The sequence below is a fragment of the Corynebacterium sp. KPL1824 genome (assembly GCF_000478095.1).
Classification (GTDB): Bacteria; Actinomycetota; Actinomycetes; order Mycobacteriales; family Mycobacteriaceae; genus Corynebacterium; species Corynebacterium accolens.
On sequence record NZ_KI515750.1, the window covers coordinates 648,131 to 704,822 of the forward strand.

Here is a 56,692-nt window from a genome sequence, read left to right on the forward strand (position 1 = left end):
CGCTGCATCTCCTGGATTTCGCCCATGCCGTTGCAATTATCGCAGGTGACGGGCTTGGACTTGGAGCTTGAGCCGGTACCGCCGCAGGAATCACACAGCACCGCGGTATCGACGGTGACCTTCTTCTTCAGGCCGGTATAAGCCTCTTCCAGGGTAATCCGGGTGCGCAGGAGGGCATCGTTGCCGGGCTGCACGCGCGACTTAGGCCCGCGGGATCCGCCGCCAGCGCCACCGCCGAAGAACTCGGCGAAGATATCGCCCAAGCCACCGCCTCCGAAGCCGCTAAATCCGCCGGCACCGGCGCCAGCGCCACCGCCGCCTTGCTCCATGGGATCGCCGCCCATATCGACGATCTGGCGCTTTTGCGGATCCAGCAAAACTTCCTGGGCAACCGAGGCCTCGCGAAATTTCTCCGCCGCTGCCTCATCATCCGGGTTCACATCCGGGTGATACTTGCGGGCCAGTTTGCGGTACGCCTTCTTAATTTCCTGGTCCGTTGCGTCCTTATCAACACCGAGGATGCCGTAATAGTCACGAGCCACTGTTAGAGATATTCCTTACTCGATCGTCTTGTTGGTATTACCTTGCAAAAATTTATGTAGCGACCGGCTAGTCTACTCGCACTACTCGCCTGCCAAAATTTCACTTACGTATTGTGCAACAGCAGAGACCTTAGAGATTGTTCCCGAATAGTCCATAAACGTCGGTCCCACGACACCAAGGCCGCCAAGCGTCGCCGCCTGTCCCCCAGTTCCAAAACCATACCCGGCGGCAACGACGGAGGCATCGCGCAGTTGATCCTCTTCGTTTTCGTCCCCAATCACCACGGATACATTGCCCAGGTCCGGCACGCGTGCCAGCAGTTTCAACACGACGACCTGTTCTTCCAAGGCCTCGATAATTTTAGGCAGGCCTTCCGGGAATTCGCGCGCGACGCGGGTGAGGTTAGAGGTGCCCGCCATAATCAGGCGATCAGATGGCTGTTCCACCAAGGTTTCAATGAGCGTGGTCGCCACCTTGAGCACGTGGTGGCGGATATCCAGCGGGGCGTCATCGACGAGGTGGGCGAGCTCCACGGAGGCATCAGTAAGCGTCTTGCCCACCAGTGCATTATTGACGATGTCCCGCAGGCGATACGTCTGGTCCTGGTCAATGACCTCATCCAGTTCCACGTTGCGCTGATCCACGCGGCCATTATCCGTAATCAACACCAGCAGCACCCGCACCGGAGATAGCGTGACGACCTCGCAGTGCTTGACGCGCGAGACCTTCAAATTGGGCAGCTGCACCACGGCCGCCTGCTCAGTGACCTGTGCCAACAGCTGCACGGAGCGGCGCAGGACATCTTCGAGGTCTACCCCGCCTTCCAAGAAGTTCAGCATCGCCTTGCGCTCAGGGGTAGAAAGCGGCTTAACCTCGTGGAGAGAATCAACGAACTGCCGGTAGCCCTGCTGCGTGGGAACGCGCCCGGAACTGGCATGCTGCTGCGAAATCAGCCCCTGCGATTCCAGCACGGCCATGTCATTGCGGATGGTCGCAGAAGAAACGCCCAGCCGGTAGCGCTCTACCAGCGTTTTGGAACCCACGGGTTCCTGGGAGGCAATGTAATCCGCAACGATGGCCCGCAGGACCTCCTTGCGGCGGGCATCAGTTGAGGTGGACACTTCGAGTGCTCCTATTCTCTGCGGGTTAGTTTCCGTCGATGTGCCGGCGTCTCTCTATAAATACAGCGTAAATCCAGTGCCGATCTTAAAAGTCTAACAAGAATAAGCCCGAATAAGGGGTTTTGGTGGTTCAGAGGGGAATATAAGAACTTTCTGACGGCGGCTAGGACTCTTCGGCGATGAGGAGGTCGGAGACGATGCCATCGGCAAGCAAGCGCCCAGGCTTGGTCACTCGCACGCGCTGGCCGGCGCGCTCGAGCAGCCCGCGGTCGATGAAGCCCTCCAGCGCCGGGGCGGCGTGGGAACCGAGCCAGGATTCTGGGATGCCCTCGCGCAGGCGCAGGCCGAGCATCACCTTCTCCATGTGGCGATCGGCACCCGTTAGGGTTTCACTGTCTTTGATGGGCAGCTCGCCGTTTCCTAATGTTTGGATATAGCGGTTGGGGTGCTTGACGTTATAAAAGCGCTCGTCACCTAGGTGGGAGTGCGCACCAGGTCCTGCGCCCCACCAGTTGCCGTCCACCCAGTAGATGCGGTTGTGCTCGCATTCGCCGCCGGGCAGCGACCAATTGGAGACCTCGTACCACTCGAAGCCGGCCTCTTCGAGGGTGGAAGAAATCATTTCATAGCGCCGGGCCAGCACGTCTTCATCGGGGGCGGGCAGCAGTCCTTTATTCACCTTGCGGGCCATACGGGTGCCGTCTTCCACGATGAGTGAGTACGCGCTGACGTGGTCGACGCCGGTTTCGAGCACGCGGTCCAAGGTCTCACGGACGTTATCGTCGGTTTCGGTGGGCGTGCCATAGATCATGTCGAGGTTGACGTGCTGGAAGCCTGCCTCCCGGGCCTCGCGCGCGGCGTCGAAGGCGCGCCCGGGGGTGTGGGCGCGCTCGAGTACCTGGAGCACGCTATGCGAGGCGGACTGCATGCCGAGGCTGATGCGGTTAAAGCCGGCATCGGCAAGCGCGGCAAAGTACTCCGGCGAGGTGGACTCCGGGTTGGACTCGGTGGTGACCTCAGCGTCTGGGCTAAGCCCAAAGGTGGAACGCACCGTATCCAGGATGCGGCTTAAGCCTTGGCCACCCAAGAGCGAGGGCGTGCCGCCGCCGATGAAAACGGTATCCGCGGTGCGCCCCACGCGGCCAGCCGCCATCTCCAGCTCCTTGTCCAAGGCATCAAGGTACGGACCGGTAAGATCCCGCGGGCTGCCCAACTCGCCGGGGGTATAGGTATTGAAATCGCAATAGCCGCAACGGGTGGCGCAAAAGGGAACGTGGATATACAGCCCGAATGGTTCAGTCATGAATCAAACCCTAATAGGAGGGGAACAAAATGGCCGAAATGGGTGTTAAACATGTAGTATATTGCCAACTTCCCGCGTATAGAAAGGTACCTTCAGTGGAGCCTCCCAGTCGATGTCCCCGCCACCTTATAGGCGGTGGGGAGTAAATCATGTTATCGGCTATTGCGATGATCCTGGCAGGCTTTGTCGTCATCGGGCTCATCATCGTCGCGAATGCTTACTTCGTGGCGCAAGAGTTTTCATTCATGTCCGTGGACCGCACCCAATTGCGGTCCATGGCTGCTGAAGGGGATAAATCCGCCCAGCGCGCGCTCGACATCACCAAGCGCACCTCTTTCATGCTCTCCGGTGCGCAGCTCGGCATCACCATTACCGGCCTGCTCATTGGTTATGTGGCAGAGCCCTTGGTGGGTCAGGGCCTGGGCGTGCTGCTCGGCGGCGTGGGCATTCCCACCGGCGTATCCGTGGCTATCGGCACCATCGCGGCGCTTTTCATTTCTACCATCGCCACGATGCTCTTTGCGGAGCTTTTCCCCAAGAACTACACCATCGCCGCGCCCATGAAAACGGCGCTGCGCCTAGCTGCCTCCACCCAGTGGTACCTGCGCATTTTCGGCTGGCTCATCCGCTTTTTCGAATACTCCTCCAATGCGATTTTGAAGCTATTCCGTATCGAGCCGGTAGAAGATGTCGATTCTTCTGCTACTGCCGATGACCTCGAGTCCATCGTCGATTCCTCGCACGAAACCGGCGTTTTGGATGAGGACACGTACATGGTTTTGGACCGTTTGCTTGACTTTCCCGAACACGACGTCGAGCACGCCATGATTCCCCGCTCCCGCGTGGATGTGATCGACCCCAGCACCACCTTGGGTGAGGTCCGCGAATTGATGTCCGAAAACCACACGCGCTACCCCGTCATCGATGACGAGCACAATCCCATCGGCGTGGTCCATCTTTTCGATGTCTTGGGCTCCGATCTTCCTCCCGCCACCAGCGCCACCACCATCATGCGCGAGCCCCTGGTGGTTCCGGAGCTTATGCCGCTTCCCGATGTCGTCGATGAGCTACGCGGCGAGGAACAAAAGCTAGCCTGCGTCATCGACGAGTACGGCGGATTCGTCGGCATCGTCACCATGGAAGACCTGGCCGAGGAGATTCTTGGCGATGTCACCGATGAGCACGATTTCGAGGAAACCGAAGAAATCACCGAGCAGGACGAATCCCACTGGCTGGTCGATGGCGATACGCCGCTGGATGAGATCGAGCGCGCCATTGGCCACGATCTTCCAGAGGGTGATTTTGAAACCATCGCTGGACTACTTATTGCGCACGCCGGCGCCCTGCCAGAGGTAGGTGAGGTCCACACCATCGCCTTGGAGGCAGAGCCGGACGACTGGGTGGATCAGGACGAAGCGCCCACCCGCTCCATTCGCATGCGTGTGGACGACGTGGACCGCCACGTGCCTTCCGCCCTCGCCATCGAGCTCATTGAAGATTACGTTCATGCCAACGACGAAGAGGAGGAGGCATAATGACCGATACCTGGTGGTTCAACCTCATCGTCACGCTGCTTATCGTTGCCGCATCCGGCTTCTTCGTGGTCATCGAGTTTTCCCTCATGGGCTCGCGCCGCAACCGGCTCGAAGAAAACGCCGAGACCTCGCGCACCGCCCGTGCCGGGCTGCGCTCGCTTAATGAGCTGACCATCATGCTGGCGGGCGCGCAATTAGGCATCACCGCCGCCACCTTCGTCCTCGGTGCCGTGACCAAGCCTTGGGTGCATCACCTTTTGATGACCCCGCTGGAGGCCCTTGGCCTGCCGCTGGGCATTGCCGATGTCGCCAGCTTCATCCTCGCCCTATTTATCGTCACCTTCCTGCACCTGGTACTGGGTGAAATGGCGCCCAAATCGTGGGCCATCGCCCACCCAGAATCCGCCCTGCAGGTCATTGCCATTCCCGCCCGCGGGTTCGTGTGGGTTTTCCGCCCACTGCTGAAGTGGATTAACACAATGGCCAATAAATTGGTGGCCATGACGGGCGAGGAACCGGTGGATCGCGCCGGTGCCGCCGGCTACGACGCCGAAACGCTGCGCACCTTGGTCGAGCACTCCCGTGAGACGGGCGCGCTTGACGATAATTCCGCCAATCAGATTTCCGATGTCATCGAGCTGGAGAACTCCACGGTGGGCTCCATGGCGCGCGCCCACGGCTCCGAGGTAGTGCCGCTTCCTTCCGATGCCACGGTGGAACAACTTCAAGAGCTCGTCCTGCGCAAAAACATCATGCGCGTGCTCGTCTTCCCCAAGGATTCCCGCGTCCCCCGCGTGGTGCACGTGCGCGATACCCTCATGGCGGATCCCGATACCCCAGTCCTCGAATTCTCCCGCGCCCCGATTTCCGTCTCTTCTGCCACCACCGTGCAAAAGACGCTGGATCACATGCGCTCCCGCAATGAACAGCTCGTCGTCGTGGGCAAGGCGGATAAGGACAAGGCCGTGTGGATCCTTACCTGGGATGACATCATGGGCCAGCTGTGGCCGCAGATTACCGAGCAGCTGGACAAGGTCACCCCTCCCCCAGCGGTATAACTGTCTCGCCGAACCAACCAACCCCTTGGTTCGGCACCTAGTAGTTTTATAAACAAAATTCAAAAGATAAACAAGCGTACACAAGCGCGGTGTTTACACTAAGGCTATGACCAACCGGAAGAATCCGTTTACCGCCACGCTTGGGGCCACGCCTCCCTACCTGGCTGGCCGTAAAGACTCCATCGAGGAGTTTGCTTATGCTTTGGACGATGGCCCCGGATCCCATGAACGCATTTCCCTCGTCGTGGGTCCGCGCGGTATCGGCAAGACGGTATTGCTCAATGCCTTCAAAAACACCGCGTCAGATCGCGGGTGGCGCATCCTTAATGACACGGCATCTGCCGGTTTTGCGGAACGGCTCCGTGCTGAAATTATTAATACCCTTCACCTCAACTGGACAGCGCTAAAAGGTTTCAACCTGCACCTTTTCCAATTGGACATCGGCATGGAATGGGATCCAAGAACACTATCCGCGGAAACCTACCCCTTAAGAAGGGCCTTGAAAGACCTCCTCCATGCGCAGCGGGAACTAGACCGCATTTCCCACAGCGATCCCACCGGGATGCTCATTACTTTGGATGAAATGCACCACCAGCGCAGCAATGAAGTAATTGATTTTGGCGCTACCATCCAGCACCTCGTGCGAGAAGGGGAAAATATCGCCGTAGCCATGGCGGGGAATCCCTCCTCGATCAAAACACTTTTGGCCAGCCAAGATGGCTCTAACCCTGTCACTTTTCTTCGCCGTGCGAACCGCATTGAATTGGACCGAGTGCCGGATACGGACGTGCGGAAGGCACTCAATGCTCCCGTAGAAGAAACAGAGGTTAATTGGGACTCGGACGCGCTGAATTCTGCCGTAACCGCTTGCCAGGGATACCCCTTTATGATTCAGCTTGTCGGCCTATGGGCTTTCCGCCACCGAACAAACAATACGATTTCGGTGGAAGCTGCGCAGGAAGGCATTTCCAAAGCGCGACGAAAGCTAGGGCAGCTCGTCCATGAGCCCGCCCTAGCGGAGCTTTCCCCCATCGATCGGACATTCCTGCTCCATATGGCTCAAGACAATGGCCCCTCATCCATGAGTGATATCACGGCCCGCCTAGGAAAAAGCTCGCAATATGCATCCAACTACCGGCGCCGCTTGCTTGACTCGGAACTAATCGAAATACCAGCCAGTGGCCAAGTAGACTTTGCCTTGCCCTACCTTCGAGACTACTTGCGCGAGCATGCAGCTAGCTTGGTCATCGATTCGTACTAATCGAGTTCAGTCACGCAACCCATCCTTAGCGCGGGTGTGGATAACTTAAGCTCGTGGCGCCACTGGGGCATCATGATTCACACTTAGTGAAGATTCAACAAGAACTCCACAGTCGGCACGCGTTTCGGTAGCGGGCATCGTGCTCCTCGTATGTGCTCGAAGGCATGAACCAAGCACTAACTAATATTCCGTCCATCCGGAACAACCATCCCACCTTCTGGCACGACCTCAATAACGGCACCTATCTTAAACTCGCACCCCGCATCGCGGTGCACCGTGATCATTACCGCAGCCTACCCCTACCTGCCCAGCTGCGTCTGCGTGCCATTGCCGCCGCCCGCAGTGCTTATACCGCAGTACTCATTTCCAAATCAGCCGCTCGCGTCCATGGGCTATGGGTGCTTGCCTCCACCGAAGAGAAAGTGGAAATGGCCCTTCCTTGCAATTCCTTGCCGCACAAAGACCGCCGCCATCCGGATCGCATTTACCGCAAGGCCACTATTCCCGCCCCAGACACTGTCGACGGTGCCCGGACGGTAAGCAAGGCGCGCGCGGTTATCGATGTCGCTCGCTACCATGGCTTCCGCGACGGCCTTGTCGCCGCCGATTCTGCGCTGCGAGCAGGTATAACAAAAGAGGACATGACACAGGAACACGCCCGCATGGGCCGGGTCCGCAATAGCTCCACCGTGCGCGAGGTTATCCACCACTGCTCGGAGCTATCCCGGTCGCCCTATGAATCCTATGCCCGAGCGCTCCTTATCCAAGCGGAGTTTCCATGGCCGCTGTTCTTTCAAGCACGCTATACCGCCGTTGCCGGAATAGTGGTCGCCTTGTGTATTAATAACACCTACATCATCGAGGTCGACGCCTGTTCCTGCGAACAAAGCTCCCATATCACCGACACAGAGTTCTCCACACCCGCTACCGCCGCCCACCACCTACGGGAAAACCGGTTACGCGCAGCCGGCTATACGGTGCTTCGCTACTGCCCACACCGGCTTGTAGAACACCCCCAGCGCTTTCTCTCTGCGGTCACCTCGGTCATTTCAGCACGGCAAAACTCCCTCCGGTCGCAACGCAATCGCAATAACGCTGCGACTTAATTGGTCTGAAAACCGCGAAAGTCCCGCGCTCTGGTAGAAAACGCGGGAACTTTGCAACGCGCCCTTAAGGTCTAGTAGCGCCGATCCTTGAGGCTACTTGTTCCAAGGAAGACTGTTCTTGGACAGGTAACCATGCTTGTAAAGGTAATCGCCCACAGAAAGCAGGCCCAGTACCGTGCCGCCACCTACCAGAGCAGAGGCCAAGGAAAACCCGTTCGCGGAAGGGGCCTTAGAAGCCTTGTGGGCTTGGCTTTCTTCCTCCTTTCCATCATCTGCGTCTGCGTCGTCAGCGTCAGAATCGTCCTCATCCGCCTCGATGCTGGCCTCGTCATCTTCAGCCTGTGCAGTTGACTCTGCTTCGTCGGTAGCCTCTTGCACATCCTCGTCATCATTCTTCGGCTCGGAGGCCTCGGCGGTCCCCTGGGAAACAGGCTCTTCTTCGGAAAGCTCTTCAGACGTGCTCTCGCTGGTTGATGAGCTAGATTCGCTTTCCTCCTCAGCCGATGCTGCGGCGGTGGCGGTGGATGCAGCAGAAGCTGCGGCGGACTCCGCGTTGTGGTCGCTGGTGGACTGAGCAGAAACTTCCTTACCGTTCAACATATCCGAGCACATTTGACCGGCAGGAGCGTTCACCGCAGCTAGGTCTGAAGCCCGCTCAGAAATGGTACCCAAAGAATCCGCGATGGCTTTTTGTTGTTGCGCACTGAGCTTCAGGTGGTTTGCCGCACCCGCTCCAGGGACCAAGCCCGCAACGGTCACGGCTACGTTGAAGAGCTGAAGAACGGTCTTCGCGCCGCTGCCAAATACCCCATCCGCGAACTTAATGAGGCCAGATACGGTGCGCTTTGCCGCCTCAGGGTCCTTTAGATCGACATCCGCATCGGCGTTGTCAATCCGCCCAATGGCCATGCCTTGTGCGCGAGAGAGATCCCAGGTCACGGTCTTGTTCTGCTCGCCTTTACGCAATAGCTTTTCGATTCCCTCCCAGGTCAAGCCGGAAATCTTCTCCATAAACTCCGCCGGGACAACGTCCCCAACGACGGGAAGAAGCTCCCATACCGTTTCTAGGATCTGCTCGCCGCCATCATAGAAAGACTTGGCCAAGGCAAGCTTGAGGCCGAGCAGGTTTCCTTCCTTGCCAGGAGCATCGGTTACCTCGCAAACAAGCTTGCCCTTCTTTTCGTCCTGGAGCACCTTGATGTTGACGTCCTCATTGGACGCTGCGGACTGCTTGAGCTCAGCGAGGGAGGAAGGCTTGCTGGATTCTTCGTCTTCAGAATCGACCACAGACTCATCGGTTTCTGCTTCGAGCTCGTCCAATGCTTCATCGCCAGCATTACTTTCCTCAAGCAAGTGGCCGTCTTCATCAAACTCAATACCGTTGACGTCAACGGTATTGTCGGTGGTCTTTTCCTCGACGAAGGTGGTGTTATCTTCCGCGGCAAAGGACGACGGAACGGCGGTGACAGTAGAGAACGTGGCGATAGCCACTGCGCTGGCAATCAGGCGGGAAGAACGGCGTGCTCCCATCGGAAATCTCCTTGTGTTGTGCAATATACGAATTTTCATGTCTACTCCGTCGCTGAGAACGGCATCGCCGCCAACAAAGATGTAGACGGCGGAAACATTACACAGTAATGAAAATCTTTTCCAGTTAGTTTTTCAGTTTTCCTCAAGGTGCTAATCATGGTTCTTTATTGGTTTTCCACGCCCACATGGAATAACGGAAAATTAATTAGTCCACCGTTAGCCAAAAACTTTTTCAGGGTTACCTAACGCTCGTCCCTTAAGCACCCCCTAAAAGGAGGTAAAACTACACCGGCCACCGAGAGAGGGAATCTCGGTGGCCGCTAAAATCCCCTTGCTTAAAGCAAGGAAGTCTAAAAATCTATGCGGTTGTGGCCCTGCGGGCTGCCTCACGCTTGGCGCGAACTTTTTCTACGACCGCAGCAATGCGGGCGCGCTCTTCAAGGAACTGCGGCGGGTTATGTCCACGCATTGAGCGCACGTACGCTGGGTGCGTATCGAGCACGGTGTGCTTCCACGCCTGTACGGCAATGAGCGCGGATTCGCCGGTGCATTTGTACAAGTGCGGCAGGGAGACCATGTCGAGGTTGCGGGCGACGGCATCGGTTTGCGCCAGCACGTACTCCACGACCTCGCGCAGGTAATCTGCTACCGCCTGCGTGCGCTGGCGCAGAGCTTCTGCCAATTCATGCACGACGATGGGCTTGGCAATGGGATAACGCTCATCCAACAGGCGCGGGGTCAGCTGCTCCGGCTCCTCCGCATCATTTGCTCCAGAAGGAGCGGCAGAAATGGTTCCCGAACGCACGCCGGATACTAGCGCTTGGCGAAGCCCAATTAGCTCACCCACGCAGCGCCCCGAGTCCACGCGGGCATCGTCGACGATATCGCCGAGTTCTGCCAGGCAATCCATGGACAGTTCCTCATCCCAATCCTCGATTGCTTCGATGAGGTGCTCGAGGTATTCCGCGACTTCGTCGCCGATATTGTAAATCTCCTGGGTGAGCTCGCGGTGACGCAGCTCGGCGGCGATTTTCTGCATAGGCTTCGAGCCACTCCTTCCGCGGTTTTCATTTTCTAACCTCTAGTAGAGGTTGAGGTTTTCGGCGACGACTCATGACTCTATGCCAGATCGTCTACCGCGAGAGTGCGACACTCCGAAGCGTTTCACAGGTTTATGGCAGGTTCGCGCTTGCGCCATTGTGACCTGCAAGAAACTAAACACCCGAGGAATAAAATCCCCGGGTGTACCCGCTTCGCCGTTTTCTAGCGCTTGTAGATGTGCTCGATGGCGCTGGCATAGCGCTGCGCCACCACGTTGCGCTTGACCTTCATCGTTGGCGTGAGCTCATTTTCATCCTCGGTGAGGTCGCTTTCTAGGATGTAGAACTTCTTGATGCCTTCCGCATGGGACACCGTGGAGTTGACCTTGTTGACGGCGTCTTGCACTTCGGCGCGCAGGGTGGCATCGGTAGCGATATCGTCCATGGAGCGGTTTTCTGGGATATTGTGGTCCAGCTTCCACCGCTTGAGGATGTCCGGGTCCAGGGTGATAAGCGCTCCCACGAATGGCTTGCCATCGCCTACGACCATGGCCTGCGAAATCAGCGGGTGGCCGCGCAGGATGTCCTCCATCGGGCCAGGCGAGACATTCTTTCCGCCCGCGGTAACAATCAGGTCCTTCTTGCGGCCGGTGATCGTGAGCTTGCCATCATCGTCGATTTCGCCCAAGTCACCGGTGTTGTACCAGCCGTCTTCAAAGGCTTCCTCCGTGGCCTCGGGGTCATTCCAGTACCCTTCGAAGACCATGCCGCCCTTGATGCAGACTTCGCCGTCATCGTTGATGCGCAGGGTAACCCCGCCGAGAGGCGGGCCGACTGTACCAATGGATTGGTCCACGTAGTCCACGGCAGCTGCCGCGGCGGTCTCGGTCAGGCCGTAGCCTTCATAGATGGGCACGCCGATGCCGCGGAACCAGTGCAACAGATCGTGGCCCATCGCGGAGCCGCCGGTAATGCAGTACCGAACATTGCCGCCCACGCCCTGGCGAATGGTGGAATACACCAGCTTGTCAAAGAGCTTGTGCTTAATTTTCAGCAGGCGGTCTGGGCCGTCCGGCGTATCGAGTGCCTTGGAGTATTCGATGGCGATCTTTTCGGATTGCTCAAAAAGGAAGCTCTTGATGCCAGAATCCGCCGCCTTCGAGGCCGCGGAGTTGCGGACCTTTTCAAATACGCGCGGCACGCCCAAAATGACGTTGGGTCGAGAGCGGGCGAACTCGATGGAGATGGTGGAAAAATCGGACCAGTGGTTCTGCGAGGCACCGCGAAGGGCCACGGCAATCGATACGGCGCGGGAAAAGACGTGGGCCAAGGGCAAAAATGTCAGCGTATGGCTGCCCGGCACGGCGAAGACACCGATAGGGTTGGTGGTCAGCGCCCTAGCTTCCGAGAGCCAGTTCCGGTGCGTCAGGATGCAGCCCTTCGGGCGGCCGGTGGTGCCGGAGGTATAAACCAAGGAGGCCAGGTCATCGGTATTGGTGGCGGCGATGCGGGCAGACACCTCGTCGGTGCCAACGCTGCGGCCTTCGAATTTCAAGGTATCGATGGCGGAGGAATTAATCTCTAATACGCGCCGCAGCTGCGATGGTGAGCCCTTCAAATTCGGTTCCCCATCGTCTTGCAGGACCAAGTTTTCTACTAATTCGGAGTGCTCACGGGTTTCGGTAATCGCCAGCACCGCCCCGGAATCCTCGATAATCCAGCGCACCTGGGAGGCAGACGAGGAAGGATAAACCGGAACCGATGCCGCACCGGCGGCCCAGATGGCATAGTCCAGCAGGGACCATTCGTAACGGGTAGCAGAAATCAGGGCGATGCGATCTCCCTGCTCCACGCCTAGCGCGATTAAGCCTTGGGCTACTTCAAAGACCTCATCGATAAACTCTTTACCGGTGACATTGACCCACTCATAATTAGCTGGGCGGGTAAACATGACGCCGTGCGGGCGCTTCTTCGCGGTATCCATCAGGGCGGTGAGGCAGGTCTCCCCCGGCTCAATGGTAAATTCCGCCGGGGTGTGCACTTGTTGCAGGGTCACGCGATATCCTTTCGCACAGCTAATAATAATCTCTGCCTACTGTACCAACCGGTTGGTGTATCAACGCGTTTTACCCACGATCGAAGCTGTAATTGTTCAGGGTTTATAACACCACAGTGCCCCATTTATTGGAGCAAACCACCAATCCGCACTAGGGCCACAGGCTGCCGATGAGCGCAACGATGAGAACTAGCGCAATCATGGACCACAGCGTGAGCGAGACCCGGGATTTGGGCAGGGCGCGCTTGCGGCGAACGGGCTGAGAGGCGCCGACAACCGGCGGGTTTGCAGCGCGCTCATCCTTTTTGCGCTCTGGATCCCACAGGCCTTCGCGGGGATCGACCGGCTGGATCCTATCCGAGCTGGCGCTGGGCACGTCGCCGCTCGCTGCGTTATCGCCCGCGCCCTCCGAATGTTGTTCAGCCATGGTCTTTTACTGTAGTGCCGCGATTGCGAAACTGGGAAATTAGGACGGCACTGCGGTCCACGGCCCACATCAGGCACCAGGCCAGGCCAATCATGATGGGAACCACGATGATGACCACGATGATCATCTGTACCCACACGGGCGCCTGCACCAGGAACTGCGAAAATGCGCTGCTCACGTCAGTCAACCACTCCATGGGTCCTTATATTACTGCCCCACGGTAATCTGGCAGGTATGTCGAGCGCACAGATACCCGTCACCATTGCCACCCCATCTGGACGCATCACCGGCTTTAGCCGCGATGGCCTCTCCTACTTTCATTCGCTGCGCTTTTGCGAAATCCCTAGCCGCTTTTCCCCGGCGCGGCCGCTGGATGAGCCCCTCGACCAGGATGCGCGCACACCAAAACCGGATGAGGTAGCGCTCAGCATCACTGCCCCGGAAAACGCGGCGGATTGCCCCGTGGTGGTCTATATCCATGGTGGAAGCTTTGAAGGCGGCTCGCATGAGGACGAGCGGGTGCCAGGCACGGTAACGGCCCGCAAGGGCATCATCCAGGTCCAGGTGGGCTACCGCGTGGGCCTGGCCGGGTTCGCCCGCTTTGCCGACGATGAAGCGGACCGCTACCGCGGCATCGATGACTGCGTGCTGGCTTTGGAATGGTTGCAGGACAATATCGAGTCCTTTGGCGGGGATAAAACGAATATCACCCTGGTGGGCCAATCCGCCGGTGCAGCGATAAGCCTGTGGCTTGCCCGGCGCGATCACTACCGCGGCGCTTTCCGGCGCGTCCTCGCCCTATCGCCTGCCTATCCGCGCGATACCTTTGAGCAGCGCGTGGCGGGATTGCACAGGTACCTCTCAGTGCCCATCGAACAAAGCGCTTTGGAATCGCTCTCGCCCGAGGCATTGGAAAAGGGCTATAAAAAGTTCCGCAAGAAGCACCGCTATGACTTGGCCCTCGGCCCGGCGCCGATGCAGGCATCCGAATTGGCGGATATCCCCATCGTGGTGAGCTCCACCCGGGATGAATTTTACGATCTCCCGGCCGGCAAGCGCATCGATAATATGGCCCTGGGCAAGTTCATTTGTAACTACCTGTCCCAGCGCTTCGGCTTCCCGCACGGGCGCTACACGCAATGGCGCCAGCTCGCGCAGTACGTGGACCCGGACCGCCTCATGGGCCGGATGATCGGCGATTCCCTCGTTCGCCGCTGGACGGCGCAGGTGGCCTCTGGCGCACCGGGGCCGACCTGGATGATGGAATTTACGAGGAAGCTTAAGCCGGCGCTGCACTGCGATGAGCTCTACCCGCTCTTCGGTACAGACTGCGAGCTGAACGAGTGGCTCTGCCACTTCGCCACCACAGGCGAGCCGGGTTTCCCCAACTATGGCAGCGACCACCGCGTGCTCGAATTTGATTTGGATACCGGGGATCGGCGCATCGCCTATGCCACCTTGGATTACGTGGCGGCGGCGTTTTATGAGGAGGACTAATTGCTACTGCGCTAAAGACTGAAGCGCCGTGCGCAATTCGGCTTCCGCCAGTTCCTCGCACATCCACGGGCTAAATACCGCTGGCACGGCATCGGCCGCGGCGATAAGTTGGGCGGGATCGACCCATTCCCAGGAGTCGACCTCGTCCGGGTTCGGCTGCCACTGCGCTTGGGAGTCGAGCTCTACGCAGTAGACGGGGCAGATTTCGTTTTCCACCAAGCCGGAAGAATCCACCGCACGGTAGGAAAAGTTCGGCAGCACCACGCGCAAGTTGGATAACGCATCCGCGGGAATGCCTAGCTCGAATTCGGCGCGGCGCATAACGGCATCGGCAGTCGCCTCCCCCGGACCAGGATGCCCGCAGAAGGAATTGGTCCACACGCCGGGCCAGGTTTGCTTGCCCAGCGCCCGGCGGGTGATGAGCACCTTTCCGTGGCAGGTGACCCACGCGGAAAAGGCGAAGTGCAAGGCGGTGTCGGTGGTATGCACCTCGGATTTGAGGGCAGTACCAATGGCCTTTCCATCGGCACCCGCCAGGACTACCCGCTCCGTCATAGGTTCAGATCCCCCACCCAGGTGACGTTTCCAATGTGCAGGCGGGCGTTCCAGAGGTTGCCCGGCGCGACATCGTAGCGGTATTGCAGGTTAACCGAGGCGCCCGCACCCAGCGGGTGATCAAGCCCCGGTGGTTCCACCCCGGGCGCAGAGTTTTGGTCATAAGGCAGGGATTGCACCTTAGACCAGCCCCCATTGCCGTCGGCGCGCTCGAGAACAGGGTCGTCGAAGGCATCAGTGGGCAGGGCCATTTCGTTTTCATTCTTGAGCAAGATGGTCACCACGGACCCGCCGGAATTACTATCCGCATATACTCCTTGCAGCTCCCAGCTAACGCCGAGGCCGGCATCCTTTACCGGGCTGGCCAGGTTGGAAGTAACTTCCTTATCGTCGGTGTCTTCCGCTTGATAAGGCGCTTCTTCCGAGCTGGAGACGGTGATATTGTCCCCCAACCCGGTCTCTTCCGGCTGGAGAATGCTGCATCCGGCCAGGGTCACGGCGAGAAGGCTGACCACGCCTGCGCCTAGAGTGTGAGAAATTTTCACCGTGGATGGATCCTTTGCACGCGAAGATAACTTTATTTCTGCACAGATACCTTAGCCGAAAGCCCGCCCAAGGTATGCATCTGGGCTGCGCGCCGTGGCGTGTGGCATACTTGTCCGTTGCTTCACTCTTCCCTAGCTGCTTTCTTTCGCGTATTTGAATCGAGTATTTTCCTATGTCTTCCCTAGTGCGCATCGTCCGCAGCGCTTCTGCCCTGTGGCCTTTTTATCTCGGCGTCCTGCTTACCGCGACTATCACCGCCCTCGTCTCGCTGGTGGCACCGTTTTTAACGAGGGAGGCCACCGATGTCATCGTTGAGACCGTACAGTCTGGCGGCGATACCACAGGCGCCCTGCGCACAGTGCTGCTTTTAGCCTTAGCCTTGTTTATTGCCGATGCCACGAAGGCCCTGTTCAATAATATCGGCGGCTATATCGGCGATGTCATGGTCTCCCGGCTACGCCAAATTTTATCCAACCGGTACTTTGCCAAGCTCTTGGCGCTGCCGCAGGGCTATTACGATGACCAGATCACCGGCACCATCATTGCCCGGCTCGACCGTTCTATCGCCAATATCACGCAGTTTATTCAGTCCTTTGCCAATAACTTCTTCACGATGATCATCCAGACCATCGCCGTATTGGCCATTACCGCGTGGTTTTATTGGCCGCTGACTATCCTGCTTGCGCTGCTATTCCCCGTGTATATGTGGCTTACCGCCCTGACATCTAAGCGGTGGCAGGAATTCGAGGCTATTAAAAACGAACACATTGACCTCGCCAACGGCCGCTTTGCAGAGGTCATCGGCCAGGTCAAGGTCACCAAATCTTTCGTCAGCGAATCGCGGGAACTCAACCATTTTGCCCAGCACTACGGCGGCGTGGTCGAGACCACTAAGCCACAATCGCGCTGGTGGCACACCATGGATACCTTCCGCGGGTTGGCCATGGCGGTCATCTTTTTGGGCATCTACGCCGTCATCTTCTGGCGCACGCTCGAGGGATATTTTTCCATCGGTGACATGGTGATGCTGCTGCAGATGGTGGCCGGAACCAAGCAGCCGGTATTCATGATGAGTTGGATCGTCGATACCGCCCAGCGCGCCATCGCGGGCTCCCGCGACTATTTCCATGTCATGGAGGAAGAAATCGAGCCCACTGCCCCACGCGAGCTCGTTGCTGCCACCACCGGTTCTGGCACCCCAGAGCTGGATCTCACCCCGATAGCCCCGCTAGAGACCACCCCCGGCGCGCCGGTCTTTGCCTTTAATGACGTGTCGTTTTCCTACGAAGAAGGAAAACCCGTAGTAGAAGACATCTCTTTCACTGCGCATGAGGGCCACAAGGTTGCCCTAGTCGGCGAATCCGGCGGCGGTAAATCTACCTTGGTCAACCTGCTGCTGGGCCTGTATCATCCATCGGATGGCGATCTAGAGGTCTTGGGTCACCGCATCGATGATCTCAGCGCGTCCCGGCTGCGCGCCTCTGTCGGCGTGGTCTTCCAGGAGTCCTACCTCTTTTCGGGCACAATCCGCGACAATATTGCCTATGGCAAGCCCGGGGCCACGGAGGAAGAAATCGTGGATGTGGCCAAGCGCGCCAATGCCCATGACTTCATTGAGGCCTTCCCGGATGGCTATGACACGGTCATCGGCGAGCGCGGGCTCAAGCTTTCCGGCGGGCAGAAGCAGCGCGTGTCCGTCGCGCGCGCCATGCTGAAGGACGCACCCATCTTGGTGCTCGATGAAGCCACCTCCGCGCTGGATACCAAGGCCGAGCGCGCCGTCCAAGCCGGCCTGGACGAGCTGATGAAGGACCGGACCACGCTGATTATCGCGCACCGCCTATCCACCATCGCGGATGTGGATACCATCATCACCCTCGAGGCAGGGCGGATCGATGAAATGGGCTCGCCTGCCGAACTCGCGCAATCCGGCGGCATTTATGCCGAGCTGCTCAAACTCACCCAATCCAGCTCCGCGGCGGACCGCCGCCGGCTGAAAAAGTACGGCTTTGTTACCGGGGCCAATTCCCGCAGCGAGCACGGCGAAGAAAGTGAATAAATCCACTGGGACTGCTGCGCTTAAAGCGTTAAGCTTGTGTGCATGCAGTTTCCTAGCCTAGAAGAGTTGCAAGCCCGCGGAACCCGCAAGTGGACCGTCTTCGATGAAGACGTCCTCCCGCTGTGGATCGCGGAGTCCGATTTCCCCACCGCCCCCGCCGTCAAGAAGGCGCTGCAGGAGATGGTGGATAATGAAACCTTCGGCTATACCCCCTCCCCCAAGGCCTCGGGGCTGCGCGAGGCGGTCGCGGATTTCTATGCGGAGCGCTATGACTGGCGCCCCAACGCCGATCACATCTTCTGGATAGGCGATGTCGTCCGCGGGCTCTTGCTCAGCGTGCAGTACTTTACTCGCGATGATTCCCCCGTCATCGTGCCCGTGCCCTCCTACCCACCGCTGCTGGAACTTCCCCGCACGGCTGGGCGCGAAAAGATCGAAACCAGCCTCGAGCTAGAGGAAATCGAGCAGGCCTTCAAGGACGGTGCCGGTTCTATTCTCTTGGCCAACCCCTATAACCCGCACGGCCACGTCTTGTCGGAGGACTACCTCCGCGGGCTGGTGGAGTTGGCGGAGAAATACGATGCCCGCATCTTGGCCGATGAAATCCATGCCCCGCTGGTCTATGAAGGAAAGCATATCCCGGTGGCATCGCTAAGCGAGGAAGCAGCGCAGCGCACCATCACCGTCACCGCCACCTCCAAGGCCTTTAATACCGCGGGACTTAAGTGCGCGCAGATCATCTTTTCCAATGCCGCCGATGCCCAAAAGTGGAACGGGCTGACCGGCGTGGCCAAAGACGGCACCGGCACCTTGGGCGTGCTGGCCGCCGAGGCCGCCTACCGCCACGGCGGGGGCTTCTTGGACGAGGAAATCGAGTACCTGCGCGAGACCCGCGACTGGTTGGTAGAAGAACTCCCGCAGCGCATCCCTGGGCTAAAGACCTCGCAGCCGCAGGCCACCTACCTGTTGTGGCTGGACTTTTCCGATACCGCCATCGCCGGCAATCCCCAGCCCGCCAAGTGGCTGCGCGAAAACGCCCGCGTCGCCCTCAACGAAGGCGATACCTTCGGCACCGGCGGCCCCGGCCACGCGCGGTTGAACTTCGCTACCTCCCGCGAGATCCTCGGCGAGGCACTCGACCGCATGGAAAGGGCCTTCGCCGAGCTCAACTAGCTCTCCCCGCCACCCTTTCTCCTCGCCCCATCGCACCCGCGATGGGGCTTTTATTGCATTTTCACCATGCTTTGATTTCTCAACAGGTGGGCAGTAATATCTCATTACACGAATAGCCCCTATAGGGCTACAGAATTCGCATTCTCGTTCGCGTCGCCTGTCACCATGGCTCTCGGCGCGGCTAATGGTTTTAGTACGCAATGTTAAGGAGCCAGGATGGCTACCACCACCGCCTCAGGCACACCCAAGAGCAAGGCCACCGTTGTCATTGCCTCGCTCATGCTCTTTTCGATGTTCTTCGGCGCCGGCAACCTCATTTTCCCGCCCATGGTGGGCGTATCCGCCGGTACCAACTTCTGGCCCGCCGTGCTGGGCTTCCTCGCTGCCGGCGTACTCTTGCCCGTCCTGGCCATCATCGCGGTCGCCATTTCCGGCCGCTCCGTGCGCGACCTGGGCGCGAATGGCGGCGCTATCTTCGGCGTGGTCTTTTCCGCCATGGCCTACCTGTCCATCGGCGCTTTCTACGCGCTCCCGCGCACCGGAGCGGTCTCCATGGAAACGGCGATTACTCCCCTGTTGGGTTGGGAAGGCACCCTGGCCAGCGGTTTATTCAATACTGTCTTCTTCCTCATCGCGTTAGGCCTTGCGTGGAAGCCCAATTCCATCATCGATACGCTGGGCAAATTCCTCACCCCGGCCCTGGTTGCGCTGCTGGTCATCCTCATTACCTTGGCCGCGCTGAATCACCCGCGCGATCCCCAGATGCCGACCGACGATTACGTTTCTTCCCCCATGGTCACCGGCCTTTTCGAGGGCTATAACACCATGGACGCCATCGCCGGCCTCGCCTTTTCTATCGTCATCGTGGGTTCCCTGCGCTCTAAGGGCTTTAAGACCCAAAAGTCCCTGGTGAAGGGCACCATCACCGCGGCGCTCGTCGCCGGCGCCCTGCTTGCCGCTATCTACTTGGGGCTGGCTTGGGTGGGCCAGACCTTACCCAATGGCCAGTCCTATGATTCCGGTGCGCCGCTGCTTGCCGAGGCCGCCAATCTCACCATGGGTACCTTCGGCCAGGCCCTCTTCTCCGCCATCGTCGTCCTCGCCTGCCTGACCACCGCGGTGGGCCTTATCACCGCGACCTCCGCGTTCTTCGAGATGCTGGTGCCTAAGACGACCTACCACCTGTGGGCCTGCATCTTTACCGCGATGTCCATCCTCTTCGCCTTCCAGGGCCTCGACACCGTGTTGTCCATTGCGGTGCCGTTTATCACCTTCCTGTACCCACCGGCTATCTCCCTTATCCTGCTCACGCTTATCCAGCCGGCGGTCAAGAATTCCGTCGTGTTCTACTGGACCTACCGCCTTGCCCTGTGGGTATCGGTCATCTGGTCCGCCCTGACCGTCATTTCCGCGCAGGGTTGGGGCACTGCCGCCTTGGATCCCATCTTGTCTTTGGCGCCTGGCCAAGCGGTGGATCTGGGCTGGATTATGCCCACCGTCATCGCGGCCGTCATTGGCCTGATTGTGGATATCTCCACCAAGGCCGGCGAGAAGCACTCCAACTCCGTGACCGCGGCTGCCGATGCCGACGGCGACGCCGTCGTTGACTCGCCGCTCGATGCAGCGGCATCGCCAAAGAGCTAAGCTCTCCCTCTCCTTTCACACCCCGCCGTGGGCCCGCATTCCCCGGGTTCCACGGCGGGGTTTCTGTCTGCGGTTCAATTCAGCTTGGGTCGCCGGGATGCGCATGGTCGCGCGAAAAAGTACGGAATAGCCCCGCCCCGCGCACCGTTGCACTATAGGTACTATCCCCGCGAGAAAAAGGATTATTTTCCCATGACTGATCACGCGCCACTTTCCGTATTGGACTTTTGCACCATCTATGACGGTGAAACCCCTGCCCAATCCATTAACCGGTCGGTGGAATTGGCCCAGGAAGCCGAAAAGCTGGGGTATTCCCGCATGTGGTACACCGAGCACCACAATATGAAGTCCATTATGTCCTCCGCGCCCGCCGTCCTCATCGCGCACATCGGCGCTAAGACGGAGCGCATCCGGTTGGGCTCCGGCGGCGTGATGCTACCTAACCACTCGCCGTATGTCATCGCCGAGCAATTCGGCACATTGGAGGAGATGTACCCAGAGCGCATCGACCTAGGTGTCGGCCGTGCCCCCGGCACGGACATGAATACCTTGGGCCGTGCGCTGCGCCGCGATGGTCAATCCGCCGAGCGTTTTCCAGAAGACGTCAAAGAGCTCAACGCTTATCTGGAGGGCAAGGCCTATATTCCTGGGGTCAGCGCGGTTCCCGGTGCCAATACGAACGTTCCTATCTATATTCTGGGCTCGTCCATGTTCGGCGCTTCGCTCGCGGCAAAGCTCGGCCTGCCCTACGCCTTTGCCTCCCACTTCGCCCCGCAGCACCTCGAGGAAGCAACGACCTACTACCGGGAGAACTTCCAGCCTTCCGAGCGGTTTAGCAAGCCCTACGTCATCGCCGGTGTCAACGTCACCGCCGCCGATACTATGCAAGAGGCAGAAGCTGAGTACGAGCGCGTGTGCTTTAACCGCGTGAAGTCTTTCGCCGGCCGCGGCAAGTACTTGACCGACCAGCAGGTAGAGCAGATCATCGAGTCCTACCAAGGCCAGCAAATCCTGGACATGCTGCGCTACTCCGCGGTTGGCACCACCAAGGAAGTCACCGAATACCTGGAGAAGTTCCAAGAGCACGCCAAGGCCGATGAGCTCATGATTTCCCTGCAGTCCAGCTCGCACGAGAACGTCATCAAGAACATGCACGTATTGGCCGAGGGCTGGCAGCTCGATCCCGCCAACGTGGCGGGCACCCCGCGCTAAACCCCGCCTCGCTGCGCTACACAGCGTCGCGTTGGGCTGCCCTCGGTCTCAACGCTGGCCGCGCGGTGCCACCGAATCCGCCGCACAACAATCCGCTGGGATTGCCCTAATTTATGGCAATATATGCCTCCCCCCGAATGGTTTTAGGGCATTTATGTGTTGAGTAACACACAAGTTATTCTTCATCTATGAAAATTTTGCGTGCGCGCTCAGCGCTGGGCTGTCTCGCGGTGGCGACAGCGCTGGGCACGGTAACAGCTTGTTCAGCGGGCCATACGGCGGTGGTAGATACCTCCGGGAACGAAGCCGCCCTGACGGTGGCGTCCAGCTCGGGAGCCACCTCGCTCGACTTCACCACCACGAGTGGGGCCGCCGCGCCCTCGGTGCTGATGGATAACGTCTATGAGACCTTGGTGCGCATCGATGAAGACGGATCCATCACCCCAGGCTTGGCCAAGGACTGGGACATCAGCGAGGATGCGAAGACCTACACCTTCCACCTGCGCGATGACGTGACTTTTTCCAACGGCGATCCCTTCACCGCGCAGACCGCCGCCTTTTCCATTAATTACGTCAAAAATGACTGGGCCAACGGCATTTCCTCCGCCATGGACCCGGTCGACAGCGCCACCGCGGTCGATGACCACACCCTCAAAGTGCGCCTGGCTAAGCCCTCCAACGGCTGGCTGTGGTCCATGGGCACCACCATCGGCGCGATGATGTCGCCTAAGGGCATGGACGATCTCGCGGCCCAGCCCATTGGCACCGGCCCCTACGAGGTGGCGGGATTCTCGCCCTCGGAATTCGTCTCCTTGCACAAGCGCGAGGATTACTGGGGCACGCCGTCTGCGCACGATGTCACGGTGCGCTACTTCCCCGATGCCATTTCCTCGGTCACCGCGCTGCGCTCGGGCGGCGTGGACGTCGTCTGGGGCGTGGGTAACCCGGAAATCCTCGATTCCCTGGATGATTCCATCGATACCAACGTAGGCACCACCAATGGTGAGGTCCTGCTATCGATGAATAATGACCGCGCCCCCTTCGACGATCCGCGGGTGCGGCAGGCCGTGGCCTACGCCGTCGACCGCAAGGCGGCCAATGACATCGTCTGGTCTGGCATGGCCACCGATACCGGCGGCGCGCCCATCCCACCTACCGATCCGTGGTTCGAAGGCAAGAATTACTACGACTTCAACCCGGATAAGGCCCGCTCGCTGCTTGCCGATGCCGGCGCCCAAGGCACCCCGCTCACCATCACCGTGCCTACGCTCTACTATGCCCAGGCCATCTCCGAGCTGCTGTACTCGCAGCTTTCCGATGTCGGATTCGACGTCACCCTCGAAACCGCCGAGTTCCCTGCCGTGTGGCTGGGCCAGGTCCACGGCGCTAAGGACTATCAGATGTCGCTTATCTCCCACGTGGAGGCCCGCGATGTTCCGGCGCTTTTTGGCAACCCGGATTATTACCTGAATTATGATTCCGCCCGCACGCGCGAGCTGCTCGAAAAGGCCGATACCGCGAAACCTGAAGACTATCCCCGCCGCATGACGCAGGTCGTGGACCAAATCATGGCCGATGCCGGCGCGCTGACCGTGATGAATATGCCGAATGTCGTTCTAACGCGCCACGGCATTAGCGGCTTGCACACCGATCAGGTCACCGACGCCATCGTATTGCGCGATCTCACCGACGACAAGGAGGACCAATGAGTACCTCTCGGGCCCAGGCCATAATCCGGCCGCTGCTGCGCTTTGTGCTCACGCTTTTTCTCGCCTCCCTCATTATCTTCGCGCTCATGCGCGCCGTGCCCGGCAACCCGGCGCGCGTCGCGTTGGGCGTTAATGCCACTGAGGACGCCATCGCCGAGCTCAGCGCAGATCTCGGCCTCGACCGGCCGCTCATCGCGCAATACGGCGAGTGGATGAAGGGCCTCGCTACCGGTGATTTTGGCAAGTCGCTGTCCTCGCAGCAGGACATCACCCCTCTGGTTGTGGACCGCCTGCAGGTCACGCTCATCCTCATCGGCCTGGCCATGGCCTTGGCGCTGGCCTGCGCGATTCCCATCGGCATGTGGCTGGCGCATAACCGCAATTCGCGGGTTGCCGGCCTGGTCTCCGCGGGAACGCAGTTGGGCATCGCCGTGCCAAGCTTCTTGGTCGGTATCATCTTGGTGGCCATCTTTGCGGTCCACCTGGGCTGGCTGCCGGCCAATGGTTGGGTGCCGCCCAACCGCGGCGTGGGCGATTTCCTGCGCCACCTGATCCTGCCGGTCATCGCGCTGGCCCTGGTCCAGGGCGCCATGCTCACGCGCTATATGCGCTCCTCGGTGCTCGACGTTATGGACCAGGACTATATCCGCACCGCGCGCGCCCTGGGCGATTCCCCGCGGGAGGCCCTGCACCGCCACGGGCTGCGCAATGCCGCGCTGCCGGTGCTGACGGTGTCTGGCCTGCAATTGACCTCGATGGTGGTAGGCGCCGTGGTCATTGAATCCGTCTTCGTCATCCCCGGCGTGGGTTCCATGCTGCTCGATGCTGTCTCCGTGCGCGATCTGACCACGGTGCAGACCCTCGTCATGCTGCTGGTCACCTTCGCGCTGGCAGTCAACATGCTTACCGATGTCGCCTACCGCCTCATCGACCCCCGAATCAAGGCAGGTGACGCGCGATGAAAATGCGTTTTTCTGGTTGGCTAGGCGCCGTGCTCGTCGGCGCGGTCGTGGTAATCGCCCTCGTATCGCTGGTGTGGACGCCGTACGATCCCACCCTCGCCCAGCCGGGCAGCCGCCTATCCGGCCCCACCGCGGATCACGTCCTAGGCACGGATCGCTACGGGCGCGATACCGCCTCGCGCATCATGGCAGGCGCGAAAATCACGGTCTTCGTAGGGCTTATCGCCGTCGGCATCGCCGGTCTTATCGGCATCCCGCTCGGCATTATGGCCGGCATGCGCCGCGGCACCTGGGTAGAAGCGCTCATCATGCGCGGCGCCGACGTGGTGATCGCCTTCCCGGCGCTCTTGCTCGCTATTATCGCCGGCGCGGTCTGGGGCCCATCGACGCTTACGGCCATGATTGCCATCGGTATTTCCGGCATCCCGTCCTTTGCCCGCGTGGCGCGTTCTGGCACGCTGCAGGTAATCACGCAGGACTATATCGCCTCCGCCCGCATCTCTGCCGTACCTGGATGGAAGGTTGCGGTGCGCCACGTGCTGCCGAATATCGCGGGCCTTATCATCGTCCAGGCTTCGGTGTATTTTGCCCTCGCCATCCTCGCGGAGGCGGGCCTGTCCTACCTCGGTTTGGGCACCCCTCCCCCTGCTGCCTCGTGGGGCCGCATGCTGCAGGATGCCCAGTCGCTGCTGAGCACCGATCCCCTCCAGGCCCTGTGGCCGGGCCTCACCATCGCCGCCACGGTCTTGGGCTTTAACCTGCTTGGCGATGCCCTCCGTGATGCCCTCGACCCCCGCATGAAAGGAGCCACGCGATGAGCCTTTTAAGCGTGCGCGATCTCAGCCTCAGCGCCTCTGAATCCTCCCTCGTCGGCCCGATTAGCTTCGAGCTCGAGGCTGGCGAAAAACTCGGGATCATCGGCGAATCCGGCTCCGGTAAATCACTGACCGCGCTGTCCATCATGGGCCTGCTGCCCACGGGGATTTCCGCCACCGGCGAGGTCACCGTGGCCGATCATCAGATCATCGGCGCGCGGGATTCCGCCATCCGCCCACTGCGGGGAAAGACCATGGCCATGGTCTTTCAAGAACCCATGAGCGCGCTGGATCCCTTGATGCGCATTAGCGCCCAGCTCACCCACGCCGGCGCGCGCGATATCGCCGCGGCCCTAGAAGAGGTCGACCTCGACGCCGATCTCGCCTCGCGTTTTCCCCACCAGCTATCCGGCGGGCAGCGCCAACGCGTGCTCCTGGCCATGGCCATGGCGGGAAGCCCTGACGTGCTCATCTGCGATGAGCCCACCACCGCCCTCGATGCCACCACGCAAGACGGTGTCCTCCGCGTCATCGAGCGCGTTACCGAACAACGCGGCACCGCACTGCTTTTTATCACTCACGACCTCAAGGTCATCCAGCGCATGTGTCCGCGGGTGCTGGTCATGCGCGATGGCTACACCGTGGAGGAAGGCCGCACCGAACGCGTGCTCACGCAGCCGCACCACGCCTACACCCAAGAGCTAGTCTCGGCCTCGCAGCCGCCCGACTTCGCCCTTGCCCCGGCGGGTGGGGAGAAGGACGCGGTGGTATTGGAGGGCATCGGCAAGCAGCATGGCTCCCAGGCCGCGCTGGCAGGGATCGATCTCCGCGTGCGTCGCGGCGAGCGGCTCGGCATCGTCGGCGGTTCCGGTTCCGGCAAAACCAGCCTGCTAAAAATCGTCTCTGGGCTCGATGCCCCCACCTCTGGAACCAGCACCGTGGACGGGCGCGTGCAGATGGTCTTCCAAGACCCGCAAGGTTCGCTGAACCCGCGGCTAAAGATCTGGAAATCCATCGCCGAGGCCATGCCCGGCCGCCTGCCCAAATCCGAGCAGCGCGAGCGCGCCGCCGCCGCGCTGGAAGAGGTAGGCATTTCCGGCAAGGCGCTCGACCGCTACCCCCACGAGTTTTCCGGTGGTCAGCGCCAACGCATCTCCATCGCCCGTGCGCTGTGTGGTGAACCGGATATCCTGCTTGCCGATGAAGCCGTCTCCGCCCTCGACATGTCCGTGCAAGCCCAGGTGCTGGAACTACTCGCCCACCTCATCGAGGACCGCGGGCTAACCCTGCTGTTTGTCACCCATGATCTCTCCGTGGTGCGCGGCCTCTGCGATAGAGTCGCCGTGCTCAACCGGGGCGAATTGGTCGAACAAGGTCCCACCGAGCGCGTGTGGTCCGCGCCCACCAGTGACTACACCCGCCGTCTCATCGCCACCGCAGGGCAGTAGGGCGGCTCGAGCGATTTTACCCACGGCGTAGGGTGGTTGCGGTAGAAGTTTCTAGCGAAAGGAGTCCAACAGGCTCGTGAGCACCGACCACCCCATCCCGCAACGCCCCAGCACCACCCAACTGTTGACCGCTTTTAATACCGCCTCCGTGCGGTGGCCCGGCGCGCTACGCGCCGGGCTGGCAATCCTTATTCCCGGCGCTTGTGCCCTGCTTACTGGCCACGACTACGCCATCCTGCTGCTGGCCACTGGTGCCTTCGCCGTGATTTTCGGCGAGGGCCATCCCTTTCGCACCCGGCCCCGCGTCATCCTCATTGCCGGCCTAGCCCTGACCACCGTGGCCACCGTGGGCGTGCTGGTTGGCCACCTCATTTTCGTCCCCGGGCACGGGCACTGGTGGCTGCTGCTCGCCGGCCTCTATTCCCTCCTGCTCGCCGCGCTCTGCGGCTTTACCCAAAACGCGCTGCGCCTGCCGCCGCCGGGCGCCTTCTTCCTCGTCTTGGTCGGCGGCGGTTCGGTGATGCTGGCGCGGACGGATACGAGCGTCGGCCAGCTCTTCTTCTGGTCCCTAACCGGCGTGCTGGCCAGCCTGATTTTGGGCATGGCGCCCGCGCTTATTGATGTTCACGGCCCCGAACGCCGCGCCGTCGCTGCCTTAGAGAAGGCCACCGCTGCGTTCGTCTCCGGCGAAGATGATTCCCTCGCCCGCCACCACCAAGCCCAAACGGCGCTCTCAACAGCCTGGCAAGCGCTTGCCGATGCCGGCGTCATCCGCGGCGGCCGCATCATCAATACCGCCGCTGCGGGCTTGGTGGATCGCACCTTACAAGCCCAAGGGCGCATCGTCGCGCATAACCGCGCGCTGGATTTAAAATTCTCTTCGGACCTGCTGACTGATTACGCCACCGATGTAGATCCACACCGCACCGCCATCCCGCACACCCGCCCGACTGGCCGCTACCGCATCTACCGCGCCGCGGTGCGGGATTCGCATGCCATGGTGACCACGCAAAAGATCGTGCTGTCCGCCGCCATCACCACGGTGGTCAGCCTGTCCTTAGGTTTTGACCGCCCGGACTGGGGCGTGGTCTCCGCCTTCCTCATGCTGCAGTGGGGACCAGACCATGTCGCCGGCACCGTCCGCGGCATCCACCGCATGCTCGGCTCCATCGTTGGCGTCATGCTGTTTTCGGTCTTTCACTACTTCGGCGTGTCCGGGTGGAGCTTGCTTTTGGCCCTCGCCGCCTGCCAATTCTGCGCAGAGATTTTCGTGGCCAAGAACTATGCCATCTGCGTCATCTTCTCCACCCCGCTCGCACTGCTGATGGGCAATTCCGCCCAGCGCCCCCTCTGGCCCACTATCCAGGCGCGCATCAGCGAGGTCCTCATCTCCATCATCGTGGCCACCATCGTACTGTGGTTCTGGCAGCGCTCCGCGCCCGTCCGCAACCAGCACCGCCTGCAAACCCGCGCCATGGAATCCATGTCCACCCTGCTCGGGCTGCTTTTTATCAATACTCCCGAAGAGGTCCTGGCCAGCCGCCGCGACCTGCAATACGAGCTGCTATCCGAGCGCCGCGCCATCCAATCCCTCGCCGCCGATAACCCCGCCACGGCCCGCGAATTGTGGCCACGGCACATCGCCATCCAGCACGCGGGCTATTTCTTGCTCGACTATTGCTCCACGCACCCGTTCAGGAATGCGAGCTGGGAGGAACTGGACGGCATCATCAAGCAGATTCACGCCGCGCATGCCCAACCGCGCTAGCTTGTGGAATGCGTTGCGGTACTGAACAATTGGAGCCACTACCCCTCGCCGAGCTAAGGACACCGTGACTTCTTCCTCCCGCGCCTACAAGCGCTCCCTCGAACCGCACGATAAGGGCAGCGCCGTCGGGCTCTACCCGCACAATATGCACCCTGGGCTGGTGCCCGGCATCAGCGTTGAGGACCAACGCAACCGCTTCGGCCTGGATAAATCGCTATTTTCCATCACCGCCGTCCTCATCGTGGCCTTCATCATTTGGGGCATTACCATGCCCGATAACCTGGCCGCCGCCTCCTCCACCGCCTTTAACTGGGCCATCACCAATACCGGATGGCTGCTGAATATCACCATGCTGCTAGCCACCGTGACCATGGCTTATATCGGGTTCTCCCGCCTCGGCCGCATCAAGCTTGGCACGGATACGGAAACGCCCGAATTCAGCTACTTCAGCTGGGTAGCGATGATGTTTGGCGCCGGCATCGGCGTCGGCATCTTCTTCTACGGCCCATCCGAGCCGCTATCGCACTACCTCAGCCCTCCCCCGCACACCGTGGATAATGGCAGCTCCGTCGAGGCACTGCACCAGGCAATGGCCCAGTCGCACTTCCACTGGGGCATTTCCCCATGGGCGGCCTACGCCTTAGTCGGCGCGGCCATTGCCTATTCCTCCTACCGGCGCGGGCGCGTTCCCCTCATTTCTTCCATCTTCCAGCCGCTCTTCGGCTCCCGTGCCACGGACGGCCCGCTGGGCAAGCTTATCGATGTCATGGCGCTTATCGCCACCCTCTTCGGCACCGCCGCTACCTTGGGGCTTTCTGCTATTCAAATCGGCCAGGGTGTCAGTATCATTCGCGGCGCGGGCCCCATGACCAATTCCGCGCTCATCATCGTCATCGCCGTGTTAGGCTGCGCGTTTATTATCTCCGCGGTCTCCGGCGTCGCGCGCGGCGTGCGCTATCTGTCCAATTTCAATATCACCTTGACCTTGGGACTTATTGCCTTCGTCTTCTTGGTCGGGCCCACCCTATTGCTGCTGAACCTGATTCCTTCGGGCATCGTGACCTATATCGATCAATTCCTGCCCATGATGGCCAAGGGGCTGTCCTGGGGCGATGAGACCATAGAATTCCAGTCTTACTGGACGGCGTTTTACTGGGCCTGGTGGATTGCGTGGACGCCGTTTGTTGGCATGTTCGTCGCCCGCATCTCCCGCGGCCGCACCATTCGCGAATTCGCCGCCGTGACCATTTTCGCCCCCACCGCCATTTTGGCGCTGGCTTTTACCATCTTTGGCGGCACCGCCATTACCTTCAGCCGAGATGGCGTAGAGGGCATCGACGGTGAATCCTCCAATGAACAGGTGCTCTTTTCGATGTTCCAGGATCTTCCCCTTGGCACCATCACCCCCTTTATCCTTTTGGTCATCCTCGCGGTCTTCTTTGTCACCTCGGCTGACTCCGCATCCGTGGTCATGGGCACCATGTCCTCCAAGGGCGATCCAACCCCGAATAAGCTCATCGTCATCTTTTGGGGCCTGTGCATGATGGGAATTGCCATCGTCATGCTGTTGACCGGCGGCGAAGACGTGCTCACGGGCCTGCAAAACCTCACCATCCTGGCAGCGCTGCCCTTCTGCCTCGTGCTGTTGACCATGATGGTGGCGTTCATCAAGGATCTGCGCTCTGATCCGATGTTTATCCGCCGCACCTATGCTCGTTCGGCGATGGACAATGCGGTCATGCGCGGCATCGCAGAGCATGGCGATGAGTTCGAGTTCTCCGTCCAGCACGCCGAAGACGGCCGCGGGGCCGGCCATGACTTCGATTCCGCCGCAGACCGCTACACTGAGTGGTACCAGCGCACGGACGAAGAAGGTCGAAACGTCGATTATGACTTCGAAACCGGCGAATGGTCCGATGGCTACGACCCAGAGGAGGAGAAGTAATGGGTCTTCCCAGCGACGTCGTCCTCGACGGCTACACCCTCATAGAGCAGCACGAGATTGACCACGAATTCTTATTGCGCGGCTCGCCGCTTAGCACGAACACTCCCCTGCTCTTCGCACTCACCATCGTCGGCATCGTACTCGTGGCTGCCAGTTTATTTCTACGCGGGCGCGGGCGGGTCATCGCCGGTGTACTGGGCGCGGTGCTCGCAGTAAGCAAGCTGTGGTGGATGCCTTTCGCCTTGGCGCGGCACTTCGATGACGGCCAGGTCTTCGGCTATACGCTCAAGTACTTCCCGCAGTACTGGCCGGTAGCCTCCATCATTGTCGGCGCCATCGCGCTCATCGGCCTCGGCTCTGCCGTTATCCGCCGACATTAACATTATTTCTGCACGCCGGCGGCCTCGCGCATGGCCTTGGTCTGCGCGGAAGGGTGCTCGTTTTCGGTGGCCAGTCGCTCGAAAGCCACGGCGGCGAGCGCCGCCGCTTGCATGCCGAGCACGGAGTCATCAAAACGCATCATCGGCGAGTGATTCCACTCGCGCTGGTTTTCGGGCGTCGAAGGGTTGGCCGTGCCCATCCACATAAACGTGCCCGGCACTTGGGAAAGGACATAGCCGAAGTCCTCAGAAGCCATCATCGGGGCCTCGAAGGGCTGCATGTTTTCTGCGCCAAACATCTGCCCCCACAGCGTGGCGGCGAATTGATTCTCCCGCGGGTTCGTCTTCGTCGTGGGATACAATACCTCGAAATCCACCTGCGCGGTACACCGGTGCGAGGCAGCCACCGAGCTGGAGACCTCGGTGATCATTTGGCGGACGGCGTCGATCTTTTCATCGCGAAGCACGCGCACTGTAGCCCCCAGGGCTGCGCGATCCGGAATGGCGTTATACGCACCATTGCCGGCCCAAAGGTTGGTCACGGTGATAACGATGGGCTCCAGCGCGTCAAAGCGGCGCGTCAGCGCGGTCTGCAGCGCCATCTGGATTTCTGCCAGCGCCGCGACAGGATCAATGGCATCGTGCGGGCGCGACCCGTGTCCGCCCTTACCTAGCACCGTAATAGTCAGGTTGGACGAGCTCGCCATCATCGGCCCTGGGACATAATGGAACGTTCCCCGGTCCTGCGGGCCCACGTGCAGGCCGTAGGCGGCAATCGGGCGCCGGCCGGCGGCATCGAGCACGCCTTCTTCAATCATCGGCTGCGCACCGCCAGGGCCTTCTTCGCCGGGCTGGAACATAAACGTGACATCACCATGCAGCTCCTCCCGGTGCTCGCACAGCATACGCGCCGCCCCAATCAGGCCCGCTGTATGCAGGTCATGGCCGCAGGCGTGCATAAATTCGTTAATCGATGCAAAGGGGCTGCCGGTTTGCTCATGTACCTCCAGCGCATCCATGTCCGCGCGCAGCAGCACCGATACCGGCCGCTCGCCGCGCTTGCCGCCGCGCAGGACCGCCACCACGGAGGTAAGGTCCTGCCCCACATGGATCTCTAGCGGCAGGCCTTCAAGCGCCTCAAGGACCTTTTTCTGGGTGCGCGGCAGATGCAGCCCGATTTCCGGGTGGCGGTGCAAATCGCGCCGAATGTCTTGCAGGTCCTCCACCATGGATTCGCCCATGTCCTGAAAAATCTCCGTGGCCGGCTGCTTGCCAATGCGCGCCCGCGTCACCGGCAGCGGCGGCAGCTCCTGCGCTTGGCGCGGGACGGACTTACGGCCGGGGTGGTTGGGGCGGACAATTTTCGTGGGATCAGTCATGTGGGCTCCTTTACTCGCTGTCGTATTCGACAATACCGCAGGTTATCCACAGGGTGAATGGGCGTCGAGGCGTCAGGTGTGACGCGTGGGGCGAGTTATCCACAGGCGGGGCGACGCAGGCTTTCCCGCGGGTGGACGGTGGCTTAACCTCGCAGGCATGACCCGCTTGCAAGACTACGCCCGCCAATTAACCTCGCCGATGGAGCTTCTCGGCGAGGTCTTCGGCCTTGCCGAGGCGGACCTGCGGCGGCTTGGCATTTCCCGGCAGGAATCGCGCGAATTGCTGCTGCTTGCCGATGCCTACTTCGGCCCCACCTCCTTTACCCGCCGCCAGCGCACGTGCCGGGCGACGAAGCACTGCTTAACCACGCTCAAGTTGATTGAAAAATACGTCTCCCGCACCAAGACGAAGCGGGATGCGTGGGCGCTGCGGGCAGAGTTGTGTGGAACTTCGGGGAACATCGACAAGCTGGCGCGCACTCGGCTCAAGGAAATGTATCCTCCCCGCCAGCCCCAGCGCGGGGTGCGCATGACCCGGCGCAAGGGCGGGCCCTCCACGCTGTCTATTACCGGCGATTCCGATTTCATCGCCGACCTGCACTCCACCATTGGGGAGGATTCCCCGCTCGAGGCCGTCGACCGCATCTTCTTCCGCGGTGGTGCCACGCGCCCGGTGGCTAGCACCAATATCGTCATCCACCTCGATGAGCTGGATGAGATATTAAATGGTGGCGGCGAAGAGGTCACGCTGCAGATGACCAACGGTGCCGAAATTTCCGGGGCCAAGTTGGTGGAGAAAAAGCTTGCCGAGGTTGGACTTGTCACCCTCATCCATCCCTTCGAGGGCCCGGTCAACCTCTATAGGACCTCGCGGTTCGCCTCTGAAAAGCAGCGGCTGATGGCCGCTGCCGAAAACCCCTCCTGCCCGTGGGCGGAGTGCAATTATCCGGCCGATAAATGCCAAGTCCACCATCTCCAGGCGTGGAAGCACGGCGGCGAGACGAATATGGACAACCTGACCATTGCTTGCCCCTATCACAACGGCGTCAACGACGATGACCCGCACGCCCCGCCGGTGCGCGGCCGCCTGCATCGACACCGCGGCCGCATCGAATGGCTTCCGCCCTGGGCCTCGCCGCCCGGCTAGGTGCCGCCTTTACTTGATTCGAATGAGCCGGCCCCGAGCAGTTCTGGGGTTCCTAAGTAAGTGGCGCCTTTTCCTACCGTTGCTCTTCTCATTGCCGCCGATAACAACCGCTGGTTTAGCGGTTGCCGGTTTGGCATGCCATAAGCCATCTACCCTGCGGCCCGTATGCTGTGAGACCCGTGCGCCGTAAGGCTCGTGCGTCGTGGGAACCGTGTGCCAGAAGACAGGGCGCCCTGGGATCCGGGCGCCGTGGGATCTTTGTGCCGGGAGAACGGTGCACCGGGAGACCCTGTGCCGACGGTGCGTTGTGGTGTGCCTCCATCGCTGGGTGCTAAGTCAGGGCCTTGGCGCGGTGATAGATGTTCACGAGCGACCAGTGGCTAGCTGGGTAGGAGGTTTTAGGCTTCGAGGAGGCTGCGGCCGAAATAATCGGATTCATCGGTGATGCCGGGAAGCGCATAGAAGTAGCCGCCGCCGTAGGGGCGGATATAGTCAGCCAGCGGTTCGCCTTCGAGGCGTTTTTGCACCGTAATGAACTGTCGTTCCAGGTCCTGCTGGAAGGAGATGAAGACCAGCCCCACGTCGAGGGTGCCATTATCGCGCACGCCGTTGTCGTAATTATAAGCGCGGCGCAGCATAAGTTGGTCAGCGGTTTCTGGGGTGCGGGGGTTGGCCAGGCGGATGTGGGCATCGGTGGGAATGACATCGCCGGTGGCATCATCGAGGTAATCTGGTTCGGCGTGCTCATCGCCGCCCGACAACGGGCCGCCAGTAGTGCGGTCGCGACCGAAGATTTGCTCCTGCTCGGCAATGGAAATGCGATCCCAAAACTCGGTGTACATCGCGATAAGCCGCACCGCCATATAGCTGCCGCCCGCGGCCCAGTCGGGTTCATCCGAACCTGCCCACACGAGCGAATCATAATCATCGGGCCCAGGATTGACGATGCCATCCTTAAACCCCAGGTGATTGCGCTGCGTGCCCGATGGCCGCGGGGAATTCATATAACCATTTTGCCGCCAGCGCACCGCCACATCGCCGCGCGTATGTCGCAAGATATCGCGCAGCGCGTGGAGAACGGTATCGCGTTCATCGGCGCAAATCTGCAAGGCTAAGTCACCGTGGCACATTTCTTCTTGCAGGGAGTCATCGGCAAATGCTTCCATCGCGCGCAGGTGGGCGGGCTTGTGGGCGGCAAGGCCGAAGCGGTCATCGAAAAGCGAATCGCCCACTGCGAGGGTGATGGATAAGTGATCGGCCGGCAGCTCTGGGCCCAACTCGCCCGAATCCATCGCCGGATAGGCGATTCCATCGGGCGCGGGCGTGCCACCAGCGGTTAAGATGCGCGCCCTTTCACTTAGCGTGCGCAGGAGCTTGTCCAAACGGGCTTTTGACTTCACCTGCACGTCCAGCGCCACTATTTCCGAGTATTTCTGCGGGGGATTGATGATGCCTTGCTGGTGTTCGCCGTGAAAATCCAGCGCGCCCGGCTGATCCAAGGAGTCGGTGGTTTCGAGCGGAAGCGAGGTGGGCTCGGCTCCTGCTCTCGGGGCTGCGCCGGCGGCCGCGGAGGCGGCGAGGCCAGACAAAAAGGAGCGGCGGGAAAAGTTAAACGGGCACGGCACTAGTTCATCCTCCGGATAACGGTCATGGTGGCAACCGGGGCGAGCAGCTCATTCGCCTTGGCGACGCCCGCCTGTAAGCGCAAGCGGTCCTCCTGCGGCCAGTCCGCAAAAGCGACGCTAGACGCACCACCGTATTTATCGTCGAATTCCTCAGCAAGGGCGTCCAAGTCCGCGAGCTGGTCGTAGATGGGAGCGGTGTCTAAACCGCGATCCTCGACCAAAGAGCGCACGGGATCCAGCGTCATCCGCGTCGATGTAATAACCCCGCGCAAGGCGGCAGGCAGGGCATGGGCGCCGAAATCGCGCTCGCCGCGCAGGTCAAAGCGCTCGAACTCCTCCATCACCTCATGCGCGCGCAGCCCATAATCCGGGGCGGGGATGGCGAAATGGGCGGTATCGAGGGCGTGGGCGGTTTTGTCGGTGGCATCGGCAAGCGCGGTGGCGGGCAGGGTGGCATCGCTAGGCGGGCGGTTGGACCACAGGATGCGCTCGATGTCTTCGTAACCCTCCAAATCCGGGCCCGGCCACTCCGCGCTGGAATCGTCGAAGGAACGGTAATACTCCAGGTAGTCGAGGTAGGCGGCTTGGGCGGCGGAGCGGGAGGAGGAGGTGGCATCGGCAAGCGCATGCGCGCGCTTTTGCAGCTCCGGCACGCGCTTTTTCTGGTTTTCTGCCTGCTTGATGGACACCGCGGCGATCTCGTGATCCGTAATGGGAACCATCTTGGGCGCGTTGCTCACCGTGGACCCCGTTACCGTGAAGGCGTCCGACTCCACGGCGGAGTCGTTGTGAAATACGCAGGTCAGGTGGTAGGTTCCATCCTCCAGCTGCGGATTCCACTCGCGCACGGCAGGGGTGCCGACGCGCTCGAGAACCTGGTAGGCATTGCCCTTATCATCGGAAACGTAGACCGTGAGGGCAAGCCCGGTGGTGTTATTGATCTTCCATTTCGCCTCACCCTGCACGTCCTCTGGCGCCGGGCAGGAATACACATCGCGCACGGCGAGCTCGCGCGTGGGTTGCTCGTCGCTGTGCCCGGCGAGCCTCGCCTGGGCAGCAGTTTGCGGGATGGAAAGCCCAACGGCGAGCGCGAATGCGGTGGCGAAACGGGAAATCTTCATAACTTAGAACGGCAGGTTCTTCAAATCAAGGCCGGGGTGGCCGCTCATGAACCAGCCGATGATGCCGGCGGCGATACCCAGTGCGGCGAGGATGCCGATGATGCCTGCCTTGGAGGACCCGGATGCGGCGTGGTTGGTGTCCGGCTGCTGGGCCTTATCCAGCGTGGTCACGGCAGGAACGCCCTGCTCGGTGACCTTGGTGTCATTCATGCCATCGACAACCGGCTTCAGATTGGTGCCAGCGCGCGAGGTGTCGTCGACGCGCTCGACGGAGCTGTAATCCTCCGCCACCGTGCCATCGGTTTCATTGAGGAAGAGCTTCGGGGCCTTCTCCGCGGCGGCGAAGTCGAACATGCCGGTGAGCTCACCCGCGCGATCATCGAAGGAATCGCCGCCCAAGCGGCCGAGGCCCCAGTTGTCCTGGATGAACTTGGTCACCGAGGTCTGCTCGGTATAGGTGGAATCGATGTGGTTGGTCTTGGCGTAGGGAGATACAACCAGCAGCGGCTGGCGGGTGCCGGGTCCGCACTGGCCGTTCTTATCGCCCTTGATGCCTACCTTTGCGGCAGCGGCGGTGCAGATTTCCTTATCCTGGTGCGGGTCGTCGGAACCATTAAGGATTTCCGGCGCCTTGTGGTCGTACCAGCCATCGGAATCGTCGTAGGCGATGACGACTGCGGTGGAATCCCACTCCGGGGAGTTCTGCAGCTCGTTGATGTAGTGGGTGATAAACGCCTGCTCATCCAACGGGTTGGAGTAGCCGGCGTGGCCATCCTGGTAGTTGGCGGCCTTGAGGAAGGACACGGAGGGCAGGTTGCCCTGCTCGATGGCGGTATCGAAGTCCGCGAGGTCGTACTGGTGGTTCGCCTGGTCGGTCTTGCCAATCATGTCATCGCTGGACGGGGCCAGGTGGTGCGGGTTGGCGGTAGAGGCATAGTACTGGAACGGCTCGTGGTGCGGGTTGTAGTCCGTCTGATTCTGGCCGGTCAGCGTGGTGTGCGAAGAACCGCAGCGGGCGCGGGAGTCCTTCGTCGCCTCATCGGTGGGGCGGAATCCGCCTTGGAACCAGCCCCAGGTGACGTCCTTATCGTTGAGCTGGTCACCGATGTTCTTGGAGTGCATCGCGGTGACTTGGTTGGTACCGGCGGAGGACTTATTGGAGCAGTCATCGAAAAGCGGGTCCGGGTCGCCCACCACGGTGGCGGTGCTGCCGTCCTCGGATACGCCGGCTAGGGCGTGGTTCTTGCCATCCTCGATTTTCTGCTGGTCGCCCGTGGCTGGGTCGTGCATGGTGGCATCCGCAACGGTGCCGGAAACCAGGTTCAGCGCTCCCGGGGTGGAGGGGCCGAAGATGGTGGAAAAGCTGTTGTCATTCAGCGCGAAGTTCTGCGCGTAGTTCCACATGCCGGTCACGGTATTGCCGTCGTAGTATCCCATGGTCATGCCGGGGGGGTGGCGTACGAGCCTTCGCCATACTTATCGATGTCCGTGGACACCGTCTCCGGGAACTTGTCCATCTTGCCGCCGTTGTAGGCTTCCTGCTCATCGGCGTAATGGTGGTTCTGGTCCGTGGTTACGGCGTGTTCGGGAGCGATGCGGAAAGGCTTGATGGAGTTGGGGTTCTTCTCCCCCAGCAGGTCAGTATTTTCGAGGTTTTCTGCCCGCGGGGTATCGTCCTTGGCGGTGAATTTGGGGGCGGGCTTCTCGCTGCCCTGGAGTTTCTCGTCGTCGTTATTTGCGGCGTGTGGGTAGGTGCCGAAGTAGTGGTCGAAGGAAATGTTTTCGGAGTAAATGACCACGACGTGATCGATGGGGGTCTTGGTTTCGGCCTGTGCGATACCGGGGACCAAGGAAGTTGTGGCAGCGGCTGCGGCGCACACTGCCACAGCGCGAGAGCGAAGCTTCATCTTATTTTCCGCCTTAAGTCGAGTGAAACAAAGAGGGAGAAAGTGGCTGTGGCTCGCCGAAGAGTCATCGGTCGCTTTCGACTCGAAATTAAACGCCGCCCACCTATAAACCGCAAATACTCAAAAAGGGCATTCCTAGTCTCAGGAATGCCCTATAGGTGCAGCTCAGCCTCGCTTTTAGGCGGCGGCCGCCGCGGAGATTGTTAACTGAAAGTTAAGGTACTATTACGCTGCGCTTTCCAGTGCCTAGTCGTCCCCATCGGTCGACAGCGCCGCCACGAAGGCCTCCTGCGGCACCGACACGGAGCCCAAGGTCTTCATGCGCTTTTTACCCGCCTTCTGCTTTTCCAGCAGCTTGCGCTTACGCGAGATATCGCCGCCGTAGCACTTGGCCAGCACGTCCTTGCGCATGGCGCGGATGTTTTCGCGGGCGATAACCTTGGTACCAATGGCCGCCTGGACGGGGACCTCGAATTGCTGGCGTGGAATCAATTCCTTTAGCTTCTTGGTCATCTTATTGCCGTACCACTGGGCGGAATCGCGGTGGATGATGGCAGAGAAGGCATCGACCGGGTCGCCGTTGAGGAGGATATCCACCTTGACCAGGTCAGATTGCTGCTCGCCGGCCTCCTCGTAGTTGAGCGAGGCGTAACCCTTGGTGCGGGATTTCAACATGTCGAAGAAGTCGAAGATGATCTCACCCAAGGGCATGGTGTAGCGCAGCTCCACGCGGTCTTCGGACAGGTAATCCATCCCACCCATCTGGCCGCGCTTGGATTGGCATAGCTCCATGGTCGGGCCGACGAACTGCTCGGGCACGATGACGGTCATGGAAACAATGGGCTCGTAGACCTCATTGAGCTTGCCTTCCGGCCAGTCCGAAGGGTTGTGAACCCAGCTTTCCTCGCCGTCTTCTGCCACCACGCGGTAGGTCACGGACGGGGCGGTAGAAATCAGGTCGAGGCCGAACTCGCGTTCCAGACGGTCGCGGGTGATCTCCATGTGCAGCAGGCCCAAGAAACCACAGCGGAAGCCGAAGCCAAGGGCGACGGAGGTCTCGGGCTCGAAGGTCAAGGAGGCATCGTTAAGCTGCAGCTTTTCCAGCGCATCGCGCAGGTCGGGGAAATCGGCCTGGGAGATGGGGAAAAGCCCGGAATAGACCATCGGTTCAGGGTCCTTGTAGCCCTTGAGTGGGGTCTCGGCGCCGCCGTGGGACCAGGTAACGGTATCGCCCACCTTGGTCTCGCGCACGTCCTTCACGCCAGTAATGAGGTAGCCCACCTCGCCGGGGCCCAGGCCATCGCACTTTTGCATCGTGGGCGAGACGATGCCGATTTCCAGCAGCTCGTGGTTGACGTTGGTGGACATCATCGTCACCTTCTGGCGCGGGGTGAGCTTGCCATCCACCATGCGGATATAGGTCACCACGCCGCGGTAAGTGTCATAGACGGAGTCAAAAATCATCGCGCGCGCGGGCGCATCGGGCTCGTACTCCGAGGACGGCGGCGGCACCAACTCGCAGACCTTATCGAGCAGCTCAACCACGCCTTCACCGGTCTTGCCCGATACCTTCAGCACTTCCTCGGGCTCGCAGCCGATGATATTGGCGATTTCCAGCGCGTACTTATCTGGGTCCGCCGCGGGAAGGTCGATCTTATTGAGCACCGGGATGATTTCCAGGTCATTTTCCATCGCCAAGTACAGGTTGGCGAGGGTTTGGGCTTCGATGCCCTGGGCGGCATCGACAAGCAGGATGGCTCCCTCACACGCCTCGAGCGCGCGGGAGACCTCGTAGGTAAAGTCCACGTGGCCGGGAGTATCGATCATTTGCATGACGATCTGCTCGCCTGCCGATGCCCCCGATTGCGGCACCCACGGCAGGCGCACGTTCTGCGCCTTAATAGTAATGCCGCGTTCGCGCTCGATATCCATGTTATCGAGGAACTGGTCACGCATATCGCGCTCCGCAACCACCTTGGATAGCTGCAGGATGCGGTCTGCCAGCGTCGACTTTCCGTGGTCGATGTGAGCAATAATGCAGAAGTTACGGATCCGGGAGGGATCCGTAAACGTCGTGGCCGCAAAGTTTTCAGACATACGTCTACAATAGTCGACATGAATTCCGGCATGCTCACCCGTCTGCGCGAGGCGCTCGGAATCAGCGAGCGCGAGCCCGTGGACTCCGGCCTCAACCGCATCAACTCCCAGTTAGGGCTGGACAGGTCCACCCACAGCCACGAGCCGCGCAAGGCCGCCTCCATCCAGGTCGAGGCCACCGCGGCGCACCCCCGTTCCATCTTCTTCTCCCCCGATATGGATGGCCAGGCCGATTCCGGCGAGGTGGTGTGGGTGTGGACGCCTTCGGAAGGCAAGCAGTCCCCTCCCCGCGAGCGCGCCATCTTGGTGGTCGGGCGCACCCGCACCACGGTGACGGGCCTGCTCATTTCCGCCAACCCGGAGCATGCGCTTGACGATGCCTGGCTCGAAATCGGCTGCGGCGAGTGGGACGCTTCCGGGCGCAATTGCTGGGTGCGCTTGGACCGTTTATTGGAGGTTTCCGAGGAGCAGGTGCGCCGCCAGGGCATCCTTTTTCCAGAACGCAGGTTCGAACGGATTGCCAACCGCTTGCGCTCGCGCTATCACTGGGCGTAGTTCTGCGGCGCGGCGCCCGCAGACTTGGCTGGTGCGCGGTTGCGCTGCTACTATGTGCAAGTTACTTACTTTCCGGGCGCGTTGGTCGGGGCGGGCAGGACCTTGGGTTCGCTCTTCGAATACCAGCGCCGAGCGCTCTCCTCGTTCTTAGCGAGGGGATTCGCGGGACACGTCCGGCGGGTTTGTTTCTGAATCAATCATCTTCGATTATCAAGAGGTATTTTCATGGCTAATATCAAGTCCAAGCAGAAGCGCGTTCTGACCAACGAGAAGTCTCGTCAACGCAACAAGAGCGTGCGTTCCGCGGTTCGCACCGAGATCCGCAAGTTCCGTGCGGCCGTAGAGGCGGGCGACAAGGCTGCAGCAGAAAAGCAGCTGCGCGTTGCTTCCCGTGCACTGGATAAGTCCGTTTCCAAGGGCGTCTTCCACCGCAACGCTGCTGCTAACAAGAAGTCCGGTTTGGCCACCGCCTTCAACAAGATGGACTAGTAACTAGCCTTCTTGTCTCCCCCGAGCAAAGCGCTGCCTGTGTGCAGCGGCTTGTTTGGGGGATTTTTATTGCGCCGGTTTTGTTGCGTCGGATGGACCTAGGCTAGGTCATCGTCGAAGTAGGCCTCGAAGATCTTGCCCGCATCCGCGTAGGCCACCGATAAGGATGTCCGGCCATGGGTTTCCACGAAAGTCTGGATGGCGGTTTGAAACTGCGTGTGGATGATATTGACCGTCGGAATGAGCCTCGGATCCGAGGCCTTCCACCCTTCGCGCGCTTGCAATGCCCGGCGGATGTGCATCATGACGCGCTCGTTTCGGCGCCAATACATGGACAACAACTTCCCGTCTTGGGAAAGCGCCTGGGCGGTCAATTGGGAAATCTCCGGGAAATGATCGTTGCCCACGGCGTGATCAAATTCCGCATTCGCCATGATCGCAGAATCCTCCCGCAGGCTACCCGTGGGCAGGCCAGCGGCGAAGTTCTGCAATTGCTGGTCGAACTTTTCCGAAACCTCCGGGCCCAGAACCGCCGATTCCTTATCCTTGACGTAGTTAAAAAGGGTGCGCCGCGATATCCCTACGTCTTGTGCAAGCGTTTCCATGGTGAACCCGTCATACCCGTGGTCAATGACGAGCCGCAGTGCTGCGACGCGGATTTCTGAAATGCGCGGCATACTCTCTCCCCTCTTTCCCACGACCCCGTGGGAAACCCAACTATTCAATCCCCTTAAACATGAGATTTTTCTTCACCTTATAGTCTTTCTCCCCGCCAAGAAAAACCGACCCTTGCTAGGCTTCCCTAACCACCACAAAGCGCTGAGGTTCCCGCATGTCAACGCGGAATTCTCGGCCCGTAGACAGTCAACCGCGGGGATATTTTGCGCCGGAGCGCCGGTACATGTGAGCACGCAGGACGCGCGGCACAGGAAGGCAGGGGCGCTGGGCTTCTCCCGCGCGGGTGCTAGCGCCGGAAGCAGGGCCCAGGCAGCTCTCCCCATGCAGGCCGATACTCTTCAGCACGCCGAATTGCACCTTTATGGGCTAATATGTTCGAAAGGGCGATGGTGTTCGTGTCTGCGGGGGCGGCTAAGATAAGTCACCAATGAACAACGTCAAGCCTCTGGTGAAATGGGCCGGCGGGAAACGCCAGCTCTTGCCGCATATTCACGCCGCCCTGCCCGCTGGGACGCCGCGGCGTTATTATGAACCCTTCATCGGCGGCGGCGCGGTTTTATTTTCGCTCACCCCGGCCTCTGCGCGGGTCAATGACCTCAACTCGGAGCTGATTAATTTATATGAGGTAGTGCGCGAAGGCGTCGACGAGCTCATCAGCCTGGTTTCGACGTATCCGAACGACGCGGACTTTTTCTACCAGCTGCGCGCGGTGGACCGGGATGCGGAACGGTTCGCGGCGCTTTCTGCCACCGAGCGCGCCGCGCGGACGCTGTATCTGAATAAGACCTGCTATAACGGCCTGTACCGGGTAAATTCCGCGGGGCAATTCAATGCGCCTTTTGGCCGTTATAAGAACCCCACAATTTGTGATGCGGATACGCTGCGCGGGGTCCACGAGTATTTTCGGGACAATGACGTTACCTTCACGCAGGGCGATTTCACCACGGCGGTGGCAGGTGCTGGTGAAGGAGACTTTGTCTATTTCGATCCGCCCTATGACCCGGTCAACGTCACCAGTTCCTTTACCGGTTATCAAAAAGGCGGTTTTGACCGCGCGGAGCAAGAGCGCTTGAAGGCGGTGTGCGATGATCTCGATGCCCGCGGGGTGAAGTTCCTCCTGTCCAATTCCGCCACGGAGTTCATCCGCGAGCTCTACGCGGATTTTTCCATCGACACCGTGGCGGCCACCCGCGCCATCAATTCCGTGGGATCGCGCCGCGGCAAAGTAGATGAAGTGCTCGTGCGCAACTACGAGGTGGGCCATGAGTAAAGCACCGAGCGCACAGGAACAGCGGGAGCTTCGCGCGCTGTTCGGTGTCCCTGAGGGCGAAAAGCTTGGCCTCGATGATTGGGGATGGCTGCGCATTCTAGCCTCGGGGTGTGGCGAGCAGCTGGAAGAAAAAGGGTACTTCTACCTCACGGCCAAAGAGCTAAAGGAGCTTTCCGGCCGGGAGCCGCGGCTGATGGCCAAGCACGACTTTTCTACCTCGCGGCCGTGGATTTTCAAGGAATTGGGGCTTGGGATCCTTCCGGTTAGCCGCAGCGAATACTTCGTTGGGCCGTTGGACCTGTACGAACGGTTCCCGGACCCGACCCACGCCGGGCCGAGTTCTGTGCGCACGTTGGACATGCCCGCGGGCCTTGACACCCTCGATATCGAAAGCGTGAACTCGGAATCGATGGCGTTGAATGTGGCATCGGCAAGCGGCATGCTCGAGCACTTCTTGGGATGCGAACCATTGCAGGCCACCGTCGCCGGGCGCATGTCGTCGCTGGAAATGACGATTCCAGTGCCGGATCTGGGGCTGACAGTCAAGGTCGACCGCGCGCAAATGGAAATCGACGGCGGCTTCGAATCGCTCGAGCATTTGGTGCTGGTGGAGGCGAAAAATCACATCTCCGAAGATTTCAATATCCGGCAATTGTATTTTCCGTACCGGCGCTTCCAGCAGTGGCTATCTAAAGCCGTGGTGCCCGTGTTTTTGGTCTACTCGAATGGCATCTTCCACCTGTATCGGTACGATTTCAGTGATCCCGCGGATTTTCGCAGCATCGCGCTGGTAGACCACGCCCGCTACGCCTTGAGCGCTTCGCACCTCAGCGTGGAGGATGCGCTGGGCATCATTGCCTCCGTCGATACCGAACCGGAACCGGTGGGGATTCCTTTCCCGCAAGCCAATAGTTTTGAGCGCGTGGTCAACCTGGTGGAACTCATTGCGCAACAGCCGATGAGCAAGGAGGAAATCGCTGAGGTATACGACTTCCATCTGCGCCAGGCAGACTATTACGCCAATGCGGCGTGCTACCTCGGGCTGCTGGAGCTTGCCGATGCCCACTATCAGCTCACCCCTCGCGGCGAAAAGGCTATCGCGCAGCCGCGACGCGATGGGCGCAACGCTGCCCTGCTGCGCGCGTTGGCGGCGCGGCAAGTATTCCGGCAGGCGCTGGAAATGAGCCTGCAGCGCGGGACGGTGGCCGAGACGCACGAAATTGCGGCGGCGATAGAAGGGCTCGGCCTGGGCGCTGCCACGGCGAGGCGGCGGGCCTCGACGGTGGCGCGATGGATACAGTGGGCACTGGATGTGGTGGCAGAGGGCGATCCGGAAACCCTGCCGGGGCTTTAAGCCACGAGTTGCTGGACGCCGGCGACCACGAGCGCGAGGCCGGCAACGATGAAGAACAGGCCCGATCCGATATCGATCCACGGGCCCGCGGCGATGAGCTTGCGGCGCACCGCATTCGTGGAAATCACCGTGGCCACCACCAGGAAGAAGGCGAAAGCCGATAATGCCAACGCCAGGGTCAGCGCGATGGCCAGCCACAACGGTGGAGATGCCGGCAGCTGCGGGGCAATCATAGCGGCGAGGAAAAGCACGATCTTCGGGTTAGACAGGTTCGTTGCCAGCCCCATTTTGAACGAGTGGCGCAGCCGGCCTAGCTTGGCCTCGGCGTCCTCCAGATCAACGGGTGGGTTGGTGCGCTGTTCGAGGCCACTGCGCAGCGCCCGCCACCCCATGAAAACGAGGAAGCTGCCGCCGATGGCCTGGACCGCGCCTAAGATTCCGGGGAAGGCGGTCAGGAGGGCGGCTGCGCCAAAGACCGTAGCACCGCACCAAAACAACACGCCGATTTGAATGCCCGCGGCCGCAGCGATGGCATGGCGGCGCGACTTGGTGGCGTAGCGAGTGACCAGAATGATATCTGGGCCTGGGGAGGCTACGCCCACCAGGTTCATCAGAAGGATAGTGAAAAAAGAAGTCCAGCTCACTGCGCGGACTCGCCTTCCAAGCGCCCGAGGAGATCCTCGCGGCCAAACATGCGGGCTGAATCGATGGCGGTTGGTTGCCCGGCGGTAGCGGAGGCGCCGGCGCTTAGGAGGGCATCGATAACCGCGTCTTCTTTTTTGAAAATCGCCCCTGCCAGGGGCGATTGGCCGCGATCATTGAGCAAGTTCACGTCGGCGCCGGCCTCTGCCAGCGCGGTGACGAGATTCGCATGGCCGTGGTATGCGGCAAGCATGAGAAAAGACTGGCCTTCTTGGTTGACCAGATTGATATTGACGCCCTGGTCAATGTAATTCAGGAGATCCGGGTTTCCCTCCCTCGCCATGTCAAAGAGCCGACCGGCGAATTCTTGCACTTGTTCCTCAGACATGGACTCTAGCTTAACGTGCCAATTCCGCGATTCGTTTTACGGCCGCCTCAACGGCGAATTCGGGCTCACCACCTTGGCCTTTAACGGCGGCGTCCAGTTCGGAGACGAGGATGACGGCGGCGGTGATGTCATCGGCGGTCCAGCGCCTGGCTACCGGCTGGGTCATTTTTACCACATACGGGGCAAGCCCGGTTTGGCTGGCAAGTGTGTACTGGTCCCCGCGGGCGGAATACAGGCGCGCCACGGCGCCTACCTTATTGGCCAAGGCCGCGGCGATGGCCACGGGGCTAGCGCCGAGCTGGAGGGCGCGCCTGCAGGTGGAGACGGCGGCTTCGACGCGGCCGGCGACGGCGGCATCGGCAATGTCCCAGTTGGCGACCTCGGCCACGCCGACGTAGTAATTGCGCACCGCTTCCTGCGTGACGTTGCCGCCCGTATCGGCCACGAGCTGGGAGATGGCGGAGGCAAGCTCGCGGAGGTCGGAGCCGACGCCATCGAGAACCGCATGCACGACGTCCGGGGTTGGACGAACGCCGTGGGAGGCGAACTCGCGGGTGGCCCACTGGCCTAGCTCATTGGGGTAGAGCGAAAAGACCTCGTGCACCTCCGCAATCTTGCGCAGCTTCGCCACCAGCTCGGGCGCCTTCTTCTTTTTCTTCAGCGTCTTCGCGGCCACGGAATAGACCACCACCATGGTCATGCCCGGCGCGGGATTGACGCAGGCGCGCAGGATGATATCGACTACCTCTTTCCCGGCGCGTTCGCAGTCCGTGATGACGATGACGCGGTTATCGCCAAACAGCGATGGGCTGGTGGCCTCTAAGATTTCGCCCTCGGATACCTCGGAGGCCTTCAGCGTCATCATTTCGGGGCGGGTGGCCTCGCCTTCGGCCGCGACCTTGTGGATGGTGTGGCGGGCGCGTTCGGTGAGGAATTCATCGTCGCCGAGAATGAGGTGTACGGGAGGCATGCCCATCATTTTAGCGCTAGGCGGCAAACACACCCAGACAAGCGATAACCCCTGCCAAGGTCAGCCACGGCCGGTGATAGAGCAGCCCGGCGATGACCCATCCGTATGCGAGGAGCGTAAATAGCGGGTGGGCGGTGATGGTGACCACGGGCAGGCTGGCCACGCCGTGGGCGATGGTATTGATCCACCACGCTGCGGGTTCGATGAGTTTTAATAATCCCGCGGCGATAATGCTCAAGGGGCCTAGCTGCGCGGCGATGGCCGCGAGCAGCCCTACCACGGTAATGGGTGCGGTGGCGGGCGCTACTAGGACATTGGCGAGGACCGAGACGACGGATACCTCGCCGGACATGAGGGCGATAAGCGGCAGAGTGAGGATATCGGCGGCAATCGCCACCGCGATAGCGCGCAGAAAGATGGCGGGCCAGCCGGTGACCGCTAGATGGGAATAAATAAGCGGGCTTAGCATGACGATGCCGAAGGTCGCCGCGCACGATAGCGCGAAGCCAAAATGCACCGCGAGGTCCGAATCCACGAAAAGGAGGGTGAGGATGCCGAGGCTGAGCGCGTGGATGGGTTCCATGGTGGAAGAGTGCAGCACCGCGAGCAGGCCTACTACCCCGGCGACGGCTGCGCGCTGCACCGACGGTTCAAGGCCCACCAAGATGACATAGGTGGCTAGCGCGGCCAGCGAGACCGCCACCCTAGTGCGCGGGCCGGCCGCGCAGGCGGCGCAGACGATGGCGGCAAAGGAACAAACGATGGCCACATTGGCACCAGACACTGCGCTGAGGTGCGATAGCCCGGTATCGATGTAGAGATCGCGCTCGGCGGGGCTTTGCAGGGAGGTATCGCCAAGCACCATGCCTGGGATAAGCCCCTGGCTGCTCGGGCCTACCGCCTCTAGTACGACCGCGCGGAAGTTATCGGCCACCCGTGCGGCCCAGCCGGCCAAGCCCGAAGGCGGCGCATCGATACGCAGGTGGGAGGCGTTGGCTATAACGGTCCCGACTCCGGGTTGGTCGGACTCGGAAAGCTGTACCGCGGCCGTGACCTGCGTTCCGGCGGGTGCGTTGAGCGGCTCGGGGCTAAATACCGGAAGCTGCGCGGGGTAGCCTGGGACATCGAGCCGGATGAGCCAACCGCCGGTGCTCGTTTGGGTCGGCGCGGTGACCACGCGGCCGGTAATCTCGCGGCCGAAGTCGAAAGCGGCTGCGCGCGCCTGCCGCACCGCTGCAACGAAGGCGGCGGCGCTGGCGAGCACGCCGCAAAAAATGGCTTGGCCCCAGTGCCGGGCGAGTAGGCATATCCCTACGACGCTGCCGATGCACATAACGGCCCACCCCTGCCCAAAAACCAGAACTGCAATGACCGCTACCCACGCGGTCAAGGCGCCGGGAAGCAGGCGGAGTTCTTTCATCGCGGCGTGGCCTCTTCTGCCTACAGCTGCACGTCATCTTTGAGCTTGGCAAACTTGGCAGGCCCAATCCCGCTGACCTCGAGGAGTTCCTCGACGTCCTTAAATCCCCCGCGCTCTTCGCGGAAGGAGACGATGGCTTCCGCGGTGACCTCCCCTACCCCGTTGAGATCCATGAGATCGGCGGCGGTCGCGGAATTAAGGCTGACTTTATCGCCGCCGGCGGGTGCTGCGATGGGGGCATCGGCAAGCGCGGGGTCGGGCGGGGCGCCTTGGGGCAGGATGTGGAGCTGCTGGCCATCGGCAAGCCGCTGCGCTTGATTGAGCGTCATGGTCTCTGCCTCCGGCAAGGGTGTGGCCGCGGCGAGGGCATCGGCGACGCGGGCGCCGGGCTCGAGGGTCTTCAGGCCGGGCGATGCGACCTCGCCGACGACGGATACGACGATTTCGCTGGGCTCGGCCGTAGTGCTTTCCATCGCCGCGGGTTCGGGCATGCCGGACTCATCCGAGTCGCGGGAGCTAAGGCCCAGCCAGACGATGACGCCCACCACCACGAGGATGGCTACCGCGCACGCCTGCCAGCGGCTGATGCGCACGCGCGGGCGCGGGTAATCGACGCGGAGGAGTTCTTCCTCGCCGGTGGGTTGGGTAAATTCGCGGAGTCGTTCGCTGATTTTGGGTGACGCCATAGCCCACAGGTTAGGAAGCCCCCGCGTGCGGTGCGGGGACGTGGGCGGAGGCGCTGTGGATAAGTCGTTGCGGGACGCAACCAAACGGGCTGAGGCGGGGCGGTTATCCACAATCGGGGGCGCACAGGCCGGCCAGCTTCGCGCGTGCGTGCGAGGGCCTAGGAGCTAAATACGGCAGATACCCCAATGGCGGAGGGGCCGGCGTGCACAGCGAGCACCTCAGTTAGGGGCGTGGTGATAAAGGACGTGCCTTCTGGCAGGGCATCGCGCAAGAGGCCCTGCAGCTTGTCCGCCGCCTCGCCAGCCTGGTTGTACTGAATGGCGATGAAGGCGGGCTCCCCGGTAGCGCGGGCGGCGATGATCTCTACCACCTTGGTGAAAGCCTTGGTTTGCGTGCGGGTTTTTCCCACCAGCTCCAGCTTGCCGTCCACGATGGACATAATCGGCTTGGTGGCTAAAAGCGCGGTGGACAGCATGGCGGTGGCCGCGGACATGCGGCCCGAGCGACGCATGTCCTCCGTGGATTGCAGGTACACCCAGGTAGCCGCGCGCTCGATGCTGTCGAGCGCCGCCGCGTGGCATTCTTCCAGCGCTGCGCCGTGTGCCGCCTTGGTGGCAGCCGCCATCGCCGCCGCACCCATGACCATGCCGGCCGAGCCGGAATCGATAACGCGCACCGTATCAGGAAAAACCCCTGCCGCAGCCACCGCCGCCGACCACGTAGATGAAAGCTCCTTGGACAGGTGGATGGCGATCACGCCATCATCCTGTGCCTTTTCCATTTCCCGGCCGTAGGCCGCGGCCAATTCGAGGGAGGACAGACCCGAGGTGGTGCGCAGTTTTCCGCCCTTGTCCTCGCTATCCATCACGTGCAGGTCAATGACGGTGATATCGAGTTCTGCAGCAATCTCTGGGGGCAGGCTGGCCGCGGAGTCAGTAATGACGCGAACGGTCACTAGGTATCTGCCCCTCCATCACCGGTGACCTCGCCCCCCATATTCCACCCGTCGAAGTACCACTGCGCGCTCGCCACCGTCTCTGGCGTGAATTCCAGGGAGGTCACGGGGGTTTCCGGGTTGAAATCCGGGCGGGCGGTCAGCTGCGACCAGTGGGTATTTTTCAGGCCGGATAAAATGCCGTACTGGCCGTGATCCAAGCCCAACAGGTGGCACGTGAGCGCGGAGATTGCACCACCGTGGGCGACGATGAGCACGGCGCCGTCATCCCAGCCGGAAAATTCCTGCATGAGCTCGTCGATGACCGGACGAGCCCGCCGCGCCACATCTACGCGGGACTCGCCCTCCGGCGGGGCCCAAGTGGGATCGTGGCGCCAGATGGCGCGGGCGCCGGGAAATTCCGCATCCACTTCGGCCGAGCTCTTGCCCTGCCACTGCCCCAGATTGGTCTCGCGCAGGCGAGGGTCCGTAGAAAAGTCTAAGCCGAGCGATTCTGCCACCACCCGCGCGGTTTCTCGCGCGCGCTGCAAATCGGAGGCGACGATTTTTACCACGCCCTGATCCCGGAGCAGGCGCGCGGCGGCGCGGGCCTGTTCATAGCCGACATCGGAAAGCTCAGTATCCAAGTGGCCCTGCATGCGGCCGGAGGCATTGTAGGTGGTTTGTCCGTGGCGGATCAGAATCAGGCGGCGGCTCATGGTGGGGTTAAAGCTCCTCGTCCTCGCCAGGGGCCTTTTGCGCCAATGGCAGCTCATCAATGGAATCCACGGTGCGCGGATTGACGCCATTGGTCCAATCGCCGGGGCGCTCGGGCGGCTCAATGCCCTCGATCTCCACCAAGGGGCAATCGTGGTAGAGGCGGTCGAGCCCATAGTGCTCGCGCTGGTCCGTGCGCTGCACGTGGATGACGATATTGCCATAATCCAGAAGCACCCAGCGGTTTTCGCGGTTGCCCTCGCGGCGCTGCGGCTCGAAGCCCTGGGCCGTCATCTGGTCCTCCACCTCATCCACGATGGAGCCGACCTGGCGCTCATTATCGGCAGAAGCCAGCACGAAAACCTCGGTGATGGCAAGGACATCGGAGACATCAATTGCCGCGATATTGCTTGCTAGCTTGTCCTGTGCGGCGTGCGCCGCGGTTGCCGCCATGCGGCGGGCGAGATCAGAAATAGACAATGTATAAAAATTCCCTTTTCGCGTCTGGTGAGGAAGTGTCTTTTAGCTGTCTATTCTTGCACGTTCGGCGCGATTGTGCCCAAACTTGAACTATAAAGGTTTATCCGGCTGCGCAGAGTACAGGTTATTTTTGGTGATGTATTGCACCACCCCATCCGGAACCAGGTACCACACCGGGCGGTTTTGGGCGGCGCGCTCGCGGCAATCCGTAGAAGAAATGGCCATAGCAGGGATATCGATGAGGTTGATATCTTCCCGCGAGCCGGCCGGCAGCATATCCGTGCTCAGCTCGTAGCCCGGGCGTGTAACGCCCACGAAGTGCGCCATGTCCAGCATCTCTTCCCAATTATGCCAGCTCATGATGGATTGTAGGGAATCCGCACCGGTGATGAAGTAGAACTCGGCGCCCGGGAAAAGCTCGCGCAGATCGCGCAGGGTATCGATGGTATAGGTAGGGCCCTTGCGGTCGATGTCCACGCGGGAGACGGTAAAACGCGGGTTGGAGGCCGTTGCCACCATGGTCATCAAATACCGATGCTCCGCGGCCGTGACCTCGCGGGAGGCCTTCTGCCACGGCTGGCCGGTGGGAACAAAGACTACGGTATCGAGGGCAAAGCGGTGCGCCGCCTCGCTGGCGGCGACCAAGTGGCCATTGTGGATTGGATCAAAGGTGCCGCCCATGATCCCAATGCGCTGGGAATTGGTCATGGCTGGAGAGTATAGCCGCTACCCTGCTGGGGCGTTAAGCCAGCCAGCCACGGTATCGGCCACGCGGGCATTGTCCTGTTCCACTGCCGCATCGCCCTCGCTATCGCGGAAATACGAAGCGTGGTGGGCGGCCTTTGTGGCCAAGGCGTCTTTGGCATTGCGCAGGCTGAGATCGCAGACGAAATCGCCGGCGAGGCAGTAATCGATGCGGCGATCGGCTGGCAGTGCGGCGCTGTGGGGCACGAGGATCCGCGGAATCGGCCCGGCCATGCCGCCTGGACGCCGCAGGGGATTGCCCAGGTAGATCGCCCCGGCGAGCTTGTCCTGGGACGCGAGGTAGCGCTCCGCGCTGGTGGCGATGATGGCCCCTTGCGAATAGCCGGCGGTGATATAGCGCGGGCTGCATCCCGTTTCTTCTTCGTACTTCTCCACCACGCGCGGCGCGTTGTTCATGCCGCTGCGCAGGCTCTGCACAAACCCGACGGTGACCTGATAGACCAGCTCGTGCAAGGGGTGTTCCAGCAACACCCCACCAAGGCGGCGCATCAGCTGCAGCGGGCGCAGGTTTTCGCCTTCTTGAGCCAGCGGTGGCAGGTTCATCGAGGCTGGATACGCATCCGCATCCAGCGCCAGCACGTAGGCATTATCCATCGCACCGGGGTGGCGTTGTTCTACCAAGTGGAAAAGCGCGGCAAGGTTGGGGCCTTCATAGCCATTGGATTCCGCGCCCTGTTCCGAGTAGCGCTGCGGTCCGAAGTACTCGCCGTGCTCCTCGTTTTGGTCCGAGCCGCGCGCGGCAAGGAAGACGTAATCGGGGCAGGTTTCGGCCTGTGGGTGGGGCTGCCCCGCCGCCGCGACAGGGGCGAGCATAGACGCGCCAAGCGCCGCCGTGGCGGCGATAGTTACGAAACCAGCGGCGGCGCGAGAGCGAGAGAAAAGGCGCACGTTCTTATGGGCGTACGTGACCGGTGCCTTGGAGGACCCACTTGGAAGAGGTCAGCTCCGGCAGGGCCATTGGGCCGCGGGCGTGCAGCTTCTGGGTGGAAATGCCGATTTCTGCACCCATGCCGTAGACCTCGCCATCGGTAAACGCGGTGGAGGCGTTCAGCATGACGGCCGCGGCATCGACCTCGTTGCCGAACTTGACCAAAACGTCCGCATCCTGGGCCGCAATGCCCTCGGTGTGGCCGGTGGTAAATTCCGCGATGTGCGCGATGGCACCGTCGACGCCGTCCACTACCTTGGCGCAGATATCCATGGACAGCGACTCTTCACGCCAGTCCTCCTCGGTGGCTTGGACGACGTCCGTAGCGCCGAAGCCCTCGAGCTCGTCCACGTCGCCGTGGACGGTGACGTCTGCATCCTGAAGGGCGCGGACGATGCGCAGCTTGGTGGCATCATCAAGCGCGGCATCGATAAGCACGCACTCCGTAGAGTTGCAGACCGAGGTGCGGCGGGTCTTGCCGTTGATGACCATGTCGATGGCCTTATCCATGTCGGCCGAAGCGTCGATGTAGAAGTGGCAGTTGCCGGTACCGGTCTCAATAGCCGGAACGGTAGCACCGGTAACCACGGCCTCGATGAGCTTGGCGCCGCCGCGGGGGATAACCAGATCCACCAGGCCACGGGCGGTAATCAAGTCCTGGACGGAATCGTGGGTCTCGCACGGCAGGAGCTGGACTACCTCGCGCGGCAAGTCGAACTCCGCGAGGGTATCCTGCAGGAGCTCCACCAGCTTGGTATTGGAGTTGCGCGCGGACTTGGAACCGCGCAGCAGCGGCACATTGCCGGACTTCAGCGCCAGGCCAAAGGCATCGACGGTGACGTTCGGGCGGGCCTCGTAGACCATGCCCATCACGCCGAGCGGGACGCGCACCTGCTTCATCTGGATGCCGTTATCCATGGTGCGGCCCTGCAGGATCTCGCCTACCGGGTCCTGCAGGCCAGCGACCTGGCGCAGGCCATCGGCAATGCCCTCAACGCGGGCGGCGTCCAAGGTCAGGCGGTCAATCAGGGAATCGGACATGCCGCGCTCGCGGCCGGCCTCAATATCCTGCTGGTTAGCAGCAAGGATGTCATCGGTGTGGGCAATGAGATTTTCGGCTGCGCGCTGCAAGATTTCATTCTTGCGCGGCGTGGACAGCTGCGCCACGACGGGCGCAACGTCCTTTGCAGCACGGGCTTTGGACAGAACTTCTTCGCGTTCAGTGTTGCTCATGTCATACCAGAGTAACGTACCCGCCCGAGTTTTTCAGCCGCCCGCCGTATACCTCACGCTTTGCCTAAATTAGGCAGGCCACGCAGAGAAAACCACCCCCTCTACCCGCACCCGAGAGTGCGGTAAAGCTCACAACTGCAAATCCAATTGTTCAATTCCTTGAAATAGTTACTTGGGTATGTTTATTCTTTGCTTGATAGGTTTCACTGCAAAAAAGGAGCACTCATGAAAAAGAACGTGGCCAAGCTGGGCCTGATGCTGACCCTGAGCGGGGTCGCCCTCGCCGCCTGCAGCACGAATGACGGCGGCAACGGTTCCGACGCGGGCTCCGGTTCGGGCGACGATCAGACCATCAAGGCCGTTGCCACCACCACGCAGATCTGCGATTACCTCACCCAGATTGCCCAGGGTGGCATGACGCTCCACAAGGTGGATTCCAGCGGCAAGGAAACCACCGAGGGCGATGGCGATACCACCCTCGATCTCACCTGCCTGTTGGCGCCGAATGCCAGCGCGCACGAGCACGAGATGACCCCGCAGCAGATGAGTGCCATGGCGGATGCGGACTTCCTCTTTAAAAACGGCGTCGACCTCGAGCACTTCCTCGATAACGCCGTAGAGTCCTCCGGTTTTGACGGTGAGACCATCGTCACCGCCGGCGATGACAACTCCAAGCACAAGGTAGACCTGCGCGAGTGGCCGTTCCCCGGCGAGGACGGCGAGGAACAAGAATTCACCCACGATCCGCACGTGTGGACCTCCCCCAAGAACGCCAAGATCCAGGTAGAAAACATCGTGGATGCCTTGGCCGATAAGGAGCCATCCGTGAAGGAAGTCGGCGAAAAGTACACCAAGCAGCTCGACGAGCTGGATAAGTGGGTCACCGAGTCCCTAGAGACCGTCCCTGAGCAGGATCGCGTGCTGTTTACCTCGCACGATGCCTTTGGCTACTTCTCCAACGACTATGACGTGAAGTTCATCGGCTCCGCGCTCACGGACTTCAATAACCAGCAGGACGCCACCTCCTCGCACATCGAGGATGCCGCCAAGGAGGTCCGCGATTCCGGCGCCAAGGCCATCTTCGCGGAAAACTCCAATAACTCTAAGTCCATCGAGGCCATCGCCCGCGCCGCAGGCGTCAAGGCCATTATGGATGATGACGCCCTGTACGGCGACTCCTTGGGCGTGCCGAATAGCGACGGCGCCACCTACATCGGCTCCATCATCCACAACGTCACCACCTTGGTAGATGCCTGGGACGGTGAAGCGGCCGATCTGCCAGAAAGCCTGGATAACGCACGATGAGTACACCGCTTTTAGAGCTTTCCCATGCCTCCTGCGGCTATGGCACCACCACCATCGTGGACGATGTCTCCTTGACCATCCACGAAGGTGAGGCCATCGCGCTGCTGGGGGCTAATGGTGCTGGTAAATCCACTCTCTTAAAGGCCATCGCCGGCCTTGCTACGCTGCGCGGCGAGCATCAGCGCACGGCGACGCTGGGCTATGTTCCCCAGCACCACACCTGCGATCCCACCTTTCCCGTCACCGCCGGCCGGGTCGTGGAAATGGGCCTGCTCAATAAGGCCTCGTGGTGGGAGCGCATGGGCAGCATGCGCCGCCTGCGCCCGCAGATTACGCAGGCGCTCGAGCTCGTCGGCATGGCGGATAAGGCGAAGACCCGCTGGGATAAGCTTTCGGGCGGGCAGCGCCAACGCATATTTATTGCCCGCGCGCTGGCCGCCCACCCGGACCTCGTGCTCATGGACGAGCCCTTCAATGGCCTGGACCAAGATAGCAGGCAGGTGCTTTTAGGGATCATCGCCAAGCTCAAGGAAAGCGGGGTTGCCCTGCTCATTTCCACCCACGATCCCATTTTGGCGCAGCGCGCCTGCGATGCCGGAATGCTCATCGTGGACGGCCACAGCGAAGTCCTTGATACCGAGGATGCAGTCGAGCGCTACCTGGAGGCCACGTCGGTATTACAGGGGGACATGTGACGCTTCTGCTTACTGCTCCCTATATGCAGCGCGCCGCCCTGTTCTTGCTGTGCGTGGCCTTGACCGGCGCAGTGGTCAGCGTATTGGTTAACCTGCGCCGCATGGAATTTAGCGTCGAGGCGCTGGTCCACTCGGTATTCCCGGGCATCGTCATCGGCCTGGCCGTGGCGGGCTTTCCCGGCATCTTGCCCGGTGCCGCCGTCGCCGCGGGTGTCGCCGTGCTCATTTTGGCGCGCCTGAATTCCGGCAGCGATGGCCACGACCATGAATCCGGCACCGCGGTGGTACTGACCTTGATGTATGGCATCGGCGTGGTCATCAGCCTCGCCGTGGGGGATCGCTCCGGCCAGCTGGAGGCCCTTATGTTTGGCCGCTTGCTCGATATCACCACTGACCGCATGATCCCCTCGATCATCTTGTGCGTGGTTGCCGCCCTGCTCATCCTGGCCACCTGGCGCTCGCAAGTAGCCGTCGCCTTTGACCGCGAATCCGCGCGCGCCACCGGCATCCGCGTGGGGCTAATCGATGTCACTGCCAACGTAGCGGTGGGCCTAATCGTAGTCGCCGCGAGCTCCGCCATTGGTGTATTGCTCGTTCTGGGTTTCGTGGTGGTACCTGGCCTGGTCGGGCGCGTCCTGGCTAGCACCCCACTGCAGATGCTCCTGTGGGCGCTGGTGGGCGCGGTAGTCGCCGTATGCGTGGGCCTGTGGCTCATGCTTTCGGTGACCTCCCACCAGATTTCCCCGCAAGCCATCGTCGCGCTGTCGCTGTCCCTGACCGTTCCGCTCGCACTTTTAGGCAGGCGCATATGGGTGTCTTAACATTGCCATTCCTCGAGGCCATCGCGGTGGGCTGCCTCTCCGGGCTGGTGGGCACGCTCATGGTGCTGGGCAACCGCGTCTTTTTTGCTGAGAGCCTCTCCCACGGCACCTTTCCCGGCGCAGTCCTCGGCGTCGTCGTGGCCAATGCGCTGGGCGCCAACTTGAGCGATGGACTCATGCTCGGCTCCGTGGCGGTCTGCATTCCGCTGGCGGTTTTCATGCATTACCTGGGCAAGGTGCACGGCGTATCCTCCACCGCCGCGGCGGGCACCACGCTCACCCTAGGCTTTGCGCTGGGCATCTTGCTGCTGCGCTGGTTCCAGCCGCTGCCGCTGCACGTCGATAGCTTCCTGGTGGGCTCGCTCACCACGGTCAACCACCGCGATGTCGCC

53 protein-coding genes (2 of these 53 cut by a window edge) are annotated in these 56,692 nt (G+C 61.0%); 25 read left to right on the forward strand and 28 right to left on the reverse strand.

From position 1 onward, the window contains the following. The 3 genes from dnaJ to hemW all read right to left on the reverse strand — a co-directional run. Positions 1 to 542 carry the start of a molecular chaperone DnaJ gene (dnaJ, locus tag HMPREF1267_RS09350; protein ID WP_005278092.1) on the reverse strand. The gene continues 619 nt to the left of window position 1, outside the view, so only the first 542 of its 1,161 coding nucleotides appear in the window; its start codon is at positions 540 to 542; the stop codon falls past the left edge of the window. Positions 543 to 623: 81 nt separating this feature from the next. Further along, on the reverse strand, positions 624 to 1,664 hold the full coding sequence (hrcA, locus tag HMPREF1267_RS09355; protein WP_023023433.1) for a heat-inducible transcriptional repressor HrcA: 1,041 nt from the start codon (positions 1,662 to 1,664) through the stop codon (positions 624 to 626). 163 nt (positions 1,665 to 1,827) lie between these two features. Continuing rightward, entirely contained in the window at positions 1,828 to 2,967 is a 1,140-nt protein-coding gene (hemW, locus tag HMPREF1267_RS09360; protein ID WP_005284209.1) for a radical SAM family heme chaperone HemW, read from the reverse strand. Between the two features lie 149 nt (positions 2,968 to 3,116). Here hemW and HMPREF1267_RS09365 point away from each other — a divergent pair, with 149 nt between their 5' ends. The 4 genes from HMPREF1267_RS09365 (at position 3,117) to HMPREF1267_RS09380 (ending at position 7,927) form a co-directional block, all read left to right on the forward strand. Next, positions 3,117 to 4,502, forward strand: coding sequence for a hemolysin family protein (locus tag HMPREF1267_RS09365; RefSeq protein WP_023029096.1), 1,386 nt, complete (start codon positions 3,117 to 3,119; stop codon positions 4,500 to 4,502). Beyond that, on the forward strand, positions 4,502 to 5,560 hold the full coding sequence (locus tag HMPREF1267_RS09370; protein WP_023029097.1) for a CNNM domain-containing protein: 1,059 nt from the start codon (positions 4,502 to 4,504) through the stop codon (positions 5,558 to 5,560). Before HMPREF1267_RS09365 ends, HMPREF1267_RS09370 begins: the two co-directional genes overlap by 1 nt. Positions 5,561 to 5,666: 106 nt before the next feature. Beyond that, complete coding sequence (locus HMPREF1267_RS09375) at positions 5,667 to 6,821, forward strand: ATP-binding protein (RefSeq protein WP_005278081.1); 1,155 nt, start codon at positions 5,667 to 5,669, stop codon at positions 6,819 to 6,821. Between the two features lie 164 nt (positions 6,822 to 6,985). Next, positions 6,986 to 7,927: a hypothetical protein gene (locus HMPREF1267_RS09380; RefSeq protein WP_023029098.1), complete on the forward strand. Its 942-nt coding sequence runs from the start codon at positions 6,986 to 6,988 to the stop codon at positions 7,925 to 7,927. 93 nt (positions 7,928 to 8,020) lie between these two features. Here the strand turns inward: HMPREF1267_RS09380 and HMPREF1267_RS09385 are convergent, their stop codons facing one another. The 5 genes from HMPREF1267_RS09385 to HMPREF1267_RS09405 all read right to left on the reverse strand — a co-directional run bounded on the left by HMPREF1267_RS09385 (position 8,021) and on the right by HMPREF1267_RS09405 (position 13,158). Beyond that, complete coding sequence (locus tag HMPREF1267_RS09385; protein ID WP_023029099.1) at positions 8,021 to 9,457, reverse strand: hypothetical protein; 1,437 nt, start codon at positions 9,455 to 9,457, stop codon at positions 8,021 to 8,023. A 358-nt stretch (positions 9,458 to 9,815) separates the two neighbouring features. Beyond that, positions 9,816 to 10,496, reverse strand: coding sequence for a hypothetical protein (locus HMPREF1267_RS09390; RefSeq protein WP_005284226.1), 681 nt, complete (start codon positions 10,494 to 10,496; stop codon positions 9,816 to 9,818). 224 nt (positions 10,497 to 10,720) lie between these two features. Beyond that, positions 10,721 to 12,553: a long-chain fatty acid--CoA ligase gene (locus HMPREF1267_RS09395; RefSeq protein WP_005278069.1), complete on the reverse strand. Its 1,833-nt coding sequence runs from the start codon at positions 12,551 to 12,553 to the stop codon at positions 10,721 to 10,723. A gap of 151 nt (positions 12,554 to 12,704) precedes the next feature. Next, positions 12,705 to 12,980 carry a hypothetical protein gene (locus HMPREF1267_RS09400; RefSeq protein WP_005278068.1) on the reverse strand — a complete coding sequence of 92 codons (276 nt, stop codon included), beginning with the start codon at positions 12,978 to 12,980 and terminating at the stop codon, positions 12,705 to 12,707. Further along, positions 12,973 to 13,158, reverse strand: a complete 186-nt coding sequence (locus HMPREF1267_RS09405; RefSeq protein WP_232215134.1) for a hypothetical protein — start codon at positions 13,156 to 13,158, stop codon at positions 12,973 to 12,975. The genes HMPREF1267_RS09400 and HMPREF1267_RS09405 overlap by 8 nt, the downstream gene beginning before the upstream one ends. A 56-nt stretch (positions 13,159 to 13,214) precedes the next feature. Here HMPREF1267_RS09405 and HMPREF1267_RS09410 point away from each other — a divergent pair, with 56 nt between their 5' ends. Continuing rightward, positions 13,215 to 14,477, forward strand: coding sequence for a carboxylesterase family protein (locus HMPREF1267_RS09410; protein WP_005278066.1), 1,263 nt, complete (start codon positions 13,215 to 13,217; stop codon positions 14,475 to 14,477). A 3-nt stretch (positions 14,478 to 14,480) separates the two neighbouring features. Here HMPREF1267_RS09410 and idi read toward each other — a convergent pair whose 3' ends face one another. Then, on the reverse strand, positions 14,481 to 15,032 hold the full coding sequence (gene idi, locus HMPREF1267_RS09415) for an isopentenyl-diphosphate Delta-isomerase (protein ID WP_023029100.1): 552 nt from the start codon (positions 15,030 to 15,032) through the stop codon (positions 14,481 to 14,483). Continuing rightward, entirely contained in the window at positions 15,029 to 15,577 is a 549-nt protein-coding gene (locus tag HMPREF1267_RS09420) for a hypothetical protein (RefSeq protein ID WP_023017120.1), read from the reverse strand. Before HMPREF1267_RS09420 ends, idi begins: the two co-directional genes overlap by 4 nt. 173 nt (positions 15,578 to 15,750) lie before the next feature. On the opposite strand from HMPREF1267_RS09420, the gene HMPREF1267_RS09425 reads away from it, so the two are divergent. From HMPREF1267_RS09425 to HMPREF1267_RS09475, 11 genes are all read left to right on the forward strand, one after another. Continuing rightward, positions 15,751 to 17,637, forward strand: coding sequence for an ABC transporter ATP-binding protein (locus HMPREF1267_RS09425; RefSeq protein ID WP_023029101.1), 1,887 nt, complete (start codon positions 15,751 to 15,753; stop codon positions 17,635 to 17,637). A gap of 42 nt (positions 17,638 to 17,679) precedes the next feature. Further along, the gene (locus HMPREF1267_RS09430; RefSeq protein WP_023029102.1) at positions 17,680 to 18,810 is read left to right on the forward strand and encodes a MalY/PatB family protein; all 1,131 of its coding nucleotides are present in this window, start codon (positions 17,680 to 17,682) and stop codon (positions 18,808 to 18,810) included. 216 nt (positions 18,811 to 19,026) lie between these two features. Beyond that, on the forward strand, positions 19,027 to 20,454 hold the full coding sequence (brnQ, locus tag HMPREF1267_RS09435; RefSeq protein WP_023029103.1) for a branched-chain amino acid transport system II carrier protein: 1,428 nt from the start codon (positions 19,027 to 19,029) through the stop codon (positions 20,452 to 20,454). 192 nt (positions 20,455 to 20,646) lie between these two features. Next, positions 20,647 to 21,666: an LLM class flavin-dependent oxidoreductase gene (locus HMPREF1267_RS09440; RefSeq protein ID WP_005278049.1), complete on the forward strand. Its 1,020-nt coding sequence runs from the start codon at positions 20,647 to 20,649 to the stop codon at positions 21,664 to 21,666. Positions 21,667 to 21,854: 188 nt separating this feature from the next. Next, positions 21,855 to 23,375 (forward strand): ABC transporter substrate-binding protein, encoded by a 1,521-nt coding sequence (locus HMPREF1267_RS09445; RefSeq protein WP_023017116.1) that lies wholly within the window; start codon positions 21,855 to 21,857, stop codon positions 23,373 to 23,375. Next, the gene (locus tag HMPREF1267_RS09450; protein WP_023017115.1) at positions 23,372 to 24,337 is read left to right on the forward strand and encodes an ABC transporter permease; all 966 of its coding nucleotides are present in this window, start codon (positions 23,372 to 23,374) and stop codon (positions 24,335 to 24,337) included. The genes HMPREF1267_RS09445 and HMPREF1267_RS09450 overlap by 4 nt, the downstream gene beginning before the upstream one ends. Further along, complete coding sequence (locus HMPREF1267_RS09455; protein ID WP_023029104.1) at positions 24,334 to 25,155, forward strand: ABC transporter permease; 822 nt, start codon at positions 24,334 to 24,336, stop codon at positions 25,153 to 25,155. Before HMPREF1267_RS09450 ends, HMPREF1267_RS09455 begins: the two co-directional genes overlap by 4 nt. Beyond that, positions 25,152 to 26,600, forward strand: coding sequence for an ABC transporter ATP-binding protein (locus HMPREF1267_RS09460; RefSeq protein WP_023029105.1), 1,449 nt, complete (start codon positions 25,152 to 25,154; stop codon positions 26,598 to 26,600). The genes HMPREF1267_RS09455 and HMPREF1267_RS09460 overlap by 4 nt, the downstream gene beginning before the upstream one ends. A 76-nt stretch (positions 26,601 to 26,676) precedes the next feature. After that, the gene (locus HMPREF1267_RS09465; RefSeq protein ID WP_023017112.1) at positions 26,677 to 28,368 is read left to right on the forward strand and encodes an FUSC family protein; all 1,692 of its coding nucleotides are present in this window, start codon (positions 26,677 to 26,679) and stop codon (positions 28,366 to 28,368) included. A 145-nt stretch (positions 28,369 to 28,513) separates the two neighbouring features. Continuing rightward, positions 28,514 to 30,313 carry a BCCT family transporter gene (locus HMPREF1267_RS09470; protein WP_034654302.1) on the forward strand — a complete coding sequence of 600 codons (1,800 nt, stop codon included), beginning with the start codon at positions 28,514 to 28,516 and terminating at the stop codon, positions 30,311 to 30,313. Further along, complete coding sequence (locus HMPREF1267_RS09475; RefSeq protein ID WP_023029106.1) at positions 30,313 to 30,693, forward strand: hypothetical protein; 381 nt, start codon at positions 30,313 to 30,315, stop codon at positions 30,691 to 30,693. Before HMPREF1267_RS09470 ends, HMPREF1267_RS09475 begins: the two co-directional genes overlap by 1 nt. 2 nt (positions 30,694 to 30,695) lie before the next feature. Here HMPREF1267_RS09475 and HMPREF1267_RS09480 read toward each other — a convergent pair whose 3' ends face one another. Further along, the gene (locus HMPREF1267_RS09480; RefSeq protein ID WP_023017109.1) at positions 30,696 to 32,072 is read right to left on the reverse strand and encodes a M20 family metallopeptidase; all 1,377 of its coding nucleotides are present in this window, start codon (positions 32,070 to 32,072) and stop codon (positions 30,696 to 30,698) included. Positions 32,073 to 32,229: 157 nt separating this feature from the next. Here HMPREF1267_RS09480 and HMPREF1267_RS09485 point away from each other — a divergent pair, with 157 nt between their 5' ends. Further along, positions 32,230 to 33,219, forward strand: a complete 990-nt coding sequence (locus HMPREF1267_RS09485; RefSeq protein ID WP_023017108.1) for an HNH endonuclease signature motif containing protein — start codon at positions 32,230 to 32,232, stop codon at positions 33,217 to 33,219. 398 nt (positions 33,220 to 33,617) lie between these two features. Here HMPREF1267_RS09485 and efeB read toward each other — a convergent pair whose 3' ends face one another. From efeB to lepA, 5 genes are all read right to left on the reverse strand, one after another. Then, positions 33,618 to 34,844 carry an iron uptake transporter deferrochelatase/peroxidase subunit gene (gene efeB / locus HMPREF1267_RS09490; RefSeq protein WP_023017107.1) on the reverse strand — a complete coding sequence of 409 codons (1,227 nt, stop codon included), beginning with the start codon at positions 34,842 to 34,844 and terminating at the stop codon, positions 33,618 to 33,620. Then, a complete protein-coding gene (locus HMPREF1267_RS09495) occupies positions 34,844 to 35,965 on the reverse strand; it encodes an EfeM/EfeO family lipoprotein (protein WP_023029107.1) in 1,122 nt (373 codons plus the stop codon). The genes efeB and HMPREF1267_RS09495 overlap by 1 nt, the downstream gene beginning before the upstream one ends. 3 nt (positions 35,966 to 35,968) lie before the next feature. Next, a complete protein-coding gene (locus tag HMPREF1267_RS09500) occupies positions 35,969 to 37,408 on the reverse strand; it encodes a phospholipase C (RefSeq protein ID WP_023029108.1) in 1,440 nt (479 codons plus the stop codon). Then, complete coding sequence (locus HMPREF1267_RS13490) at positions 37,405 to 37,872, reverse strand: alkaline phosphatase family protein (RefSeq protein WP_023029109.1); 468 nt, start codon at positions 37,870 to 37,872, stop codon at positions 37,405 to 37,407. Before HMPREF1267_RS13490 ends, HMPREF1267_RS09500 begins: the two co-directional genes overlap by 4 nt. A 246-nt stretch (positions 37,873 to 38,118) precedes the next feature. Beyond that, on the reverse strand, positions 38,119 to 39,969 hold the full coding sequence (lepA, locus tag HMPREF1267_RS09505) for a translation elongation factor 4 (protein ID WP_005278019.1): 1,851 nt from the start codon (positions 39,967 to 39,969) through the stop codon (positions 38,119 to 38,121). A gap of 18 nt (positions 39,970 to 39,987) precedes the next feature. On the opposite strand from lepA, the gene HMPREF1267_RS09510 reads away from it, so the two are divergent. Next, positions 39,988 to 40,524, forward strand: coding sequence for a type II toxin-antitoxin system PemK/MazF family toxin (locus HMPREF1267_RS09510; RefSeq protein ID WP_005278018.1), 537 nt, complete (start codon positions 39,988 to 39,990; stop codon positions 40,522 to 40,524). A 225-nt stretch (positions 40,525 to 40,749) separates the two neighbouring features. Continuing rightward, positions 40,750 to 41,013, forward strand: coding sequence for a 30S ribosomal protein S20 (rpsT, locus tag HMPREF1267_RS09515; protein WP_005278016.1), 264 nt, complete (start codon positions 40,750 to 40,752; stop codon positions 41,011 to 41,013). A gap of 98 nt (positions 41,014 to 41,111) precedes the next feature. On the opposite strand, the gene HMPREF1267_RS09520 is transcribed toward rpsT, so the two are convergent. Next, a complete protein-coding gene (locus HMPREF1267_RS09520) occupies positions 41,112 to 41,690 on the reverse strand; it encodes a TetR/AcrR family transcriptional regulator (RefSeq protein ID WP_005278014.1) in 579 nt (192 codons plus the stop codon). 428 nt (positions 41,691 to 42,118) lie between these two features. Here HMPREF1267_RS09520 and HMPREF1267_RS09525 point away from each other — a divergent pair, with 428 nt between their 5' ends. Together HMPREF1267_RS09525 and HMPREF1267_RS09530 are read left to right on the forward strand one after the other, a co-directional pair. After that, positions 42,119 to 42,961, forward strand: a complete 843-nt coding sequence (locus HMPREF1267_RS09525) for a DNA adenine methylase (protein WP_005278011.1) — start codon at positions 42,119 to 42,121, stop codon at positions 42,959 to 42,961. Then, complete coding sequence (locus HMPREF1267_RS09530) at positions 42,954 to 44,315, forward strand: hypothetical protein (protein ID WP_005278007.1); 1,362 nt, start codon at positions 42,954 to 42,956, stop codon at positions 44,313 to 44,315. The genes HMPREF1267_RS09525 and HMPREF1267_RS09530 overlap by 8 nt, the downstream gene beginning before the upstream one ends. On the opposite strand, the gene HMPREF1267_RS09535 is transcribed toward HMPREF1267_RS09530, so the two are convergent. The 11 genes from HMPREF1267_RS09535 to HMPREF1267_RS09585 form a co-directional block, all read right to left on the reverse strand. Next, a complete protein-coding gene (locus HMPREF1267_RS09535; RefSeq protein WP_005278005.1) occupies positions 44,312 to 44,959 on the reverse strand; it encodes a LysE family translocator in 648 nt (215 codons plus the stop codon). The genes HMPREF1267_RS09530 and HMPREF1267_RS09535 overlap by 4 nt on opposite strands. Continuing rightward, positions 44,956 to 45,345, reverse strand: coding sequence for an ankyrin repeat domain-containing protein (locus tag HMPREF1267_RS09540; RefSeq protein WP_023029110.1), 390 nt, complete (start codon positions 45,343 to 45,345; stop codon positions 44,956 to 44,958). The genes HMPREF1267_RS09535 and HMPREF1267_RS09540 overlap by 4 nt, the downstream gene beginning before the upstream one ends. A 10-nt stretch (positions 45,346 to 45,355) precedes the next feature. After that, positions 45,356 to 46,324 (reverse strand): DNA polymerase III subunit delta, encoded by a 969-nt coding sequence (gene holA / locus HMPREF1267_RS09545; RefSeq protein WP_023029111.1) that lies wholly within the window; start codon positions 46,322 to 46,324, stop codon positions 45,356 to 45,358. A 7-nt stretch (positions 46,325 to 46,331) separates the two neighbouring features. Beyond that, a complete protein-coding gene (locus HMPREF1267_RS09550; protein WP_023029112.1) occupies positions 46,332 to 47,735 on the reverse strand; it encodes a ComEC/Rec2 family competence protein in 1,404 nt (467 codons plus the stop codon). A 20-nt stretch (positions 47,736 to 47,755) separates the two neighbouring features. Further along, a complete protein-coding gene (locus HMPREF1267_RS09555) occupies positions 47,756 to 48,421 on the reverse strand; it encodes a ComEA family DNA-binding protein (RefSeq protein WP_023029113.1) in 666 nt (221 codons plus the stop codon). Positions 48,422 to 48,579: 158 nt separating this feature from the next. Next, positions 48,580 to 49,377 (reverse strand): DegV family protein, encoded by a 798-nt coding sequence (locus tag HMPREF1267_RS09560; RefSeq protein WP_023029114.1) that lies wholly within the window; start codon positions 49,375 to 49,377, stop codon positions 48,580 to 48,582. Further along, positions 49,377 to 50,075, reverse strand: a complete 699-nt coding sequence (locus tag HMPREF1267_RS09565; RefSeq protein ID WP_005277992.1) for a histidine phosphatase family protein — start codon at positions 50,073 to 50,075, stop codon at positions 49,377 to 49,379. Before HMPREF1267_RS09565 ends, HMPREF1267_RS09560 begins: the two co-directional genes overlap by 1 nt. Positions 50,076 to 50,082: 7 nt before the next feature. Continuing rightward, positions 50,083 to 50,526 (reverse strand): ribosome silencing factor, encoded by a 444-nt coding sequence (gene rsfS, locus HMPREF1267_RS09570; protein WP_005277990.1) that lies wholly within the window; start codon positions 50,524 to 50,526, stop codon positions 50,083 to 50,085. Between the two features lie 117 nt (positions 50,527 to 50,643). Then, entirely contained in the window at positions 50,644 to 51,261 is a 618-nt protein-coding gene (gene nadD / locus HMPREF1267_RS09575; protein ID WP_005277988.1) for a nicotinate-nucleotide adenylyltransferase, read from the reverse strand. A gap of 18 nt (positions 51,262 to 51,279) precedes the next feature. After that, complete coding sequence (locus HMPREF1267_RS09580; RefSeq protein ID WP_198012002.1) at positions 51,280 to 52,206, reverse strand: cutinase family protein; 927 nt, start codon at positions 52,204 to 52,206, stop codon at positions 51,280 to 51,282. A 4-nt stretch (positions 52,207 to 52,210) separates the two neighbouring features. After that, positions 52,211 to 53,479, reverse strand: coding sequence for a glutamate-5-semialdehyde dehydrogenase (locus HMPREF1267_RS09585; protein WP_023029116.1), 1,269 nt, complete (start codon positions 53,477 to 53,479; stop codon positions 52,211 to 52,213). 225 nt (positions 53,480 to 53,704) lie between these two features. Between HMPREF1267_RS09585 and HMPREF1267_RS09590 the strand changes: the two genes are divergently transcribed. The 4 genes in view from HMPREF1267_RS09590 to HMPREF1267_RS09605 are tightly spaced (each overlapping or abutting the next) and all read left to right on the forward strand, a layout consistent with a single transcriptional unit that may run on beyond the window. Continuing rightward, the gene (locus HMPREF1267_RS09590; RefSeq protein WP_023029117.1) at positions 53,705 to 54,784 is read left to right on the forward strand and encodes a metal ABC transporter substrate-binding protein; all 1,080 of its coding nucleotides are present in this window, start codon (positions 53,705 to 53,707) and stop codon (positions 54,782 to 54,784) included. Beyond that, positions 54,781 to 55,479 (forward strand): metal ABC transporter ATP-binding protein, encoded by a 699-nt coding sequence (locus HMPREF1267_RS09595; protein WP_023029118.1) that lies wholly within the window; start codon positions 54,781 to 54,783, stop codon positions 55,477 to 55,479. Before HMPREF1267_RS09590 ends, HMPREF1267_RS09595 begins: the two co-directional genes overlap by 4 nt. After that, positions 55,476 to 56,300 (forward strand): metal ABC transporter permease, encoded by an 825-nt coding sequence (locus HMPREF1267_RS09600; protein ID WP_023029119.1) that lies wholly within the window; start codon positions 55,476 to 55,478, stop codon positions 56,298 to 56,300. Before HMPREF1267_RS09595 ends, HMPREF1267_RS09600 begins: the two co-directional genes overlap by 4 nt. Next, positions 56,288 to 56,692, forward strand: partial view of a metal ABC transporter permease gene (locus tag HMPREF1267_RS09605; RefSeq protein WP_023029120.1) — the 5' portion only. The gene runs 393 nt beyond the window's last position; only the first 405 of its 798 coding nucleotides appear in the window; it begins with the start codon at positions 56,288 to 56,290; its stop codon lies beyond the right edge, outside the window. The genes HMPREF1267_RS09600 and HMPREF1267_RS09605 overlap by 13 nt, the downstream gene beginning before the upstream one ends.

Bases quoted from the DNA above. Each gene is read 5' to 3' on its own strand.
- HMPREF1267_RS09370 (WP_023029097.1), top strand. From the start codon at position 4,502: ATGACCGATACCTGGTGGTTCAACCTCATCGTCACGCTGCTTATCGTT.
- HMPREF1267_RS09595 (WP_023029118.1), top strand. From the start codon at position 54,781: ATGAGTACACCGCTTTTAGAGCTTTCCCATGCCTCCTGCGGCTATGGC.
- HMPREF1267_RS09585 (WP_023029116.1), bottom strand. From the start codon at position 53,479: ATGAGCAACACTGAACGCGAAGAAGTTCTGTCCAAAGCCCGTGCTGCA.
- HMPREF1267_RS09385 (WP_023029099.1), bottom strand. From the start codon at position 9,457: ATGGGAGCACGCCGTTCTTCCCGCCTGATTGCCAGCGCAGTGGCTATC.
- HMPREF1267_RS09475 (WP_023029106.1), top strand. From the start codon at position 30,313: ATGGGTCTTCCCAGCGACGTCGTCCTCGACGGCTACACCCTCATAGAG.
- HMPREF1267_RS09425 (WP_023029101.1), top strand. From the start codon at position 15,751: ATGTCTTCCCTAGTGCGCATCGTCCGCAGCGCTTCTGCCCTGTGGCCT.
- HMPREF1267_RS09400 (WP_005278068.1), bottom strand. From the start codon at position 12,980: ATGGCTGAACAACATTCGGAGGGCGCGGGCGATAACGCAGCGAGCGGC.
- HMPREF1267_RS09455 (WP_023029104.1), top strand. From the start codon at position 24,334: ATGAAAATGCGTTTTTCTGGTTGGCTAGGCGCCGTGCTCGTCGGCGCG.
- HMPREF1267_RS09470 (WP_034654302.1), top strand. From the start codon at position 28,514: ATGCACCCTGGGCTGGTGCCCGGCATCAGCGTTGAGGACCAACGCAAC.
- lepA (WP_005278019.1), bottom strand. From the start codon at position 39,969: ATGTCTGAAAACTTTGCGGCCACGACGTTTACGGATCCCTCCCGGATC.
- HMPREF1267_RS09565 (WP_005277992.1), bottom strand. From the start codon at position 50,075: ATGAGCCGCCGCCTGATTCTGATCCGCCACGGACAAACCACCTACAAT.
- HMPREF1267_RS09550 (WP_023029112.1), bottom strand. From the start codon at position 47,735: ATGAAAGAACTCCGCCTGCTTCCCGGCGCCTTGACCGCGTGGGTAGCG.
- HMPREF1267_RS09495 (WP_023029107.1), bottom strand. From the start codon at position 35,965: ATGAAGATTTCCCGTTTCGCCACCGCATTCGCGCTCGCCGTTGGGCTT.
- idi (WP_023029100.1), bottom strand. From the start codon at position 15,032: ATGACGGAGCGGGTAGTCCTGGCGGGTGCCGATGGAAAGGCCATTGGT.
- brnQ (WP_023029103.1), top strand. From the start codon at position 19,027: ATGGCTACCACCACCGCCTCAGGCACACCCAAGAGCAAGGCCACCGTT.
- HMPREF1267_RS09555 (WP_023029113.1), bottom strand. From the start codon at position 48,421: ATGGCGTCACCCAAAATCAGCGAACGACTCCGCGAATTTACCCAACCC.
- HMPREF1267_RS09500 (WP_023029108.1), bottom strand. From the start codon at position 37,408: ATGACCATGGGATACTACGACGGCAATACCGTGACCGGCATGTGGAAC.
- rsfS (WP_005277990.1), bottom strand. From the start codon at position 50,526: ATGGCGGCAACCGCGGCGCACGCCGCACAGGACAAGCTAGCAAGCAAT.
- HMPREF1267_RS09485 (WP_023017108.1), top strand. From the start codon at position 32,230: ATGACCCGCTTGCAAGACTACGCCCGCCAATTAACCTCGCCGATGGAG.
- HMPREF1267_RS09375 (WP_005278081.1), top strand. From the start codon at position 5,667: ATGACCAACCGGAAGAATCCGTTTACCGCCACGCTTGGGGCCACGCCT.
- HMPREF1267_RS09365 (WP_023029096.1), top strand. From the start codon at position 3,117: ATGTTATCGGCTATTGCGATGATCCTGGCAGGCTTTGTCGTCATCGGG.
- HMPREF1267_RS09445 (WP_023017116.1), top strand. From the start codon at position 21,855: ATGAAAATTTTGCGTGCGCGCTCAGCGCTGGGCTGTCTCGCGGTGGCG.
- HMPREF1267_RS09530 (WP_005278007.1), top strand. From the start codon at position 42,954: ATGAGTAAAGCACCGAGCGCACAGGAACAGCGGGAGCTTCGCGCGCTG.
- HMPREF1267_RS09510 (WP_005278018.1), top strand. From the start codon at position 39,988: ATGAATTCCGGCATGCTCACCCGTCTGCGCGAGGCGCTCGGAATCAGC.
- HMPREF1267_RS09540 (WP_023029110.1), bottom strand. From the start codon at position 45,345: ATGTCTGAGGAACAAGTGCAAGAATTCGCCGGTCGGCTCTTTGACATG.
- HMPREF1267_RS09390 (WP_005284226.1), bottom strand. From the start codon at position 10,496: ATGCAGAAAATCGCCGCCGAGCTGCGTCACCGCGAGCTCACCCAGGAG.
- HMPREF1267_RS09410 (WP_005278066.1), top strand. From the start codon at position 13,215: ATGTCGAGCGCACAGATACCCGTCACCATTGCCACCCCATCTGGACGC.
- HMPREF1267_RS09525 (WP_005278011.1), top strand. From the start codon at position 42,119: ATGAACAACGTCAAGCCTCTGGTGAAATGGGCCGGCGGGAAACGCCAG.
- HMPREF1267_RS13490 (WP_023029109.1), bottom strand. From the start codon at position 37,872: ATGAAGCTTCGCTCTCGCGCTGTGGCAGTGTGCGCCGCAGCCGCTGCC.
- HMPREF1267_RS09590 (WP_023029117.1), top strand. From the start codon at position 53,705: ATGAAAAAGAACGTGGCCAAGCTGGGCCTGATGCTGACCCTGAGCGGG.
- HMPREF1267_RS09480 (WP_023017109.1), bottom strand. From the start codon at position 32,072: ATGACTGATCCCACGAAAATTGTCCGCCCCAACCACCCCGGCCGTAAG.
- HMPREF1267_RS09520 (WP_005278014.1), bottom strand. From the start codon at position 41,690: ATGCCGCGCATTTCAGAAATCCGCGTCGCAGCACTGCGGCTCGTCATT.
- rpsT (WP_005278016.1), top strand. From the start codon at position 40,750: ATGGCTAATATCAAGTCCAAGCAGAAGCGCGTTCTGACCAACGAGAAG.
- HMPREF1267_RS09440 (WP_005278049.1), top strand. From the start codon at position 20,647: ATGACTGATCACGCGCCACTTTCCGTATTGGACTTTTGCACCATCTAT.
- HMPREF1267_RS09450 (WP_023017115.1), top strand. From the start codon at position 23,372: ATGAGTACCTCTCGGGCCCAGGCCATAATCCGGCCGCTGCTGCGCTTT.
- HMPREF1267_RS09430 (WP_023029102.1), top strand. From the start codon at position 17,680: ATGCAGTTTCCTAGCCTAGAAGAGTTGCAAGCCCGCGGAACCCGCAAG.
- hemW (WP_005284209.1), bottom strand. From the start codon at position 2,967: ATGACTGAACCATTCGGGCTGTATATCCACGTTCCCTTTTGCGCCACC.
- HMPREF1267_RS09380 (WP_023029098.1), top strand. From the start codon at position 6,986: ATGAACCAAGCACTAACTAATATTCCGTCCATCCGGAACAACCATCCC.
- nadD (WP_005277988.1), bottom strand. From the start codon at position 51,261: ATGACCAATTCCCAGCGCATTGGGATCATGGGCGGCACCTTTGATCCA.
- holA (WP_023029111.1), bottom strand. From the start codon at position 46,324: ATGATGGGCATGCCTCCCGTACACCTCATTCTCGGCGACGATGAATTC.
- HMPREF1267_RS09460 (WP_023029105.1), top strand. From the start codon at position 25,152: ATGAGCCTTTTAAGCGTGCGCGATCTCAGCCTCAGCGCCTCTGAATCC.